The organism is Rhizobium sp. NZLR1 (genome assembly GCF_017357385.1).
Taxonomy (GTDB): domain Bacteria; phylum Pseudomonadota; class Alphaproteobacteria; order Rhizobiales; family Rhizobiaceae; genus Rhizobium.
The window spans coordinates 227,377-283,865 of record NZ_CP071633.1 but is presented as its reverse complement, the minus strand read 5'-3'; the positions used below and the strand labels follow the sequence as shown (position 1 = coordinate 283,865).

Annotated in this window: 53 protein-coding genes and 1 pseudogene (2 of these 54 only partly in view); 16 read left to right on the top strand and 38 right to left on the bottom strand. The window is 62.1% G+C overall.

Going from position 1 to position 56,489, the window contains the following annotated elements; translation table 11 throughout:
• The 8 genes in view from J3O30_RS23730 to J3O30_RS23695 are tightly spaced (at most 35 nt apart) and all read right to left on the bottom strand, a layout consistent with a single transcriptional unit that may run on beyond the window.
• On the bottom strand, positions 1-289 hold the start of the coding sequence (locus J3O30_RS23730) for a succinylglutamate desuccinylase/aspartoacylase family protein (RefSeq protein ID WP_207585018.1). Its footprint begins 725 nt before the window's first position; only the first 289 of its 1,014 coding nucleotides appear in the window; the start codon lies at positions 287-289; its stop codon lies off the left edge, out of view.
• Positions 290-320: 31 nt separating this feature from the next.
• Positions 321-665, bottom strand: a complete 345-nt coding sequence (locus tag J3O30_RS23725) for a RidA family protein (protein ID WP_207585017.1) — start codon at positions 663-665, stop codon at positions 321-323.
• Between the two features lie 35 nt (positions 666-700).
• Positions 701-2,011 (bottom strand): alanine racemase, encoded by a 1,311-nt coding sequence (locus J3O30_RS23720; RefSeq protein WP_207585016.1) that lies wholly within the window; start codon positions 2,009-2,011, stop codon positions 701-703.
• Positions 2,004-2,960: an amidohydrolase family protein gene (locus J3O30_RS23715; protein WP_207585015.1), complete on the bottom strand. Its 957-nt coding sequence runs from the start codon at positions 2,958-2,960 to the stop codon at positions 2,004-2,006. The genes J3O30_RS23720 and J3O30_RS23715 overlap by 8 nt, the downstream gene beginning before the upstream one ends.
• Positions 2,957-3,898 carry an ABC transporter permease gene (locus tag J3O30_RS23710; RefSeq protein WP_207585014.1) on the bottom strand — a complete coding sequence of 314 codons (942 nt, stop codon included), beginning with the start codon at positions 3,896-3,898 and terminating at the stop codon, positions 2,957-2,959. Before J3O30_RS23710 ends, J3O30_RS23715 begins: the two co-directional genes overlap by 4 nt.
• Entirely contained in the window at positions 3,895-4,857 is a 963-nt protein-coding gene (locus J3O30_RS23705) for an ABC transporter permease (RefSeq protein WP_207585013.1), read from the bottom strand. The genes J3O30_RS23710 and J3O30_RS23705 overlap by 4 nt, the downstream gene beginning before the upstream one ends.
• Entirely contained in the window at positions 4,854-6,368 is a 1,515-nt protein-coding gene (locus tag J3O30_RS23700; protein ID WP_207585012.1) for a sugar ABC transporter ATP-binding protein, read from the bottom strand. Before J3O30_RS23700 ends, J3O30_RS23705 begins: the two co-directional genes overlap by 4 nt.
• A gap of 22 nt (positions 6,369-6,390) precedes the next feature.
• Positions 6,391-7,461 (bottom strand): ABC transporter substrate-binding protein, encoded by a 1,071-nt coding sequence (locus J3O30_RS23695; RefSeq protein ID WP_207585011.1) that lies wholly within the window; start codon positions 7,459-7,461, stop codon positions 6,391-6,393.
• A gap of 219 nt (positions 7,462-7,680) precedes the next feature.
• Here J3O30_RS23695 and J3O30_RS23690 point away from each other — a divergent pair, with 219 nt between their 5' ends.
• The 5 genes from J3O30_RS23690 to J3O30_RS23670 all read left to right on the top strand — a co-directional run bounded on the left by J3O30_RS23690 (position 7,681) and on the right by J3O30_RS23670 (position 12,840).
• A complete protein-coding gene (locus J3O30_RS23690; RefSeq protein WP_207585010.1) occupies positions 7,681-8,466 on the top strand; it encodes an IclR family transcriptional regulator in 786 nt (261 codons plus the stop codon).
• A 353-nt stretch (positions 8,467-8,819) separates the two neighbouring features.
• A complete protein-coding gene (locus J3O30_RS23685; protein ID WP_207585009.1) occupies positions 8,820-10,172 on the top strand; it encodes an LLM class flavin-dependent oxidoreductase in 1,353 nt (450 codons plus the stop codon).
• Positions 10,173-10,184: 12 nt separating this feature from the next.
• Positions 10,185-11,036: an ABC transporter permease gene (locus tag J3O30_RS23680; protein ID WP_207585008.1), complete on the top strand. Its 852-nt coding sequence runs from the start codon at positions 10,185-10,187 to the stop codon at positions 11,034-11,036.
• Between the two features lie 40 nt (positions 11,037-11,076).
• A complete protein-coding gene (locus tag J3O30_RS23675; RefSeq protein WP_207585007.1) occupies positions 11,077-12,060 on the top strand; it encodes an ABC transporter substrate-binding protein in 984 nt (327 codons plus the stop codon).
• A 9-nt stretch (positions 12,061-12,069) separates the two neighbouring features.
• Positions 12,070-12,840, top strand: coding sequence for an ABC transporter ATP-binding protein (locus J3O30_RS23670; protein WP_207585006.1), 771 nt, complete (start codon positions 12,070-12,072; stop codon positions 12,838-12,840).
• 26 nt (positions 12,841-12,866) lie between these two features.
• On the opposite strand, the gene J3O30_RS23665 is transcribed toward J3O30_RS23670, so the two are convergent.
• The 3 genes from J3O30_RS23665 to J3O30_RS23655 form a co-directional block, all read right to left on the bottom strand.
• Positions 12,867-13,289: a type II toxin-antitoxin system VapC family toxin gene (locus J3O30_RS23665; protein ID WP_207585005.1), complete on the bottom strand. Its 423-nt coding sequence runs from the start codon at positions 13,287-13,289 to the stop codon at positions 12,867-12,869.
• Positions 13,286-13,552 carry a type II toxin-antitoxin system Phd/YefM family antitoxin gene (locus J3O30_RS23660; protein ID WP_207585004.1) on the bottom strand — a complete coding sequence of 89 codons (267 nt, stop codon included), beginning with the start codon at positions 13,550-13,552 and terminating at the stop codon, positions 13,286-13,288. The genes J3O30_RS23665 and J3O30_RS23660 overlap by 4 nt, the downstream gene beginning before the upstream one ends.
• A gap of 115 nt (positions 13,553-13,667) precedes the next feature.
• On the bottom strand, positions 13,668-15,479 hold the full coding sequence (locus tag J3O30_RS23655; RefSeq protein ID WP_207585003.1) for a chloride channel protein: 1,812 nt from the start codon (positions 15,477-15,479) through the stop codon (positions 13,668-13,670).
• Positions 15,480-15,678: 199 nt separating this feature from the next.
• Between J3O30_RS23655 and J3O30_RS23650 the strand changes: the two genes are divergently transcribed.
• A complete protein-coding gene (locus tag J3O30_RS23650) occupies positions 15,679-16,107 on the top strand; it encodes a helix-turn-helix domain-containing protein (protein ID WP_207585176.1) in 429 nt (142 codons plus the stop codon).
• Between the two features lie 20 nt (positions 16,108-16,127).
• On the opposite strand, the gene J3O30_RS23645 is transcribed toward J3O30_RS23650, so the two are convergent.
• The 5 genes from J3O30_RS23645 to J3O30_RS23625 form a co-directional block, all read right to left on the bottom strand.
• On the bottom strand, positions 16,128-17,036 hold the full coding sequence (locus J3O30_RS23645) for a homocysteine S-methyltransferase family protein (RefSeq protein WP_207585002.1): 909 nt from the start codon (positions 17,034-17,036) through the stop codon (positions 16,128-16,130).
• A 120-nt stretch (positions 17,037-17,156) separates the two neighbouring features.
• On the bottom strand, positions 17,157-17,846 hold the full coding sequence (locus J3O30_RS23640; RefSeq protein ID WP_207585001.1) for an ABC transporter permease: 690 nt from the start codon (positions 17,844-17,846) through the stop codon (positions 17,157-17,159).
• A gap of 12 nt (positions 17,847-17,858) precedes the next feature.
• Entirely contained in the window at positions 17,859-18,584 is a 726-nt protein-coding gene (locus J3O30_RS23635; protein ID WP_207585000.1) for an ABC transporter permease subunit, read from the bottom strand.
• A 12-nt stretch (positions 18,585-18,596) separates the two neighbouring features.
• Entirely contained in the window at positions 18,597-19,370 is a 774-nt protein-coding gene (locus tag J3O30_RS23630) for a transporter substrate-binding domain-containing protein (RefSeq protein WP_207584999.1), read from the bottom strand.
• Positions 19,371-19,417: 47 nt separating this feature from the next.
• A complete protein-coding gene (locus tag J3O30_RS23625) occupies positions 19,418-20,197 on the bottom strand; it encodes an ATP-binding cassette domain-containing protein (protein ID WP_207584998.1) in 780 nt (259 codons plus the stop codon).
• A 162-nt stretch (positions 20,198-20,359) separates the two neighbouring features.
• Between J3O30_RS23625 and J3O30_RS23620 the strand changes: the two genes are divergently transcribed.
• The 5 genes from J3O30_RS23620 to mctP all read left to right on the top strand — a co-directional run bounded on the left by J3O30_RS23620 (position 20,360) and on the right by mctP (position 24,958).
• Positions 20,360-20,824 carry an Lrp/AsnC family transcriptional regulator gene (locus tag J3O30_RS23620; protein WP_164013069.1) on the top strand — a complete coding sequence of 155 codons (465 nt, stop codon included), beginning with the start codon at positions 20,360-20,362 and terminating at the stop codon, positions 20,822-20,824.
• 170 nt (positions 20,825-20,994) lie between these two features.
• The gene (locus J3O30_RS23615; RefSeq protein WP_207584997.1) at positions 20,995-22,380 is read left to right on the top strand and encodes a cache domain-containing protein; all 1,386 of its coding nucleotides are present in this window, start codon (positions 20,995-20,997) and stop codon (positions 22,378-22,380) included.
• A complete protein-coding gene (locus J3O30_RS23610) occupies positions 22,377-23,048 on the top strand; it encodes a response regulator transcription factor (protein WP_207584996.1) in 672 nt (223 codons plus the stop codon). The genes J3O30_RS23615 and J3O30_RS23610 overlap by 4 nt, the downstream gene beginning before the upstream one ends.
• Positions 23,049-23,295: 247 nt before the next feature.
• A complete protein-coding gene (locus J3O30_RS23605) occupies positions 23,296-23,493 on the top strand; it encodes a DUF3311 domain-containing protein (protein ID WP_164012938.1) in 198 nt (65 codons plus the stop codon).
• The gene (gene mctP / locus J3O30_RS23600) at positions 23,483-24,958 is read left to right on the top strand and encodes a sodium:solute symporter family protein (protein WP_207584995.1); all 1,476 of its coding nucleotides are present in this window, start codon (positions 23,483-23,485) and stop codon (positions 24,956-24,958) included. The genes J3O30_RS23605 and mctP overlap by 11 nt, the downstream gene beginning before the upstream one ends.
• Before the next feature lie 80 nt (positions 24,959-25,038).
• Here mctP and J3O30_RS23595 read toward each other — a convergent pair whose 3' ends face one another.
• From J3O30_RS23595 to J3O30_RS23555, 9 genes are all read right to left on the bottom strand, one after another.
• Positions 25,039-27,024, bottom strand: coding sequence for a methyl-accepting chemotaxis protein (locus J3O30_RS23595; RefSeq protein WP_207584994.1), 1,986 nt, complete (start codon positions 27,022-27,024; stop codon positions 25,039-25,041).
• 422 nt (positions 27,025-27,446) lie between these two features.
• A complete protein-coding gene (locus tag J3O30_RS23590; protein WP_207584993.1) occupies positions 27,447-27,671 on the bottom strand; it encodes a hypothetical protein in 225 nt (74 codons plus the stop codon).
• A gap of 160 nt (positions 27,672-27,831) precedes the next feature.
• A complete protein-coding gene (locus J3O30_RS23585; protein ID WP_207584992.1) occupies positions 27,832-28,170 on the bottom strand; it encodes a hypothetical protein in 339 nt (112 codons plus the stop codon).
• A gap of 89 nt (positions 28,171-28,259) precedes the next feature.
• Positions 28,260-29,357 carry a substrate-binding domain-containing protein gene (locus J3O30_RS23580; RefSeq protein ID WP_207584991.1) on the bottom strand — a complete coding sequence of 366 codons (1,098 nt, stop codon included), beginning with the start codon at positions 29,355-29,357 and terminating at the stop codon, positions 28,260-28,262.
• A 51-nt stretch (positions 29,358-29,408) separates the two neighbouring features.
• Positions 29,409-30,449, bottom strand: a complete 1,041-nt coding sequence (locus J3O30_RS23575) for an ABC transporter permease (protein ID WP_164012916.1) — start codon at positions 30,447-30,449, stop codon at positions 29,409-29,411.
• An 18-nt stretch (positions 30,450-30,467) separates the two neighbouring features.
• Positions 30,468-31,964 carry a sugar ABC transporter ATP-binding protein gene (locus tag J3O30_RS23570; protein WP_207584990.1) on the bottom strand — a complete coding sequence of 499 codons (1,497 nt, stop codon included), beginning with the start codon at positions 31,962-31,964 and terminating at the stop codon, positions 30,468-30,470.
• 108 nt (positions 31,965-32,072) lie between these two features.
• Positions 32,073-32,966 carry an NAD(P)-dependent oxidoreductase gene (locus tag J3O30_RS23565; RefSeq protein ID WP_207584989.1) on the bottom strand — a complete coding sequence of 298 codons (894 nt, stop codon included), beginning with the start codon at positions 32,964-32,966 and terminating at the stop codon, positions 32,073-32,075.
• On the bottom strand, positions 32,956-33,510 hold the full coding sequence (locus tag J3O30_RS23560; protein ID WP_207584988.1) for a gluconokinase: 555 nt from the start codon (positions 33,508-33,510) through the stop codon (positions 32,956-32,958). The genes J3O30_RS23565 and J3O30_RS23560 overlap by 11 nt, the downstream gene beginning before the upstream one ends.
• 13 nt (positions 33,511-33,523) lie before the next feature.
• A complete protein-coding gene (locus tag J3O30_RS23555) occupies positions 33,524-34,288 on the bottom strand; it encodes an SDR family oxidoreductase (protein WP_207584987.1) in 765 nt (254 codons plus the stop codon).
• A 135-nt stretch (positions 34,289-34,423) separates the two neighbouring features.
• Between J3O30_RS23555 and J3O30_RS23550 the strand changes: the two genes are divergently transcribed.
• Both J3O30_RS23550 and J3O30_RS23545 read left to right on the top strand, forming a co-directional pair.
• Complete coding sequence (locus tag J3O30_RS23550; RefSeq protein WP_207584986.1) at positions 34,424-35,365, top strand: 2-hydroxyacid dehydrogenase; 942 nt, start codon at positions 34,424-34,426, stop codon at positions 35,363-35,365.
• A gap of 10 nt (positions 35,366-35,375) precedes the next feature.
• A complete protein-coding gene (locus J3O30_RS23545; RefSeq protein WP_207584985.1) occupies positions 35,376-36,407 on the top strand; it encodes an L-idonate 5-dehydrogenase in 1,032 nt (343 codons plus the stop codon).
• 41 nt (positions 36,408-36,448) lie between these two features.
• Here the strand turns inward: J3O30_RS23545 and J3O30_RS23540 are convergent, their stop codons facing one another.
• Positions 36,449-37,516, bottom strand: a complete 1,068-nt coding sequence (locus J3O30_RS23540) for a LacI family DNA-binding transcriptional regulator (protein WP_207584984.1) — start codon at positions 37,514-37,516, stop codon at positions 36,449-36,451.
• Between the two features lie 226 nt (positions 37,517-37,742).
• Between J3O30_RS23540 and J3O30_RS23535 the strand changes: the two genes are divergently transcribed.
• Positions 37,743-38,669, top strand: coding sequence for an SMP-30/gluconolactonase/LRE family protein (locus J3O30_RS23535; protein WP_207584983.1), 927 nt, complete (start codon positions 37,743-37,745; stop codon positions 38,667-38,669).
• Positions 38,670-38,724: 55 nt separating this feature from the next.
• Here J3O30_RS23535 and J3O30_RS23530 read toward each other — a convergent pair whose 3' ends face one another.
• Together J3O30_RS23530 and J3O30_RS23525 are read right to left on the bottom strand one after the other, a co-directional pair.
• Positions 38,725-40,863 carry a VWA domain-containing protein gene (locus J3O30_RS23530; protein WP_207584982.1) on the bottom strand — a complete coding sequence of 713 codons (2,139 nt, stop codon included), beginning with the start codon at positions 40,861-40,863 and terminating at the stop codon, positions 38,725-38,727.
• Positions 40,860-41,384 carry an RNA polymerase sigma factor gene (locus J3O30_RS23525; protein WP_207584981.1) on the bottom strand — a complete coding sequence of 175 codons (525 nt, stop codon included), beginning with the start codon at positions 41,382-41,384 and terminating at the stop codon, positions 40,860-40,862. The genes J3O30_RS23530 and J3O30_RS23525 overlap by 4 nt, the downstream gene beginning before the upstream one ends.
• Before the next feature lie 262 nt (positions 41,385-41,646).
• On the opposite strand from J3O30_RS23525, the gene J3O30_RS23520 reads away from it, so the two are divergent.
• On the top strand, positions 41,647-42,558 hold the full coding sequence (locus J3O30_RS23520; RefSeq protein WP_207584980.1) for an alpha/beta hydrolase: 912 nt from the start codon (positions 41,647-41,649) through the stop codon (positions 42,556-42,558).
• 3 nt (positions 42,559-42,561) lie between these two features.
• Here the strand turns inward: J3O30_RS23520 and J3O30_RS23515 are convergent, their stop codons facing one another.
• From J3O30_RS23515 to J3O30_RS23470, 10 genes and pseudogenes are all read right to left on the bottom strand, one after another.
• On the bottom strand, positions 42,562-44,571 hold the full coding sequence (locus J3O30_RS23515; protein ID WP_207585175.1) for a CocE/NonD family hydrolase: 2,010 nt from the start codon (positions 44,569-44,571) through the stop codon (positions 42,562-42,564).
• Positions 44,572-44,592: 21 nt separating this feature from the next.
• A pseudogene (locus J3O30_RS23510) lies at positions 44,593-46,223 on the bottom strand (ABC transporter ATP-binding protein).
• Positions 46,216-47,043 (bottom strand): ABC transporter permease, encoded by an 828-nt coding sequence (locus J3O30_RS23505; RefSeq protein ID WP_207584979.1) that lies wholly within the window; start codon positions 47,041-47,043, stop codon positions 46,216-46,218. Before J3O30_RS23505 ends, J3O30_RS23510 begins: the two are co-directional and overlap by 8 nt.
• Positions 47,040-48,047, bottom strand: coding sequence for an ABC transporter permease (locus tag J3O30_RS23500; protein ID WP_207584978.1), 1,008 nt, complete (start codon positions 48,045-48,047; stop codon positions 47,040-47,042). Before J3O30_RS23500 ends, J3O30_RS23505 begins: the two co-directional genes overlap by 4 nt.
• Positions 48,048-48,136: 89 nt before the next feature.
• Complete coding sequence (locus tag J3O30_RS23495) at positions 48,137-49,726, bottom strand: ABC transporter substrate-binding protein (protein WP_207584977.1); 1,590 nt, start codon at positions 49,724-49,726, stop codon at positions 48,137-48,139.
• A gap of 118 nt (positions 49,727-49,844) precedes the next feature.
• Positions 49,845-50,627, bottom strand: a complete 783-nt coding sequence (locus J3O30_RS23490; RefSeq protein ID WP_207584976.1) for a carnitinyl-CoA dehydratase — start codon at positions 50,625-50,627, stop codon at positions 49,845-49,847.
• 6 nt (positions 50,628-50,633) lie between these two features.
• Positions 50,634-52,688: an acetate--CoA ligase family protein gene (locus J3O30_RS23485; RefSeq protein WP_207584975.1), complete on the bottom strand. Its 2,055-nt coding sequence runs from the start codon at positions 52,686-52,688 to the stop codon at positions 50,634-50,636.
• A 4-nt stretch (positions 52,689-52,692) separates the two neighbouring features.
• Positions 52,693-53,853, bottom strand: a complete 1,161-nt coding sequence (locus tag J3O30_RS23480) for an acyl-CoA dehydrogenase family protein (RefSeq protein WP_207584974.1) — start codon at positions 53,851-53,853, stop codon at positions 52,693-52,695.
• Positions 53,854-53,862: 9 nt separating this feature from the next.
• Positions 53,863-55,353: a carnitine 3-dehydrogenase gene (locus J3O30_RS23475; RefSeq protein WP_207584973.1), complete on the bottom strand. Its 1,491-nt coding sequence runs from the start codon at positions 55,351-55,353 to the stop codon at positions 53,863-53,865.
• Positions 55,354-55,360: 7 nt separating this feature from the next.
• Positions 55,361-56,263, bottom strand: a complete 903-nt coding sequence (locus J3O30_RS23470; protein ID WP_207584972.1) for a 3-keto-5-aminohexanoate cleavage protein — start codon at positions 56,261-56,263, stop codon at positions 55,361-55,363.
• 105 nt (positions 56,264-56,368) lie between these two features.
• Between J3O30_RS23470 and J3O30_RS23465 the strand changes: the two genes are divergently transcribed.
• Positions 56,369-56,489: the 5' end (the start) of a GlxA family transcriptional regulator gene (locus tag J3O30_RS23465; protein ID WP_207584971.1), read on the top strand. Its footprint extends 872 nt past the window's final position; 121 of the gene's 993 nt are visible here — the first part of the coding sequence; it begins with the start codon at positions 56,369-56,371; its stop codon lies off the right edge, out of view.

The following is a 56,489-nucleotide window of genomic DNA, read 5'->3' as shown; positions in this document are numbered from 1 at the left end:
CCGCCATCACCGCCGGCAGGTTCGCCATCGGCAGGATGGTGACGGCACCGCGGATCTGAGTAACTTCAAGCAGGCGGATCAGCCGGGCGAGCTGGAGTTCGCCCTCGTATTCGTCGCCATGATTACCGGCCATCAGCAGCAAAGACGGTCCCTCACCATTTCTGAGACGGAGGATCGGAATGCGGATCTGATAATAGGGCGAACGATCGATCGAATAGGGAATGGCGAGATGGCCAGCCTGTCGGCCCTCGCGCGAAAAGTCGATCGGATTGACGAGGCCGCTGTGCATGAAGTCTCCAGTGCGGGCGGTTGCCGTGCAATTATAGCGCCGCGACCGCGGTCATTTCGACGCGCAGATCCGGATCGGCGAGGCGCGCCTCGACGCAGGCGCGGGCCGGCGGGTTTTCCATGTCGATCCAGCTGTCATAAACGCCGTTCATCGCCTCGAAATCGGTAATCGCCGGCAGGAAGACATTGACAGCGAGGAGACGCGAGCGGTCGATACCGGCTTCCTTCAGAAGGGCGTCGATCTTGCCGAGCACGTCGCGGGTCTGCTCCTCGATATCAGCCTTGCGATTTTCCGCGACCTGACCGGCAATATAGACGAGACCGCCATAGCTGACGGCTTGGCTCATGCGCGAACCTTTCTGGTAACGCTGGATCATGCGGGTTTTCCTTTTCTTGGCTTTGCAGGGAGAATTCAGCCGAAGCTGGTCAGATAGGCCGCCGTCACCGAATGATCCGGGTCGAGGCCATACAGGATTGCATGCCGGTCAAGGCAGGTGCAGGGATGCGAGATGCCGAACTCGATGACGTCGCCGACCGCGATATCACTGCCATCGGCGAGCGTGACGAAGGCATGTTGATCGTTGAGCCGGATAACGTCGGCACTTCCCAAATCGGTAAGGCGGGCGCCATGGCGATAGAGCGCCAGCGGCCGCGGCAGGCCCTGGTCCATTGCCACGTCGCGCATGCCCATGCCGCAGATCGCAAGCTGCGGCTCCGGCCGCGACAGAACCTCGGCCCAGACGCGCAGCGCCGGACGGAAACCGGCCGCCGCCGAAACCGTCTCGCCGCCGATACGCAAACCGCCGCGCGCGTCGAGGCCGGCAAGGCCACGCTCGTAGATGCCGTGATCGTGGAAGAAGATCGCGCCGCTGCGCAGCACCAGCCGGCAGGCGGGATCGGCTGCGACGGCGGCTGAAAGCCGGGCCACCACGATGTCGAAAAACACCGAACCGCCTGATGTGACGAGAAGCGGCCGCTCCTTGCCGATGCGGGCGCGTATCTTCGGCAGGAATTCGGCGATCAGGGCCATCAGCGCGCCGATGCGGTGCATCGTCTCGTCGGCATTGGCGGTCGCGGCCGCACCTTCATAGGCGGCGATGCCGGTGAGCCGGAAGGCCGGCGTCTCAATGGCCAGGATCGCATCGAGGATTGCCTCGGCAGCGGCGGCGCTTCGAAGACCGGCGCGGCCGGCGCCGAACTCAACCAATAGGCCGAGAGGCGGCAGATCTGCGCGCTCACGCCATGCGGAGCGAAGCGCCTCGACGAGCGTTGTCGAATCCACGAAGATATGGAATTCCGCATCCGGATAGTGGCCGAGCAGGGCAGCAAGCCGGCGAGCAGCGGCGATCCCACCGATCTCGTTGGCGAGGATCAGCCGGCGTTGTCCCGCCTTGAGCAGGACGGCTGCCTGGCGGATATCGGCAACGGTCGTGCCCCAGGCGCCTGCCGAAAGAAGCGCGTCTGCCAGCACCGTCGACATCGGGGTCTTGGCGTGAGGCGCGATGTCGGCGCCATGGCTTTTCACATAGGCCATCATCAGTTCGACATTGCCGGTGAAGGCCCGGCGGTCGAGCGAGATCAGCGGCAGGGCCATCCTGCCGTCATAGGGCTTCCACCCCTGCGTTCCGATTGCAGCAGGCGAAAGCGGAGGGTTGTCCGGCGGAAAGCCGCGAACCCGGTCGTCGATCAGCCGGTTTTCCGTCGTGGCATGAAGGTCAGACATGGCGGCCTCGCCCGATCTCGGCCGGATCGCCCAAACCGAGGCGATAGGTGTCGTTGGCGGTGGCAAAGAACAGATCGCGCTGCTCGTCGGGAGAAAGTTGCGCGGCGACCGTGCGGAAAACCTGATAGACCTCGTCGAATGAGGCGTGCAGGCCCGCGACCGGAAAGTCGCTGGCGAACATCGAACGTTCAGGGCCGAAACAATCGAAGCAGTGCTCGATCACCGGCCGCAGGCTTTCGAGCGTCCAGTCATTGTCGTAGGCGACGAGGTCGGAGATCTTTAACCGCACGTTCGGCTCTTTGCCGAGCGCTCGCAGGCCGTGACGCCAGAGCGCCATGCCGTCCTCCGATCGGTCGGCGGGGCTGCCGCCGTGGTTGAGCACGAACAGCGTTTGCGGAAAATCGCGCACCAGCTCGAGGGCCTGATCCATCTGCCAGGGGTAGAGCATCAGCTCGAAGACCAGCCCCAACTGTGAAGCGTGAGCAAGCCCCGCCCGCCAAGCGGGATCGGCCATGCGATCTGCGCGCAGAGCAAAACTCTTCGCCGGCTCCGAATGCCAACTCAGAATATCGCGGATGCCGACGACATAAGGGCTCGCCGCTTCCGCTTCGAGCAGGCGCGCGGCGTCCGGCCCGTCGAGGGGAACCCGTGCGATATAACGCTTCGCCACGCCGGAGCTGCGGTCGAGACCCTCCAGCCAGCGGCTCTCTTCCAACGGATGCGCATCGGACCAGCCAGCCTCCACATGCACGGTTGCAATGACGTTCTGACGCCCGGCATCGGCACGATAATCATCGATGCCGTAGTCGCGCAGGATCGGCGCGAGGCTCCCGAAAACCATCTCTTCGCCGGAAGCCCGCGCCTTCTGAAGCCAGGGGTGGCGCTGCAGGCTGAGGTCCCAGAGATGGTGGTGCGGATCGATCACCGGCCCGTCGTAGCGCGCCGTCATCTGCGTGCCTCACGGCCGGACACGAGCAGAAGGGCGAGGATCAGCGTGCCGAACATGATAGACCGCCAGCCGGGGGAGGCGTTGACGACGGTGATCAGCGCCGTCGTGGTGACGAGCAGGATCGCCCCCGGTATCGTGCCGGCATAGGTGCCGCGGCCGCCGAGGATGGAGGTGCCGCCGAGCACGACGGCGGCGATCGACGTCAGCAGATAGGGATCGCCGATGCCGACATAACCTTGCCGGTTCATGCCCAGCACGAGAATGCCGGCAAGCCCGGCGAAAAAGCCGGACAGAGTATGGACGATCAGCGTGTTGAGGGTGACGCTGACGCCGGAAAGCCGGGCGGCGAGCGGGTTCGCCCCGAGCGCCAGAAACCGTGCGCCGATCGGCATGCGATGAATGAGCAGCAGGACGACGACCGAGACGACGAGCCACAGCAGGATGCCCGAGGGGATGCCGAACGGCCGCGCCTGCCCGAGCAGAATGACCGCCGGATTGCTGACGGTGACGGCGCTGCCGCCGGCGACGATGACGAGCAGGCCCTGCAGGAAGGTCGCCATCGCGAGCGTCATGATGATCGGCGGCACACGAAGATAGGCGGCCCCCGCGCCGTTCATCAGGCCGATGCCGGTGGCGATGGCAAGGGCCGCCGCGATGCCGGCAAGGCCGGTTGGATCCCAGGCGGGCGAAATCAGCGGCAGCAGGATCGCCGTGACGGTGATGACAGCACCGACGGAAAGATCGATGCCGCCCATCAGGATGACGAGCGTCTGGCCGGCAGCGACGATGCCGATCACCGCGGCAAGCTCCAGCAGATAACGCAGATGGCCGTAGGCGCCGAAACCGCGAAGCGTGAAGCTTGCAACGATCCAGACGAGCGCGACCAGAAGAAAGGTCAGGAGCGGCGGATTGCGGAACGCAGACCGGATGATGTTCATCGTCTTGCCCTCCATACTCCAAGAAGTTCCGGAACGGCGACTGCGCCGACGATGATCAAGCCTTGCGCGACATATTGCGCGACGGGCGGAAAGCCCAGGAAGAACATCACGTTGATCATCACCGAGAGCAGCAGGCTGCCGCAGATCGCGCCGCGCATCGTGCCCTTGCCGCCGAGGAAACCCACGCCGCCGAGCACGGCGGCGGCGATCGAGTTCAGCGTGAAGGGCGTGCCGATGATGGGATCGCCCGAGCCGGTCTGCGCCGCAACGAAGAGACCGGTGAGAGCAGCAAGAAGGCCGGAGAGCGCGAAGGCTGCGACCTTCACCCGTTCGACCGGCACGCCGGAGCGGAATGCGCCGACCGGGTTGTCGCCGGCCGCATAGATGCCGAGGCCGAGCGGCGTTGCCAGAAAGGCTTTCCAGAGTATGAGGATGACGACGAGCAGCAGGAAGGCGACGGGCGTATGGCCGGCAAGCACCGTCGACAGCCAATCGGGAATGAATCCGCCCGGCCGCGGCAGCAGGATGAGCGCGACGCCGCCGATGATGAAGGAGCCGGCCAGCGTGACGATGATCGCCGGCAATCTCAGATGTGTCACGATGGCGCCGGTGACGGCGCCGATCAATAGGCCGGCGACGGCGACCGCGACAATGCCGCCGGGCACACCGAGCGGCCCTTCCATCGTCGTCGCGGCGATCACCGCGCCGAGACTGACCAGCGGCCCGATCGCCAGCGTGATGCCGCCATTCAGCATCAGCAGCGCCTGCGCCATGGTGACCAGCGCGAGCGGAAACCAGTTCTGCGTGAACTTCGAAAAGCCGCCGATGGAAAGGATGCCGGGAAAGAGCAGCGCATAGAGGATGAGAAAGGCAGCGACGACCAGATAGAGGCCGGCGAGGCCGCGGTTGCGGCGGAGTTGGATCGCGCCGTAGAGACGGGATGCCGAAATTGTATTCATGCCGCCTCTCCCTGCGTCGTGGTCGTCACGCCCATGGCCGCGCCGACGATCGCTCCTTCGCTGATCCGATCTTTTGACAGCGTCGCCGCGACGCGCCCCTCGCGCAGGACCACGACACGGTCGCAGAGATGCACGAGTTCCGGCGTATCGGAACTGGCCAGAATGACGAGCCGCCCCTCGGCGGCGAAGGCGCGCAGCATCAGGTAGATCTCACGTTTGGTCTCGATGTCGACGCCGCGCGTCGGATCGTTGAGGAGCAGCACAGACGGATCGAGCGGCAGCCATTTGGCGAGCGCCACCTTCTGCTGGTTGCCGCCGGAAAGCGCCTGCACCGGCCGGGCCGCATCGCCCTTGATCGTCAGCCGGCGCGCGAGATCGGCGACCAGGCCGTTTTCCGCCTTCGCGTCGCGCAGCCCCTTGCGGGCAAGCCGCCCGAGCGAAGGCAGGATGAGATTGGAGGCGATCGAATGCGGCAGCACCAGTCCCTCGTGCTTGCGGTCCGCCGGGACGTAGACGATACCAGCCGCATTCGCCGCGCCGACATGGGCGGGCAGGTGGGGATTGCCCGCTACCTCCGCCCGGGTCGCCGAGGCTGGAATCGCGCCATAGAGGCCGAGCAGCAGGTCTTCTTGACCCTGCCCGACAAGCCCGCCGATGCCGACGATCTCGCCGACGCGAGCGGAGAAACCAATGTCACGCACGATGCCGGCCGAAAAACCTTCGACGCTGATGCGCATCGCACCGGGTACCGCGGCCGGGCGCGGCGGAAACAGGTCGCCGGTTTCGCGACCAACCATCAGGCGCACCAGACCCTCGCCGTCGATGCCGGACAGCGACTGGTCGGCCGTTACGCCGCCGTCCTTCAGCACGGTGACATGCGAGCAGAGCGCCTGCACCTCGTTGAGGCGGTGGGAAATATAGAGAAGTGCCGTGCCGCGACCCTTGAGCGTCTCGATCAGCTGGGCAAGAATGCCGGCTTCATGCGCGGAGAGCGACGAGGTCGGTTCATCCAGAATAAGCACACGCGGCTTGCGGAACAGCGCCTTAGCGATCTCCACCATCTGACGGCGGCCGAGCGCGAGATCGGCAACCGGCACGTCGAGCGGTTCTGTCAGCCCGACCAGGTCGCAAACCTCTTGCACGCCGCGATGAAGCGCTCCGTAATCGATGAGACCGAACCGGCGCGGAAACGCGCCGATCCCGATGTTTTCGGCAATCGACAGGTTGGCCGTGAGGCTCAGCTCCTGTTGCACGACAGCGATGCCGGCCGCGCGCGCCGCCGCCGGGCTGAAACGCCCGACCGGCCTGCCGTCGACGAGGATGGACCCGCCGTCGGGCTGGAGGGAGCCGGACAGGAGATTGATCAGCGTCGACTTGCCGGCGCCGTTTTCACCGAGCAGGGCGTGAACCCTGCCCGGCAGAAGGGCGATGTCGACGCCCTTCAAAACGGGATTGCCGAAAAATCCCTTGAACACCTGCCGGGCTTCCAGCAGGGGCGCTTCTTCCGTCATGACGGCGTCCCCCAACCGCGGATTACTTGGCAAGCAGCTTGTCGAACAGCGCCTTGTCGTAATCCGAGTAGATATAGCCGTCGGCCGGGAACTTGTCGGCCCGTGCGAGGTAGCTGCCGATCGTGCTGTCGTCGATGACAGGCAGCGGCACCTTGACGAAGGCCGGCACGTTCTTGCCTTGCAGCGCCTGCACCGCAGTGTAGACGGAAAGGGCGCCGAGCCAGTTGGGCTGCATCGTCGCCCAGCCTTTCAGGCTCTTCTCCTTCCAGAGTTCCAGGAACTGCCTTGCATTTTCACCTGTGGTCGGCACCTGGTCGCGGCCCTGGCGCTCGAAGGCGAGGACGGAGCCGGCAGACAGCGCGCCGCCGAGCGACAGCACGCCGTCGATTTCGGGATTGGCGAAGAGCAGGCTGGTCATCGCTTCCTGTGCCGGCGCGACGTTATATTCGGTGTTCGTCTCGGTGATCACCTTGAGACCTGGATTGGCATCGAGGACCGGCTGGGCGCCCTTGCGGCGGTCGTCGCTGACCGAGATGCCGGCCGGGCCGTTCATGATGATGATCTTGCCCTTGCCACCGAGCTGGCTGACCATCCACTTGGCAGCGGTCGCACCCCATTCGCTGGAATCGGTATTGATCTTCGCCGTCACCTTGTCGGTGTTGACCAAGCTGTCGAAATTGACCACGGCGATGCCCTTGTCGCAGGCATCCGATATGACGCGGTCGAGCGCGTTGGAGGAGCCGGCGATGACGACGATGGCGTCGACATTGGCGTCGATCATCGACTGGATATGCTGGATCTGCGTCTGGGCGTTGCCCTGCGCGTCAGTGATCATCAGGTCCTTGACGAGGCCGGCCTTCTTCAGCTCCTCCACTTCAGCGGTAATGGTGCCTTCGGTCTGTTTCATCCAGGTCGGCACGGAGTAGATGTTCGCCCAGCCGATCGTATAGGGCGCTTTTCTGTCGCCCTTGATGCAATTGGCAGCGGCCGAGGCAGTGCCGGTGGAAAAGACCAGGAGGGTGGCTGCTGCGGCAGCGCCCGCGAGGAGGCGGCGGCGCAGCGAAGCGGAAATGCTGTTTTCAAAATTCTTCATGTCGATCCCCTTTTTTGTGCGGCAACCTTGACGGTTTGCCATCTATGTCCAATATATCGTACATGTGATCTTTATACCGGACGAGGCGATCTTATGCCGATTTTTTTACCCCGCAAGAGGGGTGGGGAAATTTCATTCGCGATTGAATGACGGGATCAATTGACAGATACGGCAGGCGGCTTGAAAAGCTTGGCCGGACAAAAGAACAGGACGATAGCAATGGATGCAGTTCAGGACGAAGCAGCCGGCAAACGCGCCCGAGGGCTCGACCGCGCCTTCGAAATCCTCGATTTCCTGCGCCAGAAACGGCAGGCCTTGAAGCCGAACGAAATCGCCGCGCAGATCGGTGCGCCGCGTTCGTCCGTCTACGAACTCGTCAACCTGCTGCTCAGTAACGGCATTCTCGAATTCACCGGCGGCGAGGGGCGCGTCTATCTCGGCCGCAAGCTCTATTTCCTCGGCGCCGCCTATGAGAACCATTTCGACTTCACCCGCGAATGCGAGGCGACGCTGGAACGGCTTGCCGATGAAACGCGGGAAACGGCGCAGTTCTGCATGCTGGATGGAAACAGGTATACGGTCGTGCGCATGCGCGAGGGGGCGCGGCCGTTCCGCATTTCGACGGATGTGGGACAGTCGGTGCCGATTCCGTGGACGGCGTCGGGGCGCCTGCTCGTCGCGCATCTGTCGGATCAGGACATCCTGAACTTCATTCCGTCGCAGGATTTCCGTCTGCCGGGCGGTGAATGGCTCGAGCCCCAGACCTTCATCGCCGAGGTGCGCCAGGCCGAGCGTGAAGGCTTCTTCACCTTCAACAGCATCGTCGACAGCTTTACCCATTGTTTTGCCGTGCCGGTGCGGGGCGAGGAAGGCCATGCAGCTGCAACGCTCTGCCTCGTCACCCCACGCGACGACGGTATCGCGAACCGGGACCGCTACCTCGACTGCCTGAAGAAGGCCGCCGCCGGCCTGGAGCATGCCCCTTCCCGGCCAAAACGGGGCTGATGCCCAAGCATAGCCAGGCACCGCTATCCGGCGGCACGCACCGCTCATGCATGACCCGTGCCCGGCTGCATGTTCCCAAAATCATATCGCGAAACAGGACGTCGCTCGTCGACCTGTCCGACATGGAAAACATCAAAGACGGCCGCAAGACGACATATCTCTTGTTGGCCGCCTCGATCGTCGATTTCCAGATTCAAGCCAATCCCGCAAAACTATTCACTCTTCCTCCGAAATTATGAAATGAAGTTTCTCTATAAAATTTATGGAGAACGTAGTGTAGAGTCCTGACAGCCAACCTATACCATGGCCCTGGAAAACACCGGGCTGTGGGCGGCAAACGGAGAGGACGCGAAATGACACGCAAAATCAGGCTTGGGGCATTTCTTCCCGGTGGCGGACAGCATGTTGCATCCTGGCGGCATCCTGACCAGCCGGCCGACGGTGCCACCAGTTTCGAGTTTCACAAGCAACTCGCCCTGACAGCCGAGCGCGGACTCTTCGATGCTTATTTCCTGGCCGACGGACTGGCTGTCGGTTTTGGCGGAGCGCGCGAAGGCGGCAATGCCCGCGTCGCCGGCTTCGAACCCGTCACATTGTTTTCCGCGCTTGCGCCTTTCACCACCCATCTCGGCTTTATCGCGACGTCTTCCACCACCTATGAGGAGCCCTATACGACTGCTCGCAAATTCGCCTCGCTGGATCTGATCTCCGAGGGCCGCGCCGGCTGGAATGTCGTGACCACGACGGGCGACCTCACGGCACAGAACTTCAACCGCGATACGCAGCTTCCACATGCCGATCGATATCGCCGTGCTGCCGAGCATGTCGACGTTGTCCGCAAACTCTGGGAAAGCTTCGAGGACGACGCGTTCATCCGCGACAAGGAGTCGGGCGTATTCTTCGATCCGGCGAAGCTGCACGACACCGACCACCGCGGCGAGCATTTCAGCGTGCGTGGCCCGCTCAACGTCTCGCGCTCGCCCCAGGGACATCCGGTCATCGTGCAAGCCGGGCAGTCCGACGACGGGCGCGGGCTTGCCGCGGCAACGGCCGAAGTCATCTTCACCGCCCATCAGCACATCGAAACAGCCCAGGAATTCTACCGCGATATCAAGGCACGCGCCCGCGGCCTCGGCCGCAACCCCGATCACATCCTCGTCATGCCCGGCGTCTCCGCTTTCGTCGGCAGGACCGAAGCGGAAGCACGCGAGAAGTACGACCGTCTGACCTCGCTGATTGTCGAAGAGGATGGAATCGGCCTCCTTAACGGCCTGACCGGCGGTACGCTCGACCTGCACGGTTATGATCTCGACGGGCCGCTGCCGCCGGCGCCGCCGACGGAAGGCATGAAGAGCCGCCAGGCCCTCATCCGCCAGATCGCAGACGAAAACAATTTTTCCATCCGCCAGCTCTATCAATGGATCGCGTCGGCCCGCGGTCACTACACCATCGTCGGAACGCCTGAAAAGATCGCCGATACGCTACAGCAATGGTTCGAGAACGAAGCGGCCGACGGCTTCAACATTCTGCCGCCCTGGCTGCCGACGGCCCTCGACGATTTCGTCGATCTGGTCATCCCGGAGTTGCAGCGCCGCGGACTGTTTCGCACGGCCTATGAGGGCAAGACGCTCCGGGAAAACCTCGGCCTGCCTTTCCCCGCCAATCGATGGGCTGCCGGACACGCAGCTCTCCAGGCAGCAGAATGAGGGAACGGTACCATGGCCTATGAAATCAACCAGACTCTCCCGAGAAGCTTCGGCCGCCTGAAAAGCAGCGAAAGCACCATTTCCACTCTCGGCTCCCATGGGCGCGGGTTGCTCGCATCGTTTTTGCCGCGTTATGGCCTGCTTCTCGCCTTCCTCGCGCTCTGGCAGGTGTCGAGCACCAGGGGCTGGATCAATCCGGCCATCTTCCCGCCCCTGAACGTGATCCTGTCTGCTCTTTGGACCAATCTTGCCAACGGCGCGCTGCTGGACGACATCGCCATCAGCCTGCAGCGAGCCGGAACCGCCTTCGCCTTTGCCGTCGTGATCGGCATTCCGCTCGGCCTGTTCATGGGCCAGGTTCGTGCGGTCGAGCAGGCGCTCGATCCGATCCTGCAGCTCTTCCGCCAGACCTCGGCGCTGGCGCTCTATCCGATCTTCATCCTGCTGCTCGGCCTCGGCGAAACCTCCAAGATCTTCGTGATCTTCTGGGCCACCCTGTTTCCGGTGCTGCTCGCCACGATCGGCGGCGTCAAGGAGGTGGACCAGAAGCTTATTGAGATGGCGCGGACTTATGGCGCCGGACCGCTGACCATCTTCCGCCGCGTCATTCTGCCGGCGTCCGTCCCTGCGATCTTCGTCGGCCTGCGTCTCTCGGCGACGACTGCGCTTCTCCTGTTGATTGCCGCCGAGATGATCGGCGCCAACAAGGGTATCGGCTTCCAGGTGATGAACGCCCAGTACAATTTCCAGATCCCGCTGATGTTTGCGGCGATCCTTCTGCTCGCCTTTCTCGGGCTTGCCGCCAATGCCTTGCTCGTTCTCCTGCAGCGCCGTCTCTGCCGCTGGTCTCAGCCGAGCCGCTAACCTGCTTCCCCCGATTTTCCTCTTCCGAAAGGGATACGTCATGACATTCCATCCCCGCAACCTTCTCCTCCCGGCCGTCATCGCGCTCGGCCTTGCTACGCCGGCCGCAGCTGCCGACACGATCAAGCTGCGCTACCTCGCCAGCCAAGGCGGTCTTGCCGCCCATGAGCTCGCCGACGAGCTCGGCTATTTCAAGGGCACCGGTATCACGTTCGAAAATGTCGGTTATGCTCAAGGCGGGCCGGCCTCTCTGATCGCCCTCGCATCCGGTGATGTCGAGATCGGCAGTGCGGCCACCTCCGCCGTGCTGAATTCGATCATCGGCGGCAATGACTTCGTCGCCGCCTATCCGTCGAACGGCATCAATGACGAGGTGCAGTCGACCTTCTATGTGCTGGAAGACAGCCCGATCAAGAGTATCAAGGACATTGCCGGCAAGAGCATAGCAGTCAATACGCTTGGCGCGCACCTCGATTATACCATCCGCGAGGCCTTGCATTCCGTCGGCCTGCCGAGCGACTCCGCCAATCAGATCGTCGTTCCCGGGCCGCAACTCGAACAGGTGCTGCGCTCCAAGCAGGTCGATATTGCCGCCTTCGGTTATTGGCAGACGACCTTCGAGGGTGCGGCGCTCAAAAATGGCGGCCTGCGCGCGGTTTTTGACGATACCGACGTGCTCGGCGACATTGCCGGGGGGTTTGTGGTCCTGCGCCGCGATTTCATTCAGCAACATCCCGAGGCCGCAAAGATTTTCGTCGAGCAGTCGGCCCGCGCGCTCGACTATGCCCGCGAACATCCTGAAGAAACCAAGAAGATCCTGGCCAAGGCGCTCAGCGAGCGTGGCGAGAACGCTGATATCGCGCAATATTTCCGCGGCTATGGCGTGCGCGCCGGCGGTCTGCCGGTCGAGCGCGACATCCAGTTCTGGATCGACGTCCTGGTTCGCGAAGGCAAGCTGAAGCAAGGCCAGTTGGCGGCCAAGGACATCCTCTTCACGGCCGATGCCAAGCCGGCAAGCAACTGAGGAACCGAGATGAGCATTGCTGAGGACATTCGCCGCGGCGAGGTGACGATCCGTCGCCTCTCCAAATCCTACAAGTTGAACGGCACGCCGCTGCAGGTTCTCAAGGATATCAATCTCCACATCCGCTCCGGCGAAAGCCTCGCCATCGTCGGTGCCAGCGGCTCGGGCAAAACGACCCTGCTCAGGGTTCTTGCAGGTCTCGAGGATGCCGACACCGGAGAGGTCCTCGTCGACGGCAAGGTGGTGCGGGGCGTCGGCGCAGAGCGCGCCGTCATCTTCCAAGAACCGCGCCTTCTGCCCTGGCTTGATGTGCTCGACAATGTCGCCTTCGGGCTGGAAACAAGTGGTCTCACCCGTCAGCGGGCGAGGGCGCGGGCGCGCCACTATGTCAAGCTTGTCGGCCTGCAGCAATTCGAGGCCGCCTATCCCCGGCAGCTCTCCGGAGGCATGGCGCAGCGCGTCGGGATCGCCCGGGCGCTGGCTGTTCAGCCCGAGATCCTGCTGCTCGACGAACCGCTCGGCGCGCTCGACGCGATGACCAAGATCGGCATGCAGCAGGAACTCGCCCGGATCTGGCGCGATGAGGATGTGACGACCATTCTCGTCACGCACGATCTCGAGGAGGCGATTTATCTCGCCGACCGGATCCTCATCCTGCCACGGGAGAAGGGCGGCGAACCGCGCCTGATCGACATCGATCTGCCGCGACCGCGCGACCGCAGCGCACCGGAATTCGTTCGCCACCGCGAGGAGCTGCTGAACCTGTTCGGATTGCATTGACGGCTGCGCTGTAGCCTTCGCCAGGACTAAAGGATCCAGGGATTGATCAGTTCGATCCCCAAGCCGTCGAAATCCTTCGAGTTGCGCGTCGCGAGCGTGAGATCGTGAGCAACCGCGGTGGCAGCGATCAGGCCATCCATCGACGGCAGGCCACGGCCGCTCCGCTTTGCATGGCCCATGAGGTCCCCCCAGGCCAGGGCAACCGATTCATCCACCGGGATGATGCGGTGCTCGAAGCGCTGCGTCAGGTCCCGGGCAAGCCATTCAGCCAGCGCGTCGCGTTTTCGTCCCTCGTCCATCAGGGCAACACCACGTCGGATCTCTGCGACCGAGACGATGCTGATGAAGGAGCGATCCTCGTCGAGCCTGTCCAACCATTGCAAGACGTGCGCATCAGGCTTCGGCTTCGTCACCTCGGACAGGACGTTGGTGTCCAGCAAAAGTCTCACAGCGCCGGATCACGCGGTTCGTCGCGTTGACGCTCAAGGTCCAGATTGGCGCCGCGCAGCGGCGACTCCATCAGAAATTCGGCAAGCGTCCCTTGGCGAGCGGTCTTGCGCTGCCATTCCTCGGCAGAGACGACGACAACGCTCGGCTTGCCGTTCCTTGTGATTGTCTGTGGCGCGGATTGCGCGCGTTCGATGACTTCGGAAAGCTTCGCCTTTGCACTGGCAACGGTCCAGCTTTCATTGTCTTGCCGTGATGGCTGCATTGCTCAGCTCCTGACCAGAATGACTATAGTGACTATATAACTGGACTGGGGTGAGTTTGCAAGCGGCGGGATCGAGCGGTTCAATTGGCGGGGCCGAAGAAACCTGAGGCGGCTATCACGATTTGCTCCTCGCCCCGGCAGTCAGATACGGCCGCCGATCCAGTTCCTGCGACCTCAAGGAACTGCGTAGCCGCAGCAGATCCTTGCGGGCGATCAGGCCGCACAGCTTGCCGGAAGCGGGATCGACGATCGGAATACGCCCATCGCCCGTCGACAGCATGAGGTCGGCGATAAAGGCAACGGTATCATCAGGATGCCCGACGGGAACGGAATCGTCGGTGACGTTTTCGGCAAGCGTCTGGAGGGTCAGGTCCGGCGTCCCCTGCCAGCGCAGGGCATCGGCCCGCGAGACGATGCCCGCCAATCTGCCTGCCGCGTCGATCACCGGGTAGATCCGATGGGTTTTCTCCTGAGAGGCGAAGAAATCGCAGGCCTCCCCCACCGTCATGGTGACGGGAAGCGTGTCGACATTGCTGATCATGATCTCCCGTGCACGGGAGAGCTCGAACGGATCGACGCCATATTCGCGGGTGATGTGCTGCCCGCGGCGCGCAATCTTCTCGGTAAGGATCGAGCGGCGCAGCAGAAGAACCGTGACGGCATAGGCCACCACCGTTGCGGCGAGCAGCGGAACGAGCGTGCTCACATCGCCGGTGATCTCCATCGCAAAAAAGGTCCCCGTCAGCGGCGCGCGCATGGTTCCGCCCATCATCGCCGCCATTCCGAGCAGCGCCCAGAAGCCGGGATCGTTGCCCGGCATGACAAGGCCGACCAGCCATCCGAGAGCACCGCCGAAGATGAGAAGCGGAGCAAGCACGCCGCCCGAGGTGCCGGACGACAGCGCAAACAGCCAGATGATCGTCTTCACCAGCAGGATCGACATCACCGCCGGTGCGAGCAGCCGGTTGTTGAGCAGGCCATCGATGATGTCGTAGCCGACGCCCATGGCACGCGGTTCGATCAGACCGCCGAGGCCGATGACAAGACCGCCAAGCATCGGCCACCACATCCAGTGGATCGGCAGTGCCTCGAAGAGGTCCTCGATCCGGTAGAGCAGCGTCGTCAGCAACCCCGATTGCAGCCCCGATATGATGCCCATCGCCGCACAGGCGAAGATCCCCCACCAGGGCAAATCTACTTGGAAATGGGTCGGAAACAGCGGGCCGGTGCCGAACAGCAGCGGGCGCCAGCAGATCGACACGCAGGCGGCAACGGCGACAGGAATGAAGCTGCGCGGCTTCCATTCGAACAACAGCAGTTCGACCGCCAGCATGACCGCGGCAATCGGTGAGCCGAAGATCGCCGTCATGCCTGCGGCTGCACCGGCGACGAGCAGCGTCTTCCGCTCGGCAGCGCTCATGTGAAAGAATTGCGCGAAGAGCGATCCGATCGCCCCGCCGGTCATGATGATCGGCCCCTCGGCGCCGAACGGACCACCCGTTCCGATCGAGATTGCCGAGGACAGCGGCTTCAGGACCGCGACCTTCGGCGACATCCGGCTGCCGCCGATCAGGATCGCCTCTATGGCCTCGGGAATGCCGTGGCCGCGGATCTTCTCCGATCCGAAGCGGGCCATCAGGCCGATGACCAGCCCGCCGAGCGGCGGCACCAGCACCACCCACAGCGAGCGCGGCACGGCAGCCAGCGAAGCAGGCTGGATGCCGATCTGCCCGAACCAGATGACATTCGTCACCAGCGCGATCAGGCTGACGAGACACCAGGCCGCAAACGCGCCGCCGGTGCCGACGATGATGGACATTCCGATCAGCAGGAGGACCCGCCTGTCGGTGGTGAAATCGCCGGCCTCGCGCCGGGAAAGGCCGCCCGTGAAATCGTGCGGCCGGTTGCTTGGTTGATGCTGCGCCATGGAAGCCTCTGCTACGCCGGAAATGGATACACTTGAGCGACGTCAATATATCGTGATACGATATAAATCAATGGGTGAAGGCATGAAGGTGAAAATGTCTGTAGAGATGCCTCACTTGACCGGCTGTCGGATGCCCATCTATTCGAGATGGCGGGATGGCTCGCGACCTTGGCAGCCGTTGCGGCAGAGGAGAATGCGTTTGAAGAAAACCGTGCCGGCGCTGAGACAGGAGGATTATGAGGCGCTCGCCGATCTCAGATTCGCACTTCGGCAATTCATGGACTTCAGCGCCTCTGCCGCCCAGCTGGAAGGGCTGCCTGTACAGCAGCATCAGGCGCTGCTGGCGATCAAGGGGCACCGCGGCGATGCCATGACCATCGGCATGCTGGCCGAGCGGCTGATCATCGCGCCGCATACGGCGACCGAGCTTGTCGGGCGGCTGTCGGACGCGGGCCTGGTCGAACGCCATGCCGATCCGACCGACAGGCGCCGTCAGACGATACTTCTGACGGAGAAGGCCGACGCGCTTCTGGTGAGACTGAGCGCCGCCCACCTCTCGGAAATAAGGGAGATGGCGCCGAAGCTGATCGAGCTTCTCCTCGAGCTGCAGAAGACCGCCCAAGCCTGATGAGCCGACCGGCGTCGAGCCTATCTTAAAAGCGTCTTGCTGAGGCGATGGATATGGGCGGCGCCGATGCCGCAGCAGCCGCCGATGATCGTCGCACCGGCTTCGGCCCAGGAGCACGCAAAGCGCGAATAGGCGTCGTCGTTCAGATCGTCACGGGTCTCATGCAGCCCTTCATTGGCGGCTGATGTGCCTTGTTCGCCTTCGAAGGCATTGGCATAAACGCCGATTTCGATCTGAGCGTCCGTCTTCCGGAATACGCGCGCTACCGTCTCTACCGCCGCCTGCATGACTTCAGGCTTGCTGCAATTGAAGAGCAAGGCCTTCGCACCCGATGAAACTGCCCAGGATGCCGCGTCCTCGACGCTTTCGCCGGAGCGAAGCTTCGGCCCGCCGCTTTCGATGTCTGCCTCGTCATCCGCCAAGGTGAAGGAAATCCAGAACGGCTTGCCTGATGCCGCCACCGCCTGGCGCACGGCCTCTCCCTCGGCGATCAGGCTCAACGTCTCGCCGAGCCAGACATCGACGAAGGGAGCGAGGTTTTCGACCAGCACCTTGAGATAGTCTTGCACCCGTGAAGGCTGAAAATTTTGCGGCTCGTAGGAGCCGAAGATCGGCGGCAGCGAACCGGCGACCAGCACCTTGCGATCGGTGGCGGCATCGGCCGCCTCGCGCGCCAAACGACCGGCGAGACGGGTCAGCGCCGCCCCCTCCTTCTGGAACCGGTCCTCACCGATATGGAAAGGCACCAGCGCATAGCTGTTCGTGGTGATGACCTGCGAACCGGCCGCGATGAATTCCTTGTGGACCTCACGGACGATGTCCGGCGCGTTGATCAGCGCCAGTGCCGACCATTCCGGTTGTTTCAGTTCGGCGCCCAGCCGCAGCAACTCGCGGCTCATGCCGCCATCGAGAATTCGTGTCGTGCTCATGAAGAGGTTTCCATTCAGGCTGTCGCGCCGTCACCGACGGCGGGCTTTTCATAACAAAGTGGGCGGATTGCAAGTGATTGGTGCGCGAGGGAGTTCATGGCCGGTTCCTTTTTCGTCGGCCTAACGACGAACGGGTACCTGCGCTTCGAGACCTCGAAAGACGCGGGCAATTACTGCGGTCAAAGCGAGATAGAAGACGGTGACGACAAGCAGCGGCTCATAGACCAGCAGCGTGTCCTGGCGAACCTTGTTGGCCACGGCGTAGAGATCCATCACCGTCACCGTGAAGGCAAGCGGCGTCGCCTTCAGCTGCATGACGATCTCTCCGGCAATCGTCGGCAAGGCGATGCGGATGGCGCGCGGCAGCCAGATGCGGCGGACGAGCTTCCATGGCGACAGGCCGAAGGCCCGGCCGGCTTCCAGCTCGCCTTTGGGAACGGCGAGCAGCGCACCGCGCAACACCTCCGCCTCATAGGCCGCATAGTTCAGCGTGAAACTGACGGCCGCAAAGAAGAAGCCCTCGCGCAGGATCGGCCAGAACAGGCTCTGGCGGATGCCGGGAACCATGGGCAGCAGCGAGCCGACCCCATAATAGAGAAGCCATAGCTGGATCAGCAGCGGCGTGCCGCGGAAGAAGGTGCAATAGCCGCGGGCGAGCAGCCGCGTCAGCCTGCCGCCGCTGACCTGCGCGAAAGCGAGACCGATGGCGATGGCAAAGCCGAACACCACGGAGATCACCAGCAGCGCAACGGTCTGCCAGGCGCCGGTCAGAAGCAGCGGCCAATAGGAAGAGATCCAGCTGAAATTCATGCGACGCTTTCTTCAGGCAAGGCGCGGCTGTCCCCGCCGCACCCGCGCCTCGATCAGTTTGAAGGCGACGTTGGAAACGAGCGTGATGGCGAGGTAGAGGAGGGCCGAAGCCAGGAAAAACACGAAGTAATGTTTGGTGCTTGCCCCGGCGAGGCGGGTGGCAAGCGCCAGTTCCTGGTAGCCGACGACCGCCACCAACGCGCTGTCCTTGGTGACCGACATCCACAGATTGGCAAGCCCCGGCAGCGCGTTCGGCAATAGCGCCGGCAGCAGGACGCGGCGGAAGCGCAGCATCGGTCCCATGCCGAAGGCCTTGGCGGCCTCGATCTGGCCGGCGGGAATAGCAAGGATCGCGCCGCGCAGCACCTCCGTCATATAGGCGCCCTGCACGAAGCCGAGCACGGCGACGGCCGCGACGAAGCCGTTCACGTTGATTGGCGGCAGGTCCAATGCCGCCAGCAGCCGATTGAGACCGTCGGTGCCGGCATAATAGAGCCCAACGATCAGGATCAGCTCGGGAACCGCGCGGATCACCGTCGTATAGAGATCGAGCAGCAGGCGGAGGGCGCGATTGCTGGACAGCTTTCCAAGCGCGCCGCCCGTGCCGAGCAACAGGCCGATTGCGAAGGCGCAGGCCGAGATGGCGACCGTGGAGACTGCACCTGTCAAAAGAACGCCGCCCCATCCCGGAGGATAGGGAGACAGCAGGTCCAGAATGCCTTGTTGCGCGGTCGCCATCAACGAGACCGCTTACTTCGCGCCGTAGATATCGAAATCGAAGTATTTCTTGTTGATGGCGTCATACTGACCGTTGGCGCGAACGGCAGCGATCGCCGCATTCAGCTTGGCTTTCAGCGCCGTGTCTTCCTTGCGCAACCCGCCCGAAACGCCGGCTCCGAGAATCTCCTTGTCGTCGGCGACATCACCCATCTTGGCGCAGCAATCTTTGCCGCCATCGCTTTTCAGGAAAGCGTCGAGCGCCAGTGAATCACCGAAGACGTAGTCGATGCGGCCGGAGGCGAGATCCTGGAAAGCCTCGTCGAGCGTCTGGTAGGTCTTTTCCTCGGCAGCGCCTGCAAAATACTTCTTGTAATATTCCGACTGGATCGTCGACACCTGGATGCCAATCGTCTTGCCCTTCACGTCCTCGGCAGTGGCGCCCGGCTTCTGGTCCTTGGGGCCGATCAGTGTGCTCGGCGTATTGTAATATTTGTCGGTGAAATCGATCACCTTCGAGCGTTCGGCGGTGTTCGACATCGACGACCAGATCACATCGAACTTCTTGCTCTGGAGAGCTGGAATGAGACCATCCCAGGAAATCTCGACGATTGAGCATTTCTCCTTCATCTCGTCGCAGACGGCGTTCATCAGATCGATTTCCCATCCGTGCCACTCACCAGAGGCATCCTTGGCGAAGAAGGGCGGATAGGATTCGTTCATGACGCCGAAGCGGACTTCGGCCTGTGCCGTGACGGCGGAAAGCGCAAGTGCAACGCCGGCGAAAAGCGTGGGGAGCAGTTTCATTCGCGGGATTCTCCTGGTTCGTGTGGTGTCGATGATGGCTGGTGTGATCAATGGGCGCTGAGACGGGTGAACTCCCGACAGCGGGCACTGACCGGCGCCCCGAAAACTTGTTCCGGCGGACCTTCTTCCTCGATCCGTCCCTGATGCAGGTAGAGAACTCGGCTCGAAACATCCCGGGCAAAGCGCATTTCATGCGTGACGATCAGCATGGTCCGGCCTTCTTCCGCAAGATCGCGGATGACTTTGAGAACCTCGCCGACCAGCTCCGGATCGAGCGCCGATGTCGGCTCGTCGAACAGCATGACGGCGGGATCGACGCAGAGCGCCCTCGCAATCGCCGCGCGCTGCTGCTGGCCGCCGGACAGGAAGGCGGGATAGGCGTCGCGCTTGTCAAAGAGCCCGACCTTGTGGAGCAGGGCTTCGGCCTTTTCGATCGCCTCGCGCTTTGAAATGCCCATGACGTGCACTGGCGCCTCGATGACGTTTTCCAGCACGGTGCGATGGGCCCAGAGATTGAAACTCTGAAAGACCATGCCGAGCCCTGTCCGCAGCCGTTCGATCTGCCGCCAGCTCTGCGGCTGCAGCCGGCCGCCGCGACCGATTTTCAGCGCGACTTCCTCGCCGTTCACCGCAATGCGGCCGCGATCCGGCGTTTCCAGGAAATTGATGCATCGGAGGAAGGTGCTCTTGCCGGAGCCGGACGAGCCGATGATCGAAATCACATCAGACTTGTGGGCCTCCGTCGAGATACCCTTGAGGACCTGTTGCGAGCCGAAGCTTTTATGGAGATCTTCGACGCGAAGAGCAGGAAAGGGTTGATCCGACATGCAGTGGTCCGGCTGAACTGAATTTGCGAAGGATAATGATAAAATAACGCGGTTTTTTCGCGCAATTATCACCTCTTTTGCATATTATGTGCAAAATAATCTTCCTCGCGCATCGAATGCGGCAGAATGTATGAAGTGCCGCAACTGGAATTGGACTGAATGATGGAACAGCTGGATCGTTTTGACCGTGACATTCTCGACATCGTTCAGCGTGACTGCCAGCTGAAGGCCGAAACGATTGCCGAACGGATCGGGTTGTCGGTCTCGGCCGTGCAGCGACGGTTGAAGCGGTTGCGCGAGGAAGGGATCATCAAGGCGGAGGTCGCCGTCGTCGACCGGAAGGCGACGGGAACATCGATGGTGTTCATCGTCGGGATGGAGATCGAGCGGGACAATTACGACGCACTGGCGAAGTTCCGCCTTTGGGCGGAGAAGCAGGATCATATCCAACAGGTCTATTACGTCACCGGCGCGGTCGATCTGATCGCCATCATTACCGCCCGCGACGTCGAGCACTATGACGACATCGCGGCTCTGATCATGGCGGAAAACGCGCAGATCCGCCGCATGCACACCAATGTCGTGCTGCGCGACGTCAAACTCGGCCTGTTCGTGCCCCTAGAATAGCGCCTAGAGCATGATGCCGAAAAGTGTGAGCGGTTTTCGGACGACATCATGCTCTAACTCTTTAATTCAGAACCGACATTGATCCGGTCGCGCGGCAAGCGCGACAAGCCGCTGGACTCACATTCGCCAAAGGGCATAATTCCGGCCGCAAATCCCGGGAGGAACGACCCTTGACGTTACGACACCAGATCATCGCGTTGGCGATCGTCCCGCTCGTCATCTCGATCCTTGCGATCACCACCTTTATCACCTGGCAATCGGCAAATCTCGCCAAGAACAGCATCGACACGTTCGAGCAGAACATGCTGAAGACCAAGGAAGCCGAGATCCTCAATCTGACCAACCTTGCGCTGTCGGCCATCCAGACGATCTATGACAAGGCCGGGGCCGACGACGAGGCCGCCAAGGAGCAGGTGGCCGCGATCCTGACCTCGCTCGACTACGGCAAGGATGGATATTTCTTCGTCTACGACTATGACGGCAACAATATCGTCCACCCGCGCCAGAGCTTCCGGCATGGGCACAATTGGCTCGATCTCACCGATCCGGATGGCGACAAGGTCATCGCCGAACTGATCGCCACCGCGCGAGCGGGCGGCGGCCTGCATCAGTACAAATGGCAAAAGCCATCGACCGGACAGATCGCCGACAAACTATCCTTCGTCGTCAGTCTCGACAAGTGGCGCTGGGTCGTCGGCACCGGCGTCTATCTCGATGACGTCTTTGCCCAGAGTGCCGCCGCCAACAAGGTGATGCGCGTCAACATAAGACGGACCTTCGTCATCGTCGCGCTGATCGCCGTGCCTTCGGTGCTCGTCGTGTTCACCACCTGCATGCTGCTGACCTTCCACGAGCGCCGCATGGCCGATAGCCGGCTCAAGGCGCTGACGCAGCGGGTCATCGACACCCAGGAAGAAGAGCGCGCGCGGCTTGCCCGCGAACTACATGACGGCATTTCCCAAAATCTCGTCGGCGTGCGCTATGCGATGGATCTCGCCGGCCGCAAGGTCAGGACCAATGTCGACGATGCGGCGCTGACCATCGACCGCGGCGTCGAGGCGCTGAACGGCGCCATCAAGGAGATCAGGCGGCTCTCGCACGACCTGCGCCCACGCGTGCTCGACGACCTCGGCCTGAAGGCGGCGCTTGAGGCGCTCTGCTACAATTTCGCCGAGCGGACAGGAATCGAGACGGAAATCGACGCTTCCGCGTTCACCGACAGGCTGAAAGCCGAAGCCAACACCGCACTTTATCGCGTCGCACAGGAAGCATTCAACAATGTCGAGCGCCATGCGGGCGCCTCCCGGCTTACGGTCAAGCTCTGGAGCGACGGCGGCCGCGCCCGCATGACCATCTCCGACAACGGCACCGGCTTCGACGGCAGCAAGGACGGCGCCTCAGGCAGAGCGGGACTCGGCCTGCGCAACATGCAGGAGCGGATGGCACATTTCCGCGGTCTGTTGTTGATCAACAGCAGCGAGGCCGGCACGACGCTGACGGCCATGATGCCGAGATCGGCCAATCTTGCCGCCGGCAAGCAGGCGGAAGCCGCATGACGGCACGCCCGAAAATCAAGGTGCTGCTGATCGACAACCATCCGCTGGTGCTGGACGGGCTGAAAGCCGTGCTCGACACATTCGACCATATCGAAGTCGCCGGCACCGCCGGCTTGGCTCAAACCGGGCTCGACATCGCCCTGCAGGTTCAGCCGCAGGTGGTGCTGATGGATATCAACATGCCGAAGCTCAGCGGCATCGATGCGATCGAATTGTTCAGGAACGAACTTCCGCAAACTCGCGTCGTGATGCTCTCCATGCATGACAGCCGCGAGTATATTTCCTCGTCGGTCATGCATGGCGCCGCCGGCTACGTCCTCAAAGACGTCTCGACCGACGAGATCGTCGCAGCTATCGAAACCGTCGCCGGCGGCGGCACCTATTTCTCCTCCGGCGTCTTCGATGCGCTGATGGGCGAACGCGCGGAGGAGGGGAGCGATCCCTTGACGCCGCGTGAGCGCGACACTCTCGGGCTGATCGTTGCAGGCAGGAGCAACCGCGAGATCGCAGAGGTGCTGGGGATAAGCTCCGCCACGGCCGAAACACATCGCAAGAACCTCAAGAAAAAGCTCGGCATCGCAACGACAGCAGGTCTCATCCGCTATGCGCTCGACCACGGCATCGTCCCGAAAGTCGGCGTGGATCCGCGCCTACCCACTTCTGGGTAGAGCCCGGCACTTCAGCTCCTCGCCCATCTTGTGAGGATAAATCCGACGCCCTAGGACTCCATTCGCCGCTAGCCAAGTGCAAGCCGCTGGGAGGAATTCACATGCGTTACATCAGCTTCCGAACGTCCGGAAAAGCTCGAGCGACCCGAACAGGGCCTGCTGCCGCCGCCGGCTGACAGACCTGCCTTCCACGCCGACAACTGGAACATGGCGACCGCCGCCCGCGGCGCCTGAAAGGTATTCCGACATGGAAAAACCACGTAGCAAGGCAGCGCTCTGGCTGCTGATCATTCCGTATATAGGCCTGCTCTGGCCGGCATTTTACAATGTCCGCGAGCCGTCCCTTTTCGGCTTTCCGTTCTTCTACTGGTATCAGCTTCTCTGGGTGCCGATCACCGCGACGCTAACCTGGATCGCTTATCGGAGCACCCGCCATGACGACTGATATCAACGGCCAGGCGCTTGCCGTCTTCATCTTCTTCTTCGTCCTCGTCACGGTCATGGGCTTCGTCGCCAGCCGCTGGCGCAAGCCCGAGACGCTCGCCCATATCGATGAATGGGGCCTCGGCGGCCGCAACTTCGGCACCTGGATCACCTGGTTCCTCGTCGGCGGCGATTTCTATACCGCCTATACGGTGATCGCCGTCCCGGCGCTGGTCTATACGGTCGGCGCCTACGGCTTCTTCGCGCTGCCCTACACCATCGTCGTCTACCCCTTCGTCTTCATGGTCATGCCGGTTCTGTGGAAACGCGCCAAAGGGTTCGGTTATGTGACGGCTGCCGACGTCGTCCACGGCCAATACGGATCGCGCGGCCTCGAACTCGCCGTCGCGGCAACGGGCGTCATCGCCACCATGCCCTACATCGCCCTCCAGCTCGTCGGTATGACTGCGGTCCTGAAGGCGCTCGGGCTGCATGGCGAATTGCCGCTCGCGATCGCCTTCATCGTGCTGGCGCTCTATACCTATTCGGCGGGCCTGCGCGCGCCGGCCCTGATCGCCTTTGTCAAGGACATCATGATCTACATCGTGGTGATCGCAGCCGTCGCACTGATCCCGTCGAAGCTCGGCGGCTACGCCAATGTCTTCGCCTCGGCCGATGCGGCCTTCCAGGCCAAGGGCTCCGGCAACCTGCTGCTCGGCGGCAATCAATATGTCGCCTATGCCACGCTGGCGCTGGGTTCGGCGCTTGCCGCCTTCATGTATCCGCATACGCTGACAGGCATCTTTGCCTCCAACAGCGGCAAGACGATCCGCAAGAACGCGATCATGCTGCCCGCCTATACGCTGCTGCTCGGTCTTCTGGCACTGCTCGGCTATATGGGTCATGCCGCCAATCTGAAGCTCGACAGTGCCAATGATGTCGTTCCGACCCTGTTCAAGACGCTGTTTTCGGGCTGGTTCTCCGGCTTCGCCTTTGCGGCGATCGCCATCGGCGCGCTGGTGCCGGCGGCGGTGATGAGCATTGGTGCCGCCAATCTCTTCACCCGCAACTTCTGGAAAGCCTATGTCGATCCGAAGGTCAGCGATGCGGGAGAGGCGAAGGTCGCAAAGATCACCTCGTTGGTGGTGAAGGTCGGTGCGCTGCTCGTCATCATCTTCCTGCCGACGCAGTTCGCACTCGACCTGCAGCTGCTCGGCGGCATCTGGATCCTGCAGACACTTCCGGCCCTGGTCTTCGGCCTTTACACCAACTGGTTTCGAGCACCCGCTCTGCTGGCCGGTTGGTTCGTCGGCTTCTGCGGCGGCACCTTCCTGGTCTGGGATGCCGGTTGGAAACCGCTGCATATGATCAGCCTCGGCGGCGAGCCCTTCACCGTCTACACGGGACTGCTGGCGCTTGCGGCAAACATCGCGGTCGCAGTCGTGCTCAATGCCCTGCTTCCGGCCAAGGTTCCGGCCCGGGCGTGAGACCAATCAAAGCAAAGGGCGGCACACGCCGCCCTTTGCAATTTGCTATCCAGCAGAAGCTGACCGGAAATCAGTCCGATTTAAAACTCTTCCCAATCGCCGGCCAATGCTGCGTTCCCCTGGGCCGCATTTCCCTGGCCCGCGCTTCGCTGAAACGACCTGCCTACCTTGGCAATCATCTGGCGCGCCGGCGAGGACACCGGCTGAGCATGTTGTGCCGCGGCAGCGGGCTGCGTTGAGCGCTTCGATACCACCGCGCCCCCGATGCTGAACTGGCCTAGGAGCTGGAACAGCGCGTCGGCTTCCTTGGCGAGGTTATGGGCGGCGGCCGTCGCTTCTTCCACCATGGCTGCGTTCTGCTGCGTGCCCTGATCCATCCTGTTGACAGCGGTGTTGATCTCCTTCAGACCCGTTGCCTGCTCTTGCGAAGCGCCGACAATAGCGCCGACATTGCCGTCGACCTGCTGCACTTGTGCGACGATCTCTTGCAAGGCTTTTCCGGTCTCGCCGACCAAGGCGACGCCGTTTTTCACGTGGCCGTTCGATGCGTTGATCAGCTCTTTGATTTCCTTTGCAGCCTTGGCGGAACGTTGCGCCAATTCGCGCACCTCCTGGGCAACGACGGCAAAACCCTTGCCTGCTTCACCGGCGCGGGCGGCTTCGACACCGGCATTCAACGCAAGCAGGTTGGTCTGGAAGGCGATTTCATCGATGACACCGATGATGCTTCCGATTTCAGTAGCGGAGGATTCGATCTTGCCCATCGCGTCGACCGCACCCCGGACGACGCTGCCCGAACGCTCCGCGCTGTCCTTCGTCTTGCGAACGAGCTGCCCTGCTTCCTGGGCCTTGTTGCTCGAGTCGGCGACAGTGGTGGTGATTTCCTCGAGCGCAGCAGCGGTTTCCTCAACGGATGCGGCCTGCTGTTCGGTCCGCTTGGCGAGATCATCCGACGAAGATCGGATCTCCTGTGCGCCGGCGGCGATCGCACTTGCGTTCTGAGCAACCTTCTGCATGGCGGCGCGGAGCTTTTCGACAGCGGTATTGAAGTCGGCTCTGAGCTTTTCCAGAGACGGGATGAACGGCGTGTCGATCTGCTGTGTGAGGTCGCCGTCGGCCAGCGCCTGCAATGCATCGCCAAGCTGGCCGACAGCCCGGTCGGTCTGCTCGGCAAGAGTGCGGCGTTCATCGGCATCCTGTTCGAGCCGATGCCGTTCTGCGACAGCCCGCTTGGCTTCCGTGTCAGCTTCCCGTTCGGCCTTTGTCGAAATGGCGTCACGCAAGCCGGCCACAGCGCGCGCAAGCTTGCCGATCTCATCACCTCGCGCTTCGAGGCGACGATCGCCGTCGAGATTGCCCTCCGCCATCGCTTTCAACGAAAGCTGCAATTTTGCCAGCGGGCCGACGATCGTACGCGCGGTAATCGCAGCCGCAATGATCGAAAGAAGAGCCGCGATACCCAACGCCGTCAGCACGATCGGCTTGAAGCCGCTTGCCGTGCTGCGAACCTCGCCACCAATCGATTTGTTCAGTGCTTCCTGATAATCGATGAATTTGTTGATGGCGCCCAGCCAGGAAATGAAGGCCGGTCTTGCCTGTTCGAGCAGGATCTTGCGGGCCGCGTCGCCATCGCCCTTTTCCTGCAGCGCAATGATCTGAGCGACCAAAGGATTGGTTTTCGCCTGTATGTCGGCGATGTCGCCCAGAATGGTCTTTTCCTGATCCGTCGCACCTGCCGGAGATGCAACCATATCCGCCATGCGCTTTTCATTCTCGGCGTAGGTGGCGGCCAGCTTTTCGATCAATGCCTCGGCCGCTTTGCGTTCATCGGCAGAGGTCACCAGAGTGACGTCGCGAATGGCAATCGCCCGATCGTGCACGCTGCCGCGATAGTTGATGGCAAACCGCTGCTTGACGCTGTTGACGTCGTTGATCGTTCCAAGGTTGCTGTTGATCTCATCGACCTGTACCGCCGAGTAGATGCTCAGGCCGGCCATCAGCACAATCAGGAAGCTGAAGCCAAGAGCGAGACGCATCGCGATCCCGAAACTTTTAATAGTATCCATTGCCACGCTCCATCGTGTTGGCGAGGTTTGTCAAAGGTGTCTATGACCAGGATCTGTGCCCGAATGCGTCCGCCGTGCACTACTGCGCGCGTCGCGCCTAAAGCGGGGCGAGCGTCAGCGTAACAACGTCGATTCATGCGAGATTTCGGTATACCTGGCCGGCCATCATGGCGTAGGTGACGATCCTCAGAACGTCGCTCCGATACCCTTAAAAATAGGGGGAGATATTTTAGAGAGTGTAAACGAAGCCGGCAGGGCGTCATATTGCTGCGCTTTTTGACTATTTTGTCGCATTTTTCGTCTTAAACGGCTCGACGTCCGCGCGGAAAACCTACACCAAGTTGTTGGTTTGAAGTGACGCACATCTCCTGTTGCAAACGGACGGTTTGAATCCACTTGCCAAGAGCCAAGCATTGATCTGCCTAGGCGTAGTCGATGTTCAGCGATGCAATCGGCATGAATTGCAGCTTCTGCGCCGCGTTGCTGGGCGACACTGGACAGGAAGGCTGTCTGACGATCCGGATGGGCGGCGAGGAATTCCTGCTGTTGTTTCCCGGGCGAGTGCCGGGGACACCTTTGCCGATGTCGAGCGGCTGCGGACCACGAATGGCCAAGGTGACCCCGAAGCTTGAAGTCACCTGTTCCATCGGCCGACTGCCTGGGGGCGGCGCTGCATATGGCGGACGCCAACCTTTATATCGCCAGGAATTCCGGCCGCAATCGATGAGTTGCGACGGCGACCTGACGCAGTCATCAAGACCATCACCCGGAAAACATGCGTTGCTTGCCGAAATCGATGCGCCGATCTCAGGCGGTATGCGGCGAGTATTCGTTGGCCTGGAAGACGTGATGATGCACCTTGCCGGTGAAGAGCTGGAGGAGTTCGCCGGTGACCTCGCGGCTCTCGAAGCGCACATCGGAGCGAAGCGCTGCGTTCACTGCATCCATATCCGGGTAACGAATGGCCAAGGCCATGGCATAGACCGGGGCGCCTTCGTCGCGCTCCATCCCGTCCAGCACCCGGACTTCCTCGGCGCCCGGAAATTTCGTCCAGAGCGGGACGAGCCGCTGTTTCACGAAGTCGCGGAATTCCTCTTCCCGACCGGGATGGATTTCACCTTCAAATAAAGCATAACGAATAATCATAGCTTCTCTTTTCCAAAACTCGCCGGAGCTGGATCGATGGGGATGCGAGGAAGTGAGGGCGTATCGACCGATACGCCCTGATCGGAGGCTTATTTGCCCCAGACTTTCTTGTATTGATCGCGATAGCCGTTATCGGGATCGAAGCTGTTCTTCGGTCCGCCGTCGAACTCGACGTTGGCGCTGGTCACCACATGCAGTGGCGACACGTAACCCGACCACGGAACGCCCGCAAAGGCGCGGTTAAGCTCGTCGACGAGCTGCCAGCCCTGGAGGTTGAGCGGCTCGGCGACCGTGACGGCCTGAAACTGCTTGGCGCGGATACGTTGATAGGCGCTCTCCGAACCATCGCCTGCTGCAACGTTCACCGGTTTTCCGTCGCCGGCAATGCCGGCTGAAGCGAGCGAAGGCCCCATGAAGTCGTAATAGAGGTCGTTGATCGCCAGAGAATGCGTCCACTTGGCGCCATACTTCTGCAGCAGCGACGTGGTCAATTGCGGCATGCGCTGAGAGGTTTCGGCAATCGGCGTGTCGACATATTCGAGCACCGTGCCGCCGAGATCCTCGATCTCCTTCTTCATGCGGTCGGCCTTGGCGATCGCGATCGCATAGGTGGAGTCGGTAAAGATGATGACGCCAGGCTTGCCGCCTGCGTCGACGAAGGCCCAATCGGCCGCAGACTTCGATACTTCCATCGCATCGGTCGTCACGTTAGCGAAGACGCCGACTTCGGGAACGGGGCCGACAGCCGAGGCGGCGTGCCAGGAAACCATTGGAATACCGGCCGCCTTGGCCGCTTCCATCGCCGGCTTCTGCTCGACCGCGTCGAAGCCGTTGATGATGATGCCATCCGGCTTCAGGGCCATCGCCTGGCCGAACGCCGCGGTCCGCCCGCCGATCGAACCGGCGCCGTCAAGCGCCTTGACCGTCCACCCCAGCGCGCCCGCCGCTTCCTGAACGCCATTGACCACGCCGAGAATGCCGCCATTCTTCATGTCGCCGGCCAGAATGACGATGTTCTTTCCGCTGGCGCCCTTGGGGCCGCTCGTCGGGCCATCCCAGGCGCTTACCTTGGAAGCATACTTGTCCACCACCGCCTTGGCGTCGGCCATCGAATCGGCCAATGCCGGCATGCTGAGCATAACGGCGACGGTTGCGACCGTTGCCTGCAATAATGTTCTGCGCTTCATGTCCACTCCTCCATTTTGTTTGTTGTAAGATGCCGGGATGAGCCGGCATCCTCATTTGGATGCGGGTGTGATCCTCCTCACAGCTCCGCGCTTGCGCTGGGCATACCCTGCTATGCCGATCGCAATCAGCAGGGTTACGCCGTTGAACAGCGGCTCGACGAAGAACGACCCGCCGAATTGCTGAATTCCGGATATGCCGACCGCCAGAATGATGACGCCGATCAAAGTGCCCCAGACGTTCACCCGCCCCGGCTTGATCGTCGTCGATCCGAGAAATGCGCCGACAAGCGCCGGTAGCAGATATTCGAGGCCGACGCTGGCCTGGCCGATGCGCAGCTTCGAGGCGAGAAGGACCCCGGTCAGCGCTGCCAGCAGGCCTGAGGTGACGAATGCGCCGATCACGAATTTGCGGACCGGAATGCCATTGAGGGCTGCCGCCTTGGGATTGGCGCCGATGGCGTAGAGATAGCGGCCGATCGGCAGGTATTCGAGCACGACCCACATGCAGATGGCGATCAGCAGCACGTAGAAGCCGGTGATCGGCAGGCCGAACAGCATGGTGCCATTCAGCGCATAGAAACCCTCCGGCAAGACGCCGACCACCTGCCGCCCGCCGGTGTGCCAGAGGGCAAGCGCGTAGAGAACCGTTCCCGTACCGAGCGTGGCGATGAAGCTGTCGATCTTTGCGACTTCGACCAACAGCCCGTTGATGAAGCCGGTGAGGACGCCGAGCGCCAGAACGATGATCACGGCGACCGGCCAGGGCAGGCCATAAGCGGTCTGCAGGCTGATGGCGAGAATATGCCAGAGCACGATGCCGTAGCCAACGGTCAGATCGATGCGGCCCGATGCCATCGGGATCATCGCGGCGAGCGACAGAAGCGCGATGATTGCCTTGTCTGAGACAATCGAGCGAACGTTCAGCACGGTGGGGAACGTATCCGGCAGAAGGATCGAGAAGATCACGATCAGGCCGACGGTCAGGATCACCAGCCCGTAGACCGGGATCAGGCGTCCGATCTTCTGGCCTGTGGACAGGCCGGCCATTTCGCTCTTGGTTGGCTCCAGCGCGGTGGATTCAATGGATTGCATGGCTGTTCTCCCGATGGCTCAAGCCGCTTCCGACGCGGAGGCGGCGGTGATGACCGCCTCCGTCGTGAGGGCGCTTCCAGTCAGTTCGCTGACGATTTTGCCGCGCGAGAAGACCAGCGCGCGGTGGCATATATGGGCGATTTCCTCGAAATCGGTCGAGACGACGACAACCGCGAGACCCGCCTCGAGCGCCTGGGTGATCAGACGGTAGATCTCGGCACGCGCGCCGATGTCGACGCCGGCGGTCGGATCTTCCGCGACCAGCAGCTTGCGGCCGGTCGCCAGCCAGCGACCGACGACCACCTTCTGCTGGTTGCCGCCCGACAGGGCCTCGACCGGCAGATCCGGATCGTTCGGCCGCAGGCCGACGGTGTGGCCGATCGCATGGGCAAGGTCGGCTTCGCCGCGCGGCGACAGGAAGGACAAAAGCCCGCGGCCGACGGCGCCTGGATTGAGATAGGTATTTTCCCGGATGGAAAGCGACAGAGCAACGGATTCTTCCGTCCGGTCACGGGCAATCAATCCGATCCCCGACGCCATGGCCCGTCGCGGGCTCGAAAGATCCGGGGCCTCGTCATGCAGCAGAACCGTGCCGTTGAAGGGCTCGCAACCGAACAGCGCCCGGCCGATCCGCTCCTGGCCGGCGCCACGCAATCCGGCCAGGCCGAGCAGCTCACCTTCGCGGATATCGAAGGATATCGGGCTCGTGCCGGCACAGATGAGGTCACGAACCTTGACGATCGCCTTGCCGGGCGTAATCGCGGCCTTGGAAAAGAGACTATCGCCGCTGCGACCGATGATCATCGTCACCAGCTCGTCGGGCGCCGTTTCGCTGACCGGCTTCTGTCCGACCATGCATCCGTCACGCAGAACGGCGACCCGATCGGCAATACGGAAAATCTCGTCGAGCCTGTGGGAGACATAGATCATGCCGACGCCGCGATCCTTTAGAGGACGGATCGCATTGAACAGCCGGTCGACTTCATCGGCGGGCAGGCTCGCCGTCGGCTCGTCGAGCACCAGAACGTCAGCTTCGACGGCAAGTGCGCGAGCGATGGCGACAAGCGATTTTTCGGTGCGCGACAACGTCGAGACCCGCGTGGTGGGGTCAAAATCGCAGCCAACCAGTTTCAGGGCTTCCTTGGCGCGCGCTTGCGTCCTGTTCCAATCGATCAGGCCGCGGCGCATCGAGAAGCCCTGCGACAGGCCCATATTCTCGCCGACCGTCATCCACTCGATCAAACCGAGATCCTGGTGGATGAAGGCAACCGGCTGCCGCTCGTTCGGCTTCGGGGGGCGATGGTGGTAGCTCTCGCCGCGGAAAAGGATGTCGCCGCTATCTGGCTTGTAGATGCCGGCGAGCGTCTTGATGAGCGTCGATTTGCCGGCGCCGTTTTCTCCGAGCAGCGCGAGAATTTCTCCCTCGCGCAAATCGATCGAGACATCACGCAGCGCTTGCGTGCCGCCGAAGCTCTTGGTGATCGATTGGAACTCCAGCAGTCTCCTGGCTTCCACTGTGGCTCCTCCCAAAGCTGCGGTTGTCATTGGCTGTATGTTATCGATAACATTTGCTGATGGTCAAGCGGAAAGATGACAATCTCGAATTTCGAATAAAGATTGGCGTCAGCCGGGCTGAAGCCCGTCGAGAAGGCGCATCATTTCGGCGGAGTCCTTCGGCCCGAGCCCGGCGGCGCAGAGCAGTCGGTGGATTTCGACTACCGCGCCGGTCATCGGCAAGGGCGTCTTTGTCTTCAGCGCAAAGGCCTGCAGCGAATCCAGGTCCTTCAGCATGTTGTCGATCCTGCCGGTCGGTGAGAAATCCCGGGCGGCGAATTTTGCCATGAATTCCTGCATGATCCGATTGTCCGCCCGACCGCCGGCAAGAGCTGCCGGGATGGCTGAGGGATCGACGCCGCCGGCTTCGGCAAGCTTGACGGCTTCAGCGACGGCCTGAAACAGCACGGCGCAAAACAGCTGGTTGATCAGCTTCGTGGTCTGCCCGGCGCCGGATCCGCCCATCAGCGTGTAATTGGCGGCAAGATGCCGCATCACCACGCGCGCCCGTTCGAAATCCTCAGGGCTGCCGCCGGCCATGATCGTCAGGCGCCCGCTCAGCGCACCGGGCACGCCGCCGGAAAGCGGGCAATCCACCCATGCCATGCCCGTTTCCCGGCGCAGTCGCATCGCCATGTCCGCGGTCTCGGCGGGATCGATGGAGGACATGTCGATCAGCAGCTTGTCGGCGCTCGCCGCCGCTGCAACGCCCTTCTCGCCGAAGACGACGGCACGCACGATGTTCGCATGATTGAGGCTGAGCACGCAGAATTCCGACGCCGCGACCGCATCTTGCACGGAACTCGCCGCGTGGGCGCCCTTGGCTGCTAATGCCGCAACTTTTTCGGCATCCAGGTCAAAGACCGATACTTTGTGGCCGGTTTCGATCAGTCGGCTGACGATCGCCGTTCCCATGATGCCCGCGCCGATGACGGCGACATCTGCTCTATAGTCACACTGCATGAAACCCTCCCTTGACAGCCACGCCGCTCAGCCCTTTGCAAGCCAGCGCCACAATATCGTCCAACACATTATCGATCGGCACCGTCACCACGTGAGGTTCACCGGCCGGCGGCTCCAGCGCCTGCAGTTGGCTGTCAAGCAAGGACGCCGGCATGAAATGACCCTTGCGGGCCTGCATCCGCGACAGCAATAGATCGCGAGACCCTTCCAGGAAAACGAAGGCCAGACGCCCGCTTGCCGCCTGCCGCAGCCTGTCCCGATAGGCTTTCTTCAGCGCCGAACACGAGATCACCAATCCCTGCGACGCGCCTTGCGCAGTGGTTATTTCCTCACCAATCCGGTCGAGCCAGGGCAGCCGGTCGGCGTCGGTGAGCGGGGTGCCCTCAGCCATTTTCGCGACATTTCCGACGGGGTGGAGTTGATCGCCCTCGACAAATCGCATGCCGTATTCAGCGGCGATGCGCTCTCCAACCGAGGATTTGCCGCAGCCGCTTACGCCCATGACAACGACGGCAAGAGGCGGTGCCTTTCTTTCGAAGTCCATTGTCTCGTCTCTGTCAGAGGCAGGTCGTGATGCCGCCGTCGACATAAAGCGTGTGGCCGTTGATGAAGGACGAACCGCCGCCCGACAGGAAAACGGCAGCGCCGACCAGTTCCTCGACATTGCCCCACCGTCCGGCCGGCGTCCGCTTCTCGAGCCAAGACGAGAATTCGGGGTTGTCGACGAGCGCCTGGTTGAGCGGCGTCTTGAAATAACCTGGCGCAATCGCGTTGATCTGCAGGCCGTACTTGGCCCAGTCGGCGCACATGCCGCGCGTCAGATTGCGCACCGCGCCCTTGGTTGCCGTATAAGGAGCAATGCCGGGGCGGGCGAGTTCGCTTTGAACCGAGGCGATGTTGATAATCTTGCCCTTGCCGCGGGCGATCATGGCTTTGGCGGCTGCCTGGCCGACGTAAAACACGCTCGAAATATTGGTGGTCAACAGCAGTTCCCATTTGTCCGCCGGAAAATCTTCCAGCGGGCTTCGAAACTGCATGCCGGCATTGTTGATCAGGATGTCGAGCGACCCGATATCGGCTTCGACCGCGTCAATGCCCTGTTTGGCCGCATCCTTGCTGGTCACGTCGAAGATCGCCGCATGGGCAGACAGGCCCTGAGCCTTGAGGCTCTCGACTGCGCGCTTGACGCTTTCGGGCGTGCGGCCGTTGATGATGACCTCGGCGCCGTGTTGGGCCAGGCCTTCCGCCAGGGCATAGCCGATCCCCTGGCTCGAGCCGGTGATCAGGGCAAGCCGTCCGGTCAGATCAAACAGGTTCTTCATGCAAATAACTCCTCCAGTGTCGCTGCGAATGACCGCTTATACCGCCACTCGCGGTGAAACTCACTTGACATCCCGCCTTCGAATTATATGTTATCGATAACATAATCAACTGTCAAAATGCCGGATGGAGACGGAATGCCTGAGGTAGAAATCTTGATGACCGGAGCCTATCCGGAGTGGGACATGGTGGATCTGGAGGCGAAGTATCGCATCCATCGCCTGTGGGAAGCGGCAGACCGGCAAGAACTGATCGTAAGGGTCGGCAGGGATATTCGCGCCATCGCGACGCGTGGTGAACTCGGCGCCTCCGCCGAGCTGATGAAGCAACTGCCGAAGCTGGAGATCGTCTCCTGTTACGGCGTCGGCACCGACGCGATCGACCTGTCCTTTTCCCGCGCCAATGGCATTCGCGTGACCAATACCCCCGATGTGCTCACCGAAGATGTCGCCGACATCGCCATCGGGCTGCTGCTTGCCACGGCGAGACAGGTTCCGCAGGCCGACGTTTTCGTCCGCTCCGGCCAATGGGGCAGTGTCGCCATGCCGCTGGTGACGCGCGTCTCCGGCAAGAAGGTCGGGATCATCGGCATGGGCCGGATCGGCCAGGCAATCGCCAGAAGGGCTGCCGGTTTCGGCTGCGACATCGCCTATTTCACTCGCCACGAGCACACGGATGTCGCCTATGCCTACCAGCCGGACCTGGTGGCGCTTGCCGATTGGGCCGATTTTCTGATCGTCATCGTTCCGGGAGGGGAGGCGACTGTGAAGATCATCGACGCCGATGTGCTTAAAGCCCTCGGCCCCAACGGCATTTTGATCAATGTTTCGCGCGGGACGACCGTCGACGAAGAGGCGCTGATCGCCGCACTGCAAGACCGTAGCATTCAGGCTGCAGGCCTCGATGTCTTCCTGAACGAACCCAAGATCGATGCGCGTTTCCTGACGCTCAAAAACGTTGTGTTGCAGCCCCATCATGGCTCCGGTACCGTCGAGACACGCAAGGCAATGGGCCAACTGGTCAGAGACAATCTCGCTGCGCATTTTGCCGGTCGCCCACTTCCAACTCCCGTCGTGTAAGGATTTCGATATGAAAGCCATCGTCATTCATGCCGCCAAGGATCTGAGGATCGAAGAGCGAGAGCCGGAGGTTGTAGGCGCGGGGCAGGTTGAGATTGCCATCGAAGCCGGCGGCATCTGCGGTTCCGACCTGCACTATTACAATCACGGCGGCTTCGGCACCGTTCGTCTGCGCGAACCGATGATTCTCGGCCATGAGATTGCCGGGACGGTCAAGGCACGGGGCGCCGGCGTTGCCGATCTTGCCATGGGAGACCGTGTTGCGGTTTCCCCAAGCCGGCCGTGCAATCATTGCCAATATTGCCTGAAGGGACAGCAGAACCACTGCCTCAACATGCGGTTTTATGGCAGCGCCATGCCGATGCCGCATATTCAGGGCGGTTTTCGCCAGCGACTGGTGGCGGAGCGCTGGCAATGCCACAAGGTCACTGAGGGCATTTCCATTCATGAGGCCGCCTTCGCAGAACCCTTTGCTGTAACTTTACATGCGGCAAACCGCGCCGGATCGCTGCTGGGCAAACGGGTGCTCGTCACCGGCTGCGGCCCGATCGGGATGTTGGCAATCATTGCGGCGCGCGTTCTCGGCGCCCGCGAAATCGTCGCGACTGACGTGACGGATAGCGTTCTGGCCATCGCCCGCACCAGCGGCGCGGATCGAACGATCAATGTTGCCACCCATACTTCCGACCTTGCGGCTTACAGTGCCGAAAAGGGATACTTCGACGTCATGTTCGAGGCGTCGGGCAACGAGCGGGCCGTGCGCGCTGGCCTGGAAACGCTGAAGCCCCGCGCCATTCTGGTGCAGTTGGGCCTCGGCGGTGATGTCTCCATCCCACAGAACATGATCGTCGCCAAAGAAATCGAGATGCGCGGGACGTTCCGTTTTCACGAGGAATTCGCGCTCGCCGTCGAGCTGATCAACGCGCGCCGCGTCGATCTGAAACCGCTGCTGACGGGCGTTTTTGCAATCGACGAGGCCGTTGCCGCCTTCGAGCTGGCAGGTGACCGCAGCAAATCGATGAAAGTGCAGATCGCCTTCTGATATCGGCGCCCCAACTATCAGAGCAATTCCAGGAAAAGGCTCTAGGCGCTGCGGCGCGTGCTTTCGCGCAGGACCACCCTGTAGCCGGTCAATGTGATCTCGTCGCCGGTCGCCTCGCCGCTGCCCTGCAGCGCGTCCAGCAGGCGGGCGGCGGCCTGACGGCCGATGCCGTAACAGTCGACATTGATAGTCGTGATGCTGGGATGACAGATCGACGATATCTCGTAGTCGCCGAAACCGGCAATGGCGATATCACCCGGCACTTTCATTCCCCTGCGCTTGCATTCCATGATCGCGCCGAAAGCGGAAAGGTCGGAGACGCAGAGAACGACTTCCGTGTCCGGCCAACGCTCCAAGAGGCTGACGATCGCCTGGCCCCCCTGCTCCATGGTGATCGGCGGTACGCCGAAGGAAATCATCCGTCCCGGTCCTAGGCCGAGTTCTTCGACAGTCTTCTGGAAACCGCTTCGCCGCTGGCTGCCGCGCGTATCACGTGCCGTCGTTCCGCCGATATAGCCGAACTTCCGGTATCCCTGGCCGGCGAGCGCCCGCACCAGCAGGGCCATCGCCTCGCTGTTGGAAAAGCCGACGACATGATTGATCGGGTCTTCTGGAAGCTCCCAGGTCTCGACAACAGGAATGCTGGCTTTTGCAAGCATCCGCCGGGCCCGCGCCGTGTGCGAACCACCGGTCAGGATAATGCCTTCAGGGCGACGGCGCAGCATCGCCTCGATCAGCTCTTCTTCTTTCTCCGCCGCATAGTCGGTATAGCCGAGAAGAAGCTGAAGGCCGGTATTCTCCAGCGCATCGGTAATGCCGCGCGCGGTGTCGGAAAAATTCGAATTGTTGATGGAGGGCACCAGCGCGGCGATGAAGCCGCTGCGCCTTGACGAGAGACTGCCGGCCGACAGGTCGAGCACGTAGCCGAGCGCGTCGACAGCTTCCATGATGCGCTTTCGCGTCTCCTCGGAAACGCTTGCATCCTGGCGGAAGGCCCGCGAAACGGTCATGGCGGATACGCCGACATATTTGGCAACCTCCGCCATCGTCAGCTTTTGAGCGTCCCCCGGCTTCAGACGCTTGTCTTTCGGCTCATCCTCGTTTTTCACTGGTCTCCGCTTTCAAACACGCTTCCTGCGCTCGACAATCCAGACACGATAAAGTTATCGCTATCATCGCACAATCGATATTTTCACAAGAATGCGCCACTTCCCCCGGCAAAAACCTGCGTTCCTGGTGCAATACACAGGAACGACGTCAGGTCGGATGGCTGTACGAAGCCTGCGAAACACGACATTATGATATCGATAACATTCAAAAGTAACGGAGGAACAGATGTTCGGGGAAATTGACGGTACAGGTTTTGAGGTTCTCGACCCGCGCTTTGAAAGCTGCTTCGTCGGTCACGCACGCGTCGAGCGGCTTTGGACCGGCGGCCGCTGGCTGGAGGGGCCAGCCTGGTTTGCCGCCGGGCGTTATCTGGTTTTCTCGGATATCCCCAATAACCGAATGATGCGCTACGACCATACCAGCGGCCATACGTCGGTCTTCCGCGCCCCCAGCGACAATTCGAACGGCAATACCGTCGACACTCAGGGCCGGCTCATCACCTGCGAGCATCTGACGCGTCGCGTCACGCGAACCGACTTCAACGGCCAGATCAGCATTCTGGCCGACCGAATTGCCGGCAACCGGCTCAACTCTCCAAACGACGTCACCGTCAAATCCGATGGAACTATCTGGTTCACCGACCCGAGCTACGGCATCCTTCACGACTATGAAGGCGACTACGGCGAAGAGGAAATCGGCGGATGCCACGTCTACCGGCATGACCCGTCAACGGGCACGACAGACCAGATGACGTCCGATTTCGTCAAGCCGAACGGGCTGGCTTTTTCCCCCGACGAAAAGCTGCTCTATGTCGCCGACACCGGAGGTACGCATCTATCAGGCGGTCCGCGCCATATACGAAAGCTTGCTGTATCCGACGTTGGAAAGCTGACCGATCTCGGTATTTTCGCCGAATGCACCTCGGGCTTTTTCGACGGTTTTCGTGTCGACCGGAAGGGAAGGATCTGGACGAGCGCCGGCGACGGTGTGCACGCTTACGATCCGGATGGCACGCTGATCGGCAAAATCCATATTCCCGAGATCGTCTCCAATGTCGCCTTCGGCGGCGAGAAATTGAATCGCCTGTTCATCACGGCAACAACGTCCCTTTATGCTGTCTACCTTACGGCCAATGGATCAAGACCCGGCTAAACACCAAGCAGGAGAGGCCGCCTTTCCGGGCGGCCTCTCCTTTGCGCTTCTCCACTTATCGTTGGCTGAGGCCATCCGCCAGCCGGACCAGCCCGAGGAAATCCGATCGATAGCCGAACGGATCCGTGCCCCGCGACGCCGCCGCGAGATCGACAATCGCCTGATAGGAATAGGCATCGAGGGCGGCGCTGCGGCTCAGTTTCTGGCCGAAGGCGGCGACGGCCACCGAGAAACGGACATCCTGAGGCGCGGCGTCGACAGTGGCGACCACGTTGCCGTTGTCGACAGGTGTGGTGATGAGGGCGCTCTTATCCTCGCCCGGCCGCTTGTAGCGCATCTTGACGAAGGCAAGCTCGCCGCCATGAGCGCTATCGGAGGCCTGTGCCGGCGCCTTGTCGGCTGCGCCATAACGCAGGTCGTCATTCATGACCGCAGGGCTTCCTTTGGGGGTAATCTCGTAGATCGCCGTGACGCTGTGGCCGGAGCCGATATCGCCGGCATCGACACGGTCATTGTTGAAATCCTCGCGGTTGAGGGCGCGTGTCTCGTAGCCGATCAGCCGGTATTCGGCGATCCGTTCCGGATTGAACTCGACCTGGAACTTGACGTCCTTGGCGATCGGAAACAGCGTCGACCCGGCCTCTTCAACGAGCGTCTTCTGCGCCTCCGCCAAGGTGTCGATATAGGCGGCGCTGCCATTGCCGTTCTGCGCCAGCGTCTGCATCAGCGAGTCGTTGAGATTGCCGCGTCCGAAGCCAAGAACAGTGAGGAAGATGCCGTCCTTGCGCCTCTCTTCGATGATGCGCTTCAAATCCTCGTCGCTTGATGGGCCGACATTGAAGTCGCCGTCCGTCGCCAGCATCACCCGATTGACGCCGTCCTTGACGAATGCCTGTTTGGCAAGGTCGTAAGCTGCCTCGATGCCCTCGGCGCCGCCGGTCGAACCTCCAGCTTCCAGCCTGTCGATTGCCGACAGGATCTTTGACTTCTCCATCACGCGCGTCGGCTGAAGCACGGTCCCGGCATTGCCGGCATAGGTGACGATCGAGACTGTATCGTCAGCCTTCAGCCGGTTGACCAGAAGGCGGAAGGCGCTTTTCAGCAGCGGCAGCTTATCCGGCTCGTCCATCGAGCCCGAGACGTCGATCAGGAAGACCAGATTGGCGTGCGGCGCAGTCGCCGGCGCGATGTCATAGCCCTTGATCGCCACATGCATCAATTCCGTGTCGTGGTTCCACGGCGTCGGCATCACCGTCACAGTCGCCTTGAAGGGCTGCTCGGCCTTATCGGGACCCGGCCAGTCATAGGGGAAATAATTGATCATCTCCTCGACGCGGACCGATTGCGGATCGGGCATCGCCCCGCCCGTTAACGACCGGCGGACGAAGGAATAGGATGCGCTGTCGACATCGGCTGAGAAAGTCGAGACCGGATCGGTCGCGACACTCTTGATCGGATTAGCCGCGGCATTGGCAAAGCGCTCGTGGCTGGGATCGAGCTGAAGCTGGACACGTCCATCCGCCGGCGGAGCAGGGGAAGGGGCGACAGCAGCCATCGGTTCGGCTGGCTGCTGTTGGGGGGCGATGCCGGGTGCAATGGAGCGTTTGGCTTCGCCGAGCGTTGTGGCGGAACCCTCCGACTTATTCAGAAGAGTCGACATTTCATCGGCATCGAACTCAGAGGTCTGCGGCGCCTTGGCTTTCGCGGCAGCTTGCTGCTCCTTGTCCTGCAACGCTTCGGCGTTGCCGGCCGCTGACGATCGAGCCAGTTTGTTCTCTTCGGCCGCTGCCTCGGGAAGTTGAGGCGCAGCCGCAACTGGGTCTGCCGGCTTGCCTGCCGGTTCGGCCGGTTTCGACGTCCCATTCTGCGAAAGATTGCCGGCGATCTCAGTCTGGTCGATGATCGGCAATCCGTTTCGGGTCAGCTCGACTACGAGATAACCGGCGGCGGGAATGACAAGCAGCGTCGCAAGCGCTGAACCGGCAAGGAATTTCTTGTTCATGGCTGGGCTCCATATCCAGTTGATGACGGAGCTTTGACGCCAGCCTCTCGCATTTCCTTGGGCTGCCGCCACATTATTTTCTGCGCCGTCGAAGGCCTGCATCGCCGCGGCAAGGGCGCGTACGCGCGCCTCCGGATCGGCTGCCGGCGGGGTGAGGCGGGAGAGCTTTTCAAGTTCCTTGTCCACGGTCATACCTCTTCCTTGCCGAGCATGGCCTTCAACCTTTTGCGCGCCTCATGCACCTGCCAGGACACGGTCGTTTCCGAACAGCCCATGATATCGGCGGCAGCGGAATGGCTAAGGCCTTCGCCATAGACGAGCAGCACGGCGTCGCATTGCCTTTCCGGCAAGGCGCGCACGGCTGCCCATAATTCACTCGATAACTCGTCGTCGTTTGCGGCCGGCGCATCCTGCCGCGGTTCGGCGGCGAATGCGCGAAATGTCTGCTCTTCTCGCGCAAGCTTCCGTCTATGGTCGCGGGCCGCGTTGAGCGTCAGCGTATAGAGCCATGTCCTGAAGCGGCTGGCGCCACGAAAGCCGCGAATGGCTGCGCCGAGTTTGACGCAAACCTCCTGGGCAATATCGTCCGCGTCGGTGGAACTGCCCGACCACCGCCATGCCGCCGCATGGACGAAATCATAGTGGCGCGAAACCAGTTGCCCGAAGGCCTCCCGGTCGCCGCCCTGTGCTCGTTCTATGAGCTCCGCATCCAATGCGCACCTACCCCCAAGCTATCCAGCAAGATGCTATTTCGGAATTGAGACGTTTCTCCGAAGGCTTTCCTTGGGTCGATGACGAAAAAATATCGGATTTTTGAAAAAAAGCCGAAATCTGGAAATGCGGGTTCAAAATAATCGAGTGTCGCGACATTTATGGGTCGCGACCAGACAGATTGCCTCCGTCACCTTGACGCATGATGAGCGCAGAGTCGGCCAGGGACATGGGTCTGCATGTCCCAAATCGAAAGGACCTTCAATGTCCGCTCCATCGCCTGCGCCCACCGAAAAGGGCATCCTGCAGTTTCTTGAGATCTGCGATAGCTTCTATCCCGCGGACGCCGTTGACGCGTCGGCCGAGCAGCAGCGGCATTGGTACGACGCTCTTTGCGCCCGCTTCGACCGACCGTTGCCCCCGGAGATGATCTTTGCGGACGGCATGCTCCAGCGCATACCGATTCGGCGCTACCGCCCACGGAAGATCGTCACGCGGACCATCCTGCTCTATCTGCATGGCGGCGGCTTCGTTGTCGGTTCGCTCGAGAGCCACCATGCCATCTGCGCCGAGATTGCCGATTTTGCCGGCGCGGAACTCGTTTCCGTCGATTACCGGCTGGCCCCGGAATATCGCTGGCCGGCACAGACGGATGACGGCTTTACCGTGTTGAAGCATCTGCTTTCCGCCAACAGCAAGGTCGTGCTGATCGGCGACAGCGCCGGCGGCAATCTTGCGGCGGGCCTTGCATTGCGTGCACGCGACGAGGGCCTGTCCGGCCTCATTGGCCAGGTCCTGATCTACCCCGCGCTCGGCGGGGACCTTACGGCAGGCTCTTACGTCGAGATGGCCGAGGCCCCAGGGCTGACGACGGCGGATGTCGCCTATTATCGCGACATCCTGCAGGCGACGGCAGACAGTGAGATCGCTGAGCCGCTGCAGGCAGCCTCGCTGGCCGGGCTGCCGCCGGCCTTCATCACGGTCGCGCATTTCGATCCTCTCCGCGACGACGGCCGGCACTATGCCGCCCGGCTTACCGCGGAGGGCGTCGAAGTCTGGTTTCGGGAGGAGCCGCAAATGGTGCATGCTTGGCTGCGCGCCCGCCACATCAGCGATGGCGCACGCGATGGTTTCCATGCCGTCTGCGAGGCCGTCCGGCATTTCGCGGCGCCCTGACGATCACATCAGGTCGCGTCGGATCCGCTTTTCCGCAAAGACCTTTTCGAAGATCTGCACGTCGTCCTCGAAAGCGGTGACGACGGCGCTGATGATCCAATCGGTCGCAGTGCAGGCAATCCGCGCCGTTGAGACTGTGCGGACGAACCAGCCGGGGCGGCGCATGTCGCAGGTCCAGGTCGATGTTCCTGTCATCGACAGCGGATCATCCGGTGAAATCGACCAGACTTCCTCGCGCAATTGCCGGGTTGACAGGCCCGTCTGCGGATGTTCGTGGAGCCCGGTATCCTCGTGGATGCGATAATCCGTCCGGTTGGCAGACAGGTCGCGGACGACCTGCCGTTTCGTCGCAGCCGCCGCATGTTCAATATATTTTGGCAGAGGATCGGGATTGGCCGGTTCCTCGATTTCAATCCTGCGATGGTCGCCGAGCACCGGCAGCCCCAGGCCGAGCGATGCCATATCGATCTCTACCCCTTCATCCTCAGGCGGCGGAAGGATCATCGGCCAATAGGCCGTCGAAAGCGAAAGACGGATGCGATGCCCCTTGCGGAAGCGATAACCGCAGGCGTCGAGCGCGAGCCGGATCGACACTGTCTCGCCTGGAATCAGCGGCTTGGGATCGGCATTGCCGTCACGGTGGGTAAGATTGACAACGCCGAAGGCGACACGCGTTGCCGTGCCATCCGGATGGACGTCGACGAGCCGGGCGCAGAGATTCCCACCCGCCGCGCCGGGACGTAGCGCAAGCGTCAGCACCGGCCGGCCGAGATAGTCGCAATCGCCGGCAAGCGGCATCGTATCGAAAACCAATGAGCCGGCATCGTCCGAGCGCTGATCGATCGCCATTTCGGCATCCGGCTTCAGCGTGAAATATTCACCCGATGCCGTCCCGATGTCGAGCCGAGAGCTCACATAGACGGGATGCTCGGGCGCATGCGGGATCGGCATGCCCTCCGTCAACCTGCCGAATTGCTCGACATAGAAGCATTGCATGTGCGGCGGCGTCCAGACATCCTTGGCGATCCAGAAACCCCGATCACTATCGCGGCGGGGCGCAGGGCGGATGGCATCGAGAATATAGGCGCGGGCCTGCGGCAAGCGGTCGATGCCATTGTCCTCGCCACGCAGCCACTTGTTCCACCAGGCGATCGCTTCGCCATGGAAATCCGTGCGGGGTTTCGGCCAGGCGAAGTGCGGGTATTTATGCACCCAAGGGCCGATCAACGCCTTGGCTTTATCGCCCAAGCCCTCGACCGCCATCAGCGGCGTATTGCGGTAGCCATCCGCCCAGCCGGCGATCACCAGCGTCGGGATCTCGACGCTTGAAAAATCCTCTGCGATCGAGCCGTGACGCCAGAAATCGTCGCGCCGTTGGTGGGCCAGCCACTCCTCCATGAAGAAGGGTTCGCCTGCCAGGCGCTCCAACCACATTTCCTTCCAGCGCTCGCCGACCAGCGCCGGATCGGGCGGGCGCGACTGGTAGCCGAGCATCGTCGCCGCCCAGGAGAGCTGGGCGGAGAGATGGCAGCCGTTCTTGTAGTGGATATCGTCATTGTAGCGGTCGACGGTCGAGGCGAGCGAGATGACGGCTTTCAGCGCCGGCGGGCGCAGAGCTGCGACCTGCAGGCTGTTGAACCCGCCCCAGGAGATGCCCATCATGCCGACCGAGCCGTTCGACCATGGCTGGGCGGCAATCCACGCGATCAGCTCGCAGGCATCGGCGAGCTCACGCTCGGTATATTCGCCATCGATGACGCCATCGGATTCTCCCGATCCCCGGATATCGACGCGCACGCCGGCAATGCCTGCGGCCGCAAACACTGGATAGGTCGACTCGTCCCTGAGGCAGGTTCCATCGCGTTTGCGATAGGGCAGGAATTCGAAGACGGCGGGAACGGGATCCTGCTCCGCGCCGTCGGGCATCCAGATGCGCGCGGCAAGCCGTGTTCCATCCTTTAGCGTGATCCATTCATTTTCGATCGTGGCAAAGCCGCGCGAGCCCATGTTCATTCCTTTCAGTGATCGGCCCATTCAATGGCCGGCGCTCTCCATGCGTCGCGTCGCAAGCACACGTTCCAGCCAGCCGATTTCCATTTCCGGCACGGATTTCAAAAGCAGATCGGTGTAGTCGTCGAAGGGCGGTGAAAGCGCTGTCGATTTCGGGCCGAAGCGCACCAGCCTGCCGCGATGCATCACCGCCACGCTGTCGGCGATTGCCCGGACGATCGCGATGTCGTGGGTGATGAAGACATAGGACAGCTGCTCTTCTTCCTGTAGGCGGAGCAGCAGCTTGAGGATACCCTCCGCCACCAGCGGGTCGAGCGCCGAAGTCGGCTCATCGCAGAGGATGAGTTCGGGCTTGGCGGCAAGGGCTCTGGCGATCGCCACGCGCTGCTTCTGTCCACCGGACAGTTCGGCCGGATAGCGATCGATGAAGCCGTTGCTCATCTCGATCTGGTCGAGCAATTCCTTCACCCGGGCGGTTTTCTCAGCACCTCTCAGACCATAATAGAAGGTCAGCGGGCGGCCGATGATGTCACGGACCGTCTGCCGCGGGTTCATCGCCGTATCAGCCATCTGGTAGATCAGCTGAATGCGCCTGAGGTCGTCGTTCGGCCGGCTCTTGAGGTGGGGCATCAGCGGTTTGCCGCCAAAGACGATGCGGCCGCCGCTTGGCGGCAACAGGCCGGTAATGACGCGCGCCAAGGATGATTTGCCCGAACCGGATTCGCCGACGATGGCGAGCGTCTGCCCCTTCGGCACGTGCAGCGAGACATCATGCAGCACCTTGAAGCCGTTGGAATATTCGGCGCTGACATTTTCCACCTTGAGAAGTGCGGCAGACTGGTCGGCGGCCTCCTCGCGATAGGCCTGCCTGACATTGACGAGCGCGCGCGTATACTCTTCCCGCGGCGCCTCGATGATCTGCTGGACGCTGCCATATTCCACCTGCCTGCCGTGGCGCAGCACCATGATGTCGTCGGATATCTGGGCAACGACGGCAAGGTCGTGGGTGATGTAGAGGGCGGCCGTGTGCGTTTCCTCGATGGCATGTTTGATTGCCGCCAGCACGTCGATCTGCGTGGTGACGTCAAGGGCTGTGGTCGGCTCGTCGAAAACGATGAGTTCGGGGTTGGAACAGAGCGCCATCGCCGTCATCGCCCGCTGCAATTGGCCGCCGGAGACCTGATGGGCGAAGCGCTCACCGAAGGTTTCAGGATTGGGCAGGCCCAAGACCCGGAACAGATAAAGCGCCCGTTTGCGCGCCTCCTCCCTGGTCATCAACCCATGTTTGAGCGACGCTTCGATCACCTGATCGCCAAGCCGGTGCGCCGGATTGAAGGCGGCGGCGGCCGATTGCGCGACGTAGCAGACCCGGGCGCCACGAATTTTTCGGATGCCGTTCTTGCCGAGTGGCAGGATATCGGCGCCGTCGAGCCGTACCTCGCCGCCGGTGATTTCGGCGCCACCCCGGCCATAGGCCAGCGCCGCAAGGCCGATCGTCGACTTGCCGGCGCCCGATTCACCGATCAGGCCCAGAACCTTGCCCTTCTGCAGGTCGAAGGAAACGCCGTCGACGATCGTCACCCGCTTGGGCGGTTCGCCGGGGGATAGCTGGTTGCTTCGATCTTCAGATTGCGAACGGAAAGAAGCTCAGGCATCGCCGCGCCCTCCCTTGAGGCTGGATGTACGTTTCAGGAGCCAGTCGACCACGAGGTTGACGCAGACGGCAAGCACGGCGATCGCCGTGCCCGGCACCAGCGCGGCGGAGATGCCGAAGATGATGCCGTCCTTGTTGTCCTTGACCATGCCGCCCCAATCGGCCGCCGGCGGCTGAATGCCGAGGCCGAGGAAGGAAAGCGTCGAGAGGAACAGGATCGAGAAGGCGAAGCGCAGCCCGAACTCGGCAAGCAGAGGCGACAGCGTGTTCGGCAGGATTTCGCGGAAGATGATCCAGAGCCTGCCTTCGCCGCGTAGCTTGGCCGCCTCGACGAATTCCATCACCGCGACATCGAGCGCCACGGCGCGGCCGAGGCGATAAACGCGGGTGGAATCGAGGATCGCCATCACCAGGATCAGGACGATGATGTTCTGCGGCAGGACCGCAAGAACCACCAGCGCAAAGATCAGCGTCGGGATCGACATCATCAGATCGTTGAAGCGCGAGAACACCGTGTCGATGATGCCGCGCGAAACCGCGGCGGTGAAGCTCAGGATGATACCGAGCGAGAAGGAGATGATGGTGGCCGCGGATGAGACCAGCAGTGTCGTGCGCGCGCCGTAGATCAGCCGCGAGAAGATGTCGCGGCCGAGGTTGTCGAGGCCGAAGATATAGTGATCATCCGGCAGTTGCCAGACGTCGCCGACGACCTGCGTCTCGCCATAGGGGGCGAGCCAAGGTGCAAAGAGCGCAAAGATGAAGGCGATGGCGATGCCGGTGATGCCGATCCAGGCGGTGATGGGGATGTCTCTCAATCTCATCGCGGATGCCTCAGCCGGGGATTGGCGACGATCGCGAGGATATCGGCCGTCATATTGAGGAAGATGTAGACCGCCGCGAAGATCAGGCCGCAGGCTTGCACGACCGGCATGTCGCGCACGGTGACCGCATCGACCATATATTGCCCCATGCCGGGATAGACGAAGACCACTTCGACAACGACGACGCCGACGACGAGATAGGCGAGGTTCAGCGCGACGACGTTGATGATCGGCGCCAGCGCATTGGGCGCCGCGTGCTTGACGATCGAGCGGAAGGCGCTGAGGCCTTTCAGCTCGGCGGTCTCCATATAGGCGGAAGACATCACCGAGAGGATGGCGGCCCGCGTCATCCGCATCATGTGGGCGAGCACGACGAGCACCAGGGTGGCCGTCGGTAAGGCGATCGCCTTCAACCGCTCGACGAAGCCCATGCTGTCATAGACCGTCGCCGGAAAGGTGGCGATGCCGAGGTTCACCGCGAAGAAGAGGATGAGCAGATAGCCGATGAAGAATTCCGGCAGCGAGATCGCCGCAAGCGAGATCACATTGATGATCTTGTCCGGCAGCCGGTTGCGGAAATGCACCGAGAACATGCCGAGGCCGACGGCGAGCGGCACTGATATCACCGCGGCGAAACCCGCCAGGAAGAGCGAATTGCCAAGGCGCTTGCCGATCTGCTCGCTCACCGAATTTTTGCTGGCCCAGGATGTGCCGAAGTTCCCTTGAACGGCGTTGCCGAGCCATTCGACGTAGCGCGTCGTGACCGGACGGTTCAGCCCGAGATCCTGACGAATATTGGCGACAGCCTGCGGTGTGGCCGACTGGCCGAGATAGGTGGTGGCAAAATCGCCGGGCAGGGCTTCGAGCCCGCCGAAAATCAGGATGGAAACGGCGAAAAGCAGCACGATGCTGAGCACGAAGCGCTCGAGGATGAGGGCGAGCAGCGGAAAACGCTGCCGGAACCTCAAGCCCGGCAAGATATTGCTCGGGACTGGATTGGTCATGGCGAGGGCCTCTCGTAAAACGTCAGGAGGGACCGCAGGTTTCATCCCGCGGTCCCGGCTTCGTCGGAGATCAAAGGGCGTTGCGCCCCTCAGGCGTCCAGCCAGACGCGGGTTGCGACATAACCGTTCGACATGTCGTTGCCGATGTCGTGGACATAACCCTTCACCTGCTTGGTGGAGGCGTTCACGAAGTCGTTGAACATCGGCAGAATCACCCCGCCTTCGTCGCGCACCATCATCGCCATGGCGCGGTACATGTCCTTGCGCTTGGCTTCATCCAGTTCGGAGCGGGCCTGTAGCAGCAGTTTGTCGAAGTCGGGACGCTTGAACTTGGTGTCGTTCCAATCCGCCGTCGAGAGATAGGCGGTGGAATACATCTGGTCCTGCGTCGGCCGGCCACCCCAGTAGGAGGTCGAGAAGGGCTGGACGTTCCAGACGTTGGTCCAGTAGCCGTCGCCCGGTTCGCGCTTCACCTCGATCTCGATCCCGGCCTTCTTGCAACTTTCCTGATAGAGGACGGCCGCATCGACGCCGCCGGGGAAAGCGACTTCCGAGGTGCGCAAGAGGACCGAGCCGCTATGGCCCGATTTCTTGTAGTGGAAGGCGGCCTTGTCGGGATCGTAAACGCGCTGCTCGATGCCCTCGGGGAATAGCGCATAGGTGCTGTTGATCGGAAAGTCGTTGCCGACCTTGCCGTAACCGCCGAGGATCTTCTGCACCATGGTTTCGCGGTCCATGGCGTATTTGAGGGCCAAGCGCAGGTCGTTATTGTCGAACGGCGCCTTGTCGCAGTGCATGATGAAGACGTAATGGCCGCGGCCGGCGGTCGAGAGGATCTCGACGTTGGGGGCGCGTTTCAAGAGGTTGACCGTCTTCGGGTCGACGCGGTTGATATAGTGCACCTGGCCGGACGACAGGGCCGCGATGCGGGCGGTCGCGTCATTCATGCCGATCACTTCGATCGAATCGACATAACCCCGGTCGCTGCGCCAGTCGTCCTTGTTCTTTTCGAAGGTGGCGCGAACGCCGGCCTCGAAGCTCGTCAGCTTATAGGGACCGGTGCCGATCGAGGCGAGCGGATCGTCGACGCCGCCGTTCGGCTGGATGACCAGATGGTAATCGGACAGCAGCAACGGCATGTCGGCATTGCCTTCGCTCAGCGTCAGCACGAGATTGCCGCCGTCAGCCTTGACCTCCTTGATCGACCCGAGAACACCGAGCGCGCCGGATTCCGACTTTTTATCGGTGTGGCGCTTCAGCGTCGCAACGACGTCGTCGATCGTGAGTTCCTTGCCATCGTGGAACTTGACACCCTTGCGGATCTTGAAGGTCCAGGTCACCGCGTCCTTCGACGGCTCCCAGGATTCGGCGAGCGCCGGTACGGCGGCACCGGTCAGCGGGTCGGATTCGACCAGCATGTCACCCCAGCAGCGGCCGACGCAGAACATGAACTGCGACAGGAATTTCGCCGGATCCTTGGAATCGGTGGCCGCCCCCCCTTCGAGGCCGAGCTTCAGGTGGCCGCCGCGTTTCGGTTCGGCGGCTTCGGCACTCTCGGTGAAGAGCTTGTCGGCGACGGCAAGTGTGATGCCTGCCGCCATGGCGCGTCCCATGAATTCGCGGCGGCTGAGCCCGCCTGCGGTGACGCGGCTTGCGAGAAATTTGGTATAGTCGTTCATTCCCCAGTTCCTTCTTTATTGTGCGTTGACAGAACTTCCGGGCAGATCCGCAGGCGGTTTCCTCTCCGCCTTCGGTGCCCGCATCATGCGGGAAAACATTGCGGTTGCCGCCGCCTCGTTATTGTCCTTTCCAGATAGGGTTTCGCTTCTCGGCGAAGGCCCGCGCGCCTTCCAATTGGTCTTGGCTCGAATAGAGCCTGTCGACCGTTGCAAACTGCCGCTTGGTGACCTTGTTCATGGCAGTCTGGAACGTCGAACCCTCCGCATCGCGCACGATTTCCTTGATGGCCGCATAGACGAGCGGCGGCCCGCTCGCGAGCAGGCGGGCAAGCTCCCAGGCTCTCTCCATCAGCCGCCCGGCTGGCAAGACCTCGTTGACGAAACCCCAGCGATGCGCCTCGTGAACGTCGAGCCAGCGTCCGGTCAAAAGCATGTCCATGGCGATATGGTAGGGAATGCGTTTCGGCAGCTTGATCGAGGCCGCATCGGCAACCGTACCGGAGCGGATTTCCGGCAGCGCGAAGGTCGCATGTTCGGCGGCGATGATCAGGTCGGCTGAGAGCGCGATCTCCAGTCCGCCGCCGCAACAGATGCCGTTGACCGCACAGATGACGGGCTTGTTGAGATCGCGCAGCTCCTGCAGCCCGCCGAAGCCGCCGACGCCATAATCGCCGTCGACCGCATCGCCTGATGCAGCCGCCTTGAGGTCCCAGCCGGCGCAAAAGAACTTCTCGCCCGCGCCCGAGACGATGGCGACACGCAATTCAGAATCGTCGCGGAAATCCCGGAAGATCAATCCCAGGGCACGGCTGGTCGCCAGGTCGATGGCGTTCGCCTTCGGCCGGTCGATGACGACTTCGAGGATGCCGCCGTGATGTCGTACGCGAATTTGGTCGCTCAACCTATGCTACCTCCTCCGCCGTATCAGCGCATCGACTGCTGCAACGCCTTGCCCTTCGGGAAGAACCATCAATGGATTAATGTCCAGTTCCTCCAGCCATGCCGCGTTCGTTACGACAAAATCTGCCGCTGCTGCGATAGCGACGACCGCGGCGTCGAGATCGCCTTTTGGCCGCCCGCGATAGCCATAGATCAATTTTGCAAGTTTGAGACGAGAAATCGCCGCGTAAATCTCGGTTTTCGTCGCGGGAAGCGGAAGAATGACCGAATCCTCAAGCAATTCAACGAGGATTCCTCCCGCTCCGAGCGTGAGCGACAATCCGAAGACAGGGTCGCGGACGGCGCCGACAATGAGCTCGGCGACCGGCGGATCGATCATCTTCTCGACGAGATAACCGGCATTTAGCGGCATGGCCGCCGCCGCGTTCGAAACCGTTTCAACATCCTTAAGGTTGAGCGCGACAGCCCCGGCCTCGGTCTTGTGAGCGATGCCGAGAGCCTTCAGGACGACGGGAAAACCGAGCCGTTCGGCCTGTTCGCCGGCATCGCGGGGAGAAAAAGCCTGCAGCCCCCGGGGAACAGGGAGGCCGCAGGCAGCAAGTTCGGTCTTCGCATCGGCTTCCGTCAGCGTCTCGATCTCGCCGCCCAAGCACGACACGTTGAGCAGCGGCAGGGCAGGTGGTGCTCCCCAAGCTTGGCCGATGCCGGCCGCGACTTCCACAGCGGTGATGGTTTCGTCGATGCCTGAGAAGGCAATGATTCCATTTGCCATCAGTCGATTGGCGATCGGCTCGGGCATATTTTCCGGAAGTGTCGCCAGAATACCGGCCAGCGCGCCGGTGGCGGAGGCGGCAGTGATGACCGCGTCGGCCGTCATCGCCCATTCGGAGGCATCGCAGCGGTCACCGCGCGGGAAGTCGAGGACCACGAGATTGAGGGCATAACCGCCTTCGAACATGGCGCTGAAGGCTTCGGTTTGGCGCGCGAGATCACCCCAGACGAAGGTGTGGTAGTCGAGCGGATTGGAAAGCGTCACCATCTCGCCGAGGACCCGCCGCAGACGCGGTAATTGTTGCGGCCGCAGGGGTGGGAATTCGACATTGCGGCCGACGGCGGCATCGGCCATCAGCGAAGCCTCGCCGCCCGAGCAGCTCATCGACGAGATCGAACGGCTTGCGAGCGGGCCGGCGACATGCAGCAGCTTCAGGATTTCCAACAGCGCCGGCAAGCTCTGGACGCGGCCGAGGCCGAGACGAGCGAGTACGGCGTCTGCCACGGCATCGCTGCCGGCAAGCGAGGCAGTGTGCGACACCGCCGCGCGTTTTGCCTGCTCGGACCTGCCGACCTTCAGCACGACCACCGGCTTCCTCGATCGGCGGGCAGCGGCAGCCAAGTGTTCCAGGGAAGCAAGATCGCCGAAACCTTCGACATGGAGGCCGACCGCCGTGACGCGCGGATCGTCGATCAGCGCGCAGGCGATATCGGCAAGCGATGTCTGCGCCTGATTGCCGGCCGTGACCACATAGGCGATCGGCAGCCCACGGGTCTGCATGGTCAGGTTGATGGCGATATTGGAGGATTGCGTGAGGATCGCCACACCCCGTTCGATCCGCTGCATGCCGTGCTGATCGGGCCACAGCAGCGCGCCGTCGAGACCGTTGATCAGCCCGTAGCAGTTCGGCCCGAGGATCGGCATATCGCCAGCCGCTTCCAGCAGGGCTTGCTGCAGCTCGGCGCCGTCGCCGAGTTCGCCGGTCGCCTCGCTGAAGCCGGAGGCATAACAGACCGCGCCGCCGGCACCGGCCGCAGAAAGGCTGCGCACGATCTCGACGGTCAGCGTCCTGTTGACGCCGACGAAGGCGGCGTCCGGCGCCGACGGCAGATCGGAGACCGAGCGATAGCAGGCCCGTCCAAGCACCTCGTCGAGTTTGGGATGGACGGGCCAGATCTTGCCTGAAAAGCCCATGCGGTCGCACTGCTCGATCACCCTGCGCGCCTCACGGCCGCCGAAGACGGCGATCGTTTGCGGTCTAAGCAGGCGGTCGAGAGGGCTCGCTGTCATCGGCTCATGCTCCCAGAGGCCGAAGCAGGTCGCGGCTGATGATATGCCGCTGGATTTCCGATGTGCCGTCCCAGATGCGCTCGACGCGGGCATCGCGCCAGAAGCGGGCAAGCGGCAGATCGTCCATCAGCCCCATGCCGCCGAAGATCTGGATCGCCTCATCCGTCACCCTCGCCAGCATTTCGGAGGCGTAGAGCTTGGCCGAAGCGATCTGCCGGTCGGCCGACAGGCCGGCATCGAGCCGCCAGGCGGCTGAAAGCGTCAGCCATTCGGCCGCGTCGATCTCGGTGATCATATCGGCGAGCTTGAACGACACGCCCTGATTGGCGCCGATCGGCCTGCCGAACTGTTTGCGCTCGGCGGCATAGGGCAGGGCCATCTCGAAGACACGCCGCGCCCGGCCGACGCAGGTGGCGGCAACCGTCAGCCGCGTGCCGTAAAGCCATTGATTGGCAATATCGAAGCCGCGATGCACCTCGCCCAACACTTGGGCTTCGGGGATGCGGCAATCTGCGAAGTTGAGCGTCGAGTTGTGGTAGCCGCGATGCGAAACGGAATCGTAGCCCTTCAGGATTTCAAACCCCGGCGTGCCGCGGTCCACCAGGAAAGCGGTGATCTTCTTCTTGATGCCCTTCGGCGTTTCCTCTTCGCCCGTCGCGGCAAAGACGATCACGAAATCGGCGACGTCGGCATGGGAGATGAAATGTTTCGTGCCGTTCAAGACGAAATCGCCGCCGTCGCGGCGGGCAGCACACTTCATGCCGCGCATATCAGAGCCGGCGTCCGGCTCGGTGATGGCAAGCGCGTCGATCTTCTCGCCACGCACCGCGGGCAGCAGGTAACGCTCGCGCTGCTCGCCCTCGCAGGCCATCAGAATGCCCGAGGGCCGACCGAAAAAAACCGTCAGCCCGAGCGAGCCGCGCCCGAGCTCGCGCTCGACCAGCGTGAAGGTGACATGGTCGATGCCGGCGCCGCCGACCTCCTCGGGGAAATTGCAGGCGTAGAAGCCGAGATCGACGCATTTGCGCTGGATATCGCGGCCGAGTTCCGGCGGGACGATGCCGGTCCGCTCGACCTCGTTCTCATGCGGATAGATTTCGGTTTCAACGAAGGTGCGGACCGTCTCGACGATCATTTCCTGTTCTTGGCTGAGACCGAAATCCATGTTGATCCTCTAGCGCTTCTGGCCGATGTGGCGGCCGACGCCTTCAGGCAGCGCCAACGCCGCATGGGCGTTCGCGATCGCCTTCGCCTTGTCGAGCAGGGCGGCCGGCGCTGGCACAGCCTTGCCGGCCTTGCTGTCGACGTGCAGCAGCATGTGCTCGGCGGTTGCCAGAGCTTCGTCCGTCGCCGTGTCGTAGAGAGTATGGAAGAGATGCAGCCGCTTTTCGTCGACGGACAGAATCCGGCAGGTCGCATGGATTGCCTGGCCGAGCTTCGCCTCGCCGAGATGACGGATGTGGGTTTCCACCGTGTAATAGCTCTGCCCCGCCTCGACATAAGCGAGATCGACGCCGATGAGGCGCAGCAATGCGTCGGAGGTGTCGCCGAAAACCTGGAGGTAGCGGTGCTCGGTCATATGGCCGTTATAGTCGACCCAGGCGGGGCTGACTTTTGCCTCGATGAGCCGCAGCGGTTTCGATGGGTCGAAAGACGCGGTCGCACCGCCGCCTTCTGCCCAGAGCGATTGCTCGAAATCCTTCAGCAGCTTGCCGGCGCCCCAGCCCTTGCCGCCATCGCCGCCTTTCAGCGCCTGCAGGACGCCGACGAGGTTTTCGTCGCGGATGCGTTCGAGTTCGCGGATCGAGAGACCGGCCGCCTGTTCGTCGGATTGCCGGCCGATCTTTTCGATCAGTGCATCGTCGAGATCGACGACATCGGTGAGCTTGGTCCAGGGCCAGGCAAGGCAGGGACCGAACTGGGCGAGGAAGTGGCGCATCCCGGCCTCGCCGCCGGCGATGCGGTAGGTCTGGAACAGACCCATCTGCGCCCAGCGTAGGCCGAAGGAATAGCGGATGACGTCGTCGAGCGTCTCGACGGTGCAGATATCGTCGTGGATGAGCCACAAGGCCTCGCGCCAGAGTGCTTCGAGCAGCCGGTCGCCGACGAAGGCCTCGATCTCCTTGGCGATATGAACGCCCTTCATGCCGATCGGGACCAGTTTTTCCATCGCCGCATGGATGGTCGCCGCCGAGGTCTTCTCTCCGCCGACGATTTCGACGAGCGGCAGCAGATAGACGGGATTATAAGGGTGAGCGACGAACAGGCGTTCGGGATGCTTCATGTCGCGCTGCAGATCGGTTGGCAGCAGCCCTGACGTGGAAGAGCCGATCAGCGCATCCGGACGCGCTACGGCATCGATCTCGGTCAGCACGCGGCGCTTGAGATCGAGCCTTTCCGGCACACTTTCCTGGATCCAGTCCGCATCTGTGACGGCTTCCTCTAGCGTCTTGGTGAAGCTAAGCCTGCCGCGCGGCGGCAGCGGTGCGCCGGTTAGCATGGCATAGGCTCTTTCGGCATTGGCGATCACCTCGCCGACGATGCGGCCCGCTTCCGGATGCGGGTCGAACACATCAACGTCGATGCCGGCCAGCAGGAAACGGGCGATCCACCCGCCGCCGATGACGCCGCCGCCGATACAAGCCGCCTTGCTGATCCTTGTCATGCCGTCCTCAGCGCTTCGTCAGTTTGAGTTTCTTGCGCACGTCTTCCGGGCCGATGATCCGCGCCCCCATGCCTTCGACCACCTGCACGGCCTTTTCGACGAGCTGCGCATTGGTGGCGAGCTGGCCCTTGCCGACGAAGAGGTTGTCTTCCAGGCCGACGCGCACATTGCCGCCGGCAAGAACCGCTGCCGCCGGGTAGGCCATGGCGTTGCGGCCAATCGAGAAGGCCGAGAAGGTCCAGCTATCGGGCACGTTGTTGACCATCGCCATGAAGGTATTGAGATCGTCGGGCGCGCCCCACGGAATGCCCATGCAGAGCTGGATCAGCACCGGGTCTTCGATGAGGCCTTCCTCGGCAAGCTGTTTGGCGAACCAGAGATGGCCGGTGTCGAAAGCTTCGATCTCCGGCCGCACGCCGAGATCCGTCATCTTCTTCGCCATCGCCCGCAGCATGGCAGGCGTGTTGGTCATGACATAGTCGCCAAGGTTGAAATTCATGGTGCCGCAGTCGAGCGTGCAGATCTCCGGCAGGCATTCGGCGACATGGCTGACGCGCTCGGTGGCCCCTGCCATATCCGTGCCCTTCGGATTGAGGGGAAGGGGGCTTTCGACATCCCCGAAAATCATATCCCCGCCCATGCCGGCGGTGAGATTGAGGACGACGTCGATATCCGCCGAGCGGATGCGGTCGGTGACTTCCCTATAGAGATCGTTGCGGCGGCTGGCGGCCCCCGTTTCAGGATCGCGGACATGGCAGTGAACAACAGCCGCCCCAGCCTTGGCGGCGTCGATCGCGGAGGCGGCGATCTGCTTGGGAGTAATGGGAACATGGCTGGATCTGGAAATCGTATCGCCGGCGCCGGTGACGGCGCAGGTGATGAAAACATCGCGGTTCATCGCAAGAGGCATGTTTTTTTCTCCCCGTCTTACCAACCATTACGCGGCAGGATCGGCGGAGATGCTTTGCATTCTCGGAACTCAACGATACATTATCGGAACAACAGGGAGGTGGCCTTGCTGCAGCGATCGACTGAACGGCTTGATATCGACCTTCTCGTCCTGCCGGATGCGAACCTGATCCTGATCGCGTCTGTCATCGAGCCGCTGCGCGGCGCCAACCGCATCGCCGGCAGTG

Bases quoted from the DNA above. Each gene is read 5' to 3' on its own strand.
- J3O30_RS23725 (WP_207585017.1), bottom strand. From the start codon at position 665: ATGATCCAGCGTTACCAGAAAGGTTCGCGCATGAGCCAAGCCGTCAGC.
- J3O30_RS23720 (WP_207585016.1), bottom strand. From the start codon at position 2,011: ATGTCTGACCTTCATGCCACGACGGAAAACCGGCTGATCGACGACCGG.
- J3O30_RS23715 (WP_207585015.1), bottom strand. From the start codon at position 2,960: ATGACGGCGCGCTACGACGGGCCGGTGATCGATCCGCACCACCATCTC.
- J3O30_RS23710 (WP_207585014.1), bottom strand. From the start codon at position 3,898: ATGAACATCATCCGGTCTGCGTTCCGCAATCCGCCGCTCCTGACCTTT.
- J3O30_RS23705 (WP_207585013.1), bottom strand. From the start codon at position 4,857: ATGAATACAATTTCGGCATCCCGTCTCTACGGCGCGATCCAACTCCGC.
- J3O30_RS23700 (WP_207585012.1), bottom strand. From the start codon at position 6,368: ATGACGGAAGAAGCGCCCCTGCTGGAAGCCCGGCAGGTGTTCAAGGGA.
- J3O30_RS23695 (WP_207585011.1), bottom strand. From the start codon at position 7,461: ATGAAGAATTTTGAAAACAGCATTTCCGCTTCGCTGCGCCGCCGCCTC.
- J3O30_RS23690 (WP_207585010.1), top strand. From the start codon at position 7,681: ATGGATGCAGTTCAGGACGAAGCAGCCGGCAAACGCGCCCGAGGGCTC.
- J3O30_RS23685 (WP_207585009.1), top strand. From the start codon at position 8,820: ATGACACGCAAAATCAGGCTTGGGGCATTTCTTCCCGGTGGCGGACAG.
- J3O30_RS23680 (WP_207585008.1), top strand. From the start codon at position 10,185: ATGGCCTATGAAATCAACCAGACTCTCCCGAGAAGCTTCGGCCGCCTG.
- J3O30_RS23675 (WP_207585007.1), top strand. From the start codon at position 11,077: ATGACATTCCATCCCCGCAACCTTCTCCTCCCGGCCGTCATCGCGCTC.
- J3O30_RS23670 (WP_207585006.1), top strand. From the start codon at position 12,070: ATGAGCATTGCTGAGGACATTCGCCGCGGCGAGGTGACGATCCGTCGC.
- J3O30_RS23660 (WP_207585004.1), bottom strand. From the start codon at position 13,552: ATGCAGCCATCACGGCAAGACAATGAAAGCTGGACCGTTGCCAGTGCA.
- J3O30_RS23655 (WP_207585003.1), bottom strand. From the start codon at position 15,479: ATGGCGCAGCATCAACCAAGCAACCGGCCGCACGATTTCACGGGCGGC.
- J3O30_RS23645 (WP_207585002.1), bottom strand. From the start codon at position 17,036: ATGAGCACGACACGAATTCTCGATGGCGGCATGAGCCGCGAGTTGCTG.
- J3O30_RS23640 (WP_207585001.1), bottom strand. From the start codon at position 17,846: ATGAATTTCAGCTGGATCTCTTCCTATTGGCCGCTGCTTCTGACCGGC.
- J3O30_RS23635 (WP_207585000.1), bottom strand. From the start codon at position 18,584: ATGGCGACCGCGCAACAAGGCATTCTGGACCTGCTGTCTCCCTATCCT.
- J3O30_RS23630 (WP_207584999.1), bottom strand. From the start codon at position 19,370: ATGAAACTGCTCCCCACGCTTTTCGCCGGCGTTGCACTTGCGCTTTCC.
- J3O30_RS23625 (WP_207584998.1), bottom strand. From the start codon at position 20,197: ATGTCGGATCAACCCTTTCCTGCTCTTCGCGTCGAAGATCTCCATAAA.
- J3O30_RS23620 (WP_164013069.1), top strand. From the start codon at position 20,360: ATGGAACAGCTGGATCGTTTTGACCGTGACATTCTCGACATCGTTCAG.
- J3O30_RS23610 (WP_207584996.1), top strand. From the start codon at position 22,377: ATGACGGCACGCCCGAAAATCAAGGTGCTGCTGATCGACAACCATCCG.
- J3O30_RS23605 (WP_164012938.1), top strand. From the start codon at position 23,296: ATGGAAAAACCACGTAGCAAGGCAGCGCTCTGGCTGCTGATCATTCCG.
- mctP (WP_207584995.1), top strand. From the start codon at position 23,483: ATGACGACTGATATCAACGGCCAGGCGCTTGCCGTCTTCATCTTCTTC.
- J3O30_RS23595 (WP_207584994.1), bottom strand. From the start codon at position 27,024: ATGGATACTATTAAAAGTTTCGGGATCGCGATGCGTCTCGCTCTTGGC.
- J3O30_RS23590 (WP_207584993.1), bottom strand. From the start codon at position 27,671: ATGGAACAGGTGACTTCAAGCTTCGGGGTCACCTTGGCCATTCGTGGT.
- J3O30_RS23585 (WP_207584992.1), bottom strand. From the start codon at position 28,170: ATGATTATTCGTTATGCTTTATTTGAAGGTGAAATCCATCCCGGTCGG.
- J3O30_RS23580 (WP_207584991.1), bottom strand. From the start codon at position 29,357: ATGAAGCGCAGAACATTATTGCAGGCAACGGTCGCAACCGTCGCCGTT.
- J3O30_RS23575 (WP_164012916.1), bottom strand. From the start codon at position 30,449: ATGCAATCCATTGAATCCACCGCGCTGGAGCCAACCAAGAGCGAAATG.
- J3O30_RS23565 (WP_207584989.1), bottom strand. From the start codon at position 32,966: ATGCAGTGTGACTATAGAGCAGATGTCGCCGTCATCGGCGCGGGCATC.
- J3O30_RS23560 (WP_207584988.1), bottom strand. From the start codon at position 33,510: ATGGACTTCGAAAGAAAGGCACCGCCTCTTGCCGTCGTTGTCATGGGC.
- J3O30_RS23555 (WP_207584987.1), bottom strand. From the start codon at position 34,288: ATGAAGAACCTGTTTGATCTGACCGGACGGCTTGCCCTGATCACCGGC.
- J3O30_RS23550 (WP_207584986.1), top strand. From the start codon at position 34,424: ATGCCTGAGGTAGAAATCTTGATGACCGGAGCCTATCCGGAGTGGGAC.
- J3O30_RS23545 (WP_207584985.1), top strand. From the start codon at position 35,376: ATGAAAGCCATCGTCATTCATGCCGCCAAGGATCTGAGGATCGAAGAG.
- J3O30_RS23535 (WP_207584983.1), top strand. From the start codon at position 37,743: ATGTTCGGGGAAATTGACGGTACAGGTTTTGAGGTTCTCGACCCGCGC.
- J3O30_RS23530 (WP_207584982.1), bottom strand. From the start codon at position 40,863: ATGACCGTGGACAAGGAACTTGAAAAGCTCTCCCGCCTCACCCCGCCG.
- J3O30_RS23520 (WP_207584980.1), top strand. From the start codon at position 41,647: ATGTCCGCTCCATCGCCTGCGCCCACCGAAAAGGGCATCCTGCAGTTT.
- J3O30_RS23515 (WP_207585175.1), bottom strand. From the start codon at position 44,571: ATGAACATGGGCTCGCGCGGCTTTGCCACGATCGAAAATGAATGGATC.
- J3O30_RS23505 (WP_207584979.1), bottom strand. From the start codon at position 47,043: ATGAGATTGAGAGACATCCCCATCACCGCCTGGATCGGCATCACCGGC.
- J3O30_RS23500 (WP_207584978.1), bottom strand. From the start codon at position 48,047: ATGACCAATCCAGTCCCGAGCAATATCTTGCCGGGCTTGAGGTTCCGG.
- J3O30_RS23495 (WP_207584977.1), bottom strand. From the start codon at position 49,726: ATGAACGACTATACCAAATTTCTCGCAAGCCGCGTCACCGCAGGCGGG.
- J3O30_RS23485 (WP_207584975.1), bottom strand. From the start codon at position 52,688: ATGACAGCGAGCCCTCTCGACCGCCTGCTTAGACCGCAAACGATCGCC.
- J3O30_RS23480 (WP_207584974.1), bottom strand. From the start codon at position 53,853: ATGGATTTCGGTCTCAGCCAAGAACAGGAAATGATCGTCGAGACGGTC.
- J3O30_RS23475 (WP_207584973.1), bottom strand. From the start codon at position 55,353: ATGACAAGGATCAGCAAGGCGGCTTGTATCGGCGGCGGCGTCATCGGC.
- J3O30_RS23470 (WP_207584972.1), bottom strand. From the start codon at position 56,263: ATGCCTCTTGCGATGAACCGCGATGTTTTCATCACCTGCGCCGTCACC.